Genomic DNA, 57,671 nt, shown 5'->3' on the forward strand with positions numbered 1-57,671 from the left:
CAGGCGCACCGTCCACGCGCACGGTCAGGGTGCTGGAGCCGCAGTCGGCGACCAGCATCTATCGCTACTTGCGCGCGATCCAGTCCAGCGCGCGGCGCGGTTGGGCGCCTCGCCGTAGTCGGCGCGGCTGGCCTCGCGTGGCTGGCGCTTGCCGTCGGCCATCTCCAGCTCGGCGGTGCAGGTCGAGCAGGGGGGCAGCAGGCCGCGGCCGGGAACACGGACAGGTGCGCAGGCGTGAGGCGGGATGACCGCTGATGACAGAGGCCGGCAATTCAATAACTTACTGTAAATTAATTATTTCGACCGGACCGGGTAAGCTGGCCCCTCCCCCGCGCCACCGCTCGCCATGCCGTCCACTGCCGCTGTCGCATTGCCGCCGCATGCGCCGAATTTCCCCGGGTTGAGCCGCAACGGGCGCGACATGCTCGACCACCTGCGCCTGGCCGGCGTGCTCACCCGCGCCGACCTCAGCCGCGGCACTGGGCTGACCGTGCAGACTGCGGTGCGCCTGATCGAAGGCCTGCAGGCGCGCGGCATGGTCCACATGGGCAGCGGCGTGGCACGTGCCGGCCGCGGAAAGCCGGGGGTGGCGGTGTCGTTGAATCCGGCGCACGGCCACACCTTGGGCGTCTCCATCGCCACCGACGCGCTGAGCCTGGCGCTGGTGGACTTCGCCGGCCAGGTGCTGGCGGTCAGCGAGCTGCCGCTGGACGCGCGCAGTGCCGACGCGGTGTTGCTGCAGCTGCAGGCCGGCGACGCAGCGCTGCTGGCAGGCCTGGACCACGCGGTGGGGCCGCGGCTGGGGATCGGGTTGGCGATGAGCGGGTTCTTTACCGGCGAGGACGGGCGTATCAATCCGCCCGAACCGCTGCGCGCGCTTGGCGAGTTCGCCCTGGCGCCGTGGCTGGCGCAGGCCTGCGCGCAGCCGGTGTGGATGGACAACGACGGCAGCGTGGCCGCCGCCGGCGAAGCGATGCTGGGCGTGGGCCGTCGACATCGCGACTTTGCCTACCTCTATCTCAGCTACGGGTTCGGCGGCGGCCTGGTCATCGACGGCCAGGTCATGCGCGGTGCGCGCGGCAATGCCGGTGAATTCGCCGGCATGCTGCCGGCGCAGAAGCTCGAACGCGCCACGCTGGAACTGCTGCGCGAACTGCTGGCCGACGACGGCGTGGCGTTTGCCGACGTGCGCAGCCTGCTGGCCGCCTACGACCCGACCTGGCCGGCGATCGCGCGCTGGATCGCGCGCAGCGCGCCGGGGGTGTCGTTGATCGTCTCGGCAATCACCGCGGTGTGCGACCCGGAAGCGATCGTGTTCGGCGGCCGCCTGCCGGCCGATCTGGCCCGACGCCTGATCGCCGCCGTGCAGATCGACAACCTGCCGCGTCGCGGTCAGGGCAGGCCGATGCCGCTACTGCTGCCGGCCGAGGCACCGGCCGACGCCTGCGCGATCGGTGCGGCGACGCTGCCGTTGAAGGCGCGCTACTTCCGTTGACTGAAGGTGCCCCGCCCCTGTCGCGGGTGCTGACAGTCCGCGTTGCCGTTGGATGGGCGCTGGTTCGTGCGTCGCAGAACCGGCGTCAATCTGCGGTGGCAGCGCGCCCACGGCAGCAATAGCCGAACAACTCAACCGCCAGCTCACGTGCCTGTTGCTGCTGTTGTTGGGTGAGCGACTCCAGCAATTCGTCTTCTGCCTGCAACGGTGCCGATGGATCCAGCGCGTGGTCCGGCGGTTGGCGCGATGCCAGCCGCCACGCCGCCGCATACACCGGGTCGGGCGCATGCAACAACGGCGATTCCACCACCTGCGCCAAGGTGTCGATGGCATCGCGATGGCCCGCCAATGCCAGCGCTTCCAACTCGGCCACAATCGCGGCCATCTCCTGTTCGTCGCTCGCCGACAGTTGCGCAGGCATGCCGGCAGGTGCGCCGGCCACCGCACGTTGCAGCAACTCGGCCGCACGCTGCGCAAGTAGATAGCGTTGCGCATCGGTATCGCCGTGTGCCGCGGCCGTGCGTAGCAGCGCCTCGATCTGCAGCTGCGTGCCGGCGACGCAGCGACGGCCCTCCAACGGCGGCACCTGTGCACCGCCGTGCGCGATCTGCGCGGCTCGCTCCTCACCCTGTTGACGACAGGCCAGCTGTTGCATGGCGCTGTCGAACAGGCCCTGAGCGACGCGCGCCGGCAGCTGCGTCGATGCAACGCCGGCATGCACCGCAGGGCGCGCAGCGACGCTGCTCTGCGGGTGCAACGCAGCAGGCGTGCGCAGGCTCCACATTCCGGCGGCCGACATCGCTACGGCCACGCACACCGCGCCCGCCACCGGCCAGCGCGACCGCTTCCGATGCCATGGCCGCGCGCCAACGTTCAGCGCAGGCGCCGGCATCAACGCAGTGCCGCTTCCAGTGCGGCGCGATCGAACTGCAACGGGTTGTCCTGGCGCAGACGTTCCAGCGCAGCGGTGGCCGCCTGGTCGCGCAATTGCACTTCGATCTGTCCGCGCGCTGTCTCCAGCGTGGCGGGTATGCGCGCATCCACACGGATCAGGTGATATCCCTCCGGCCCGCGGACGGGGCCCGAAACCTGCCCCACGCCCAGCCCCTGCACGGGCGCAGCAAAGACATCGGCCACGTTGCGCAGGAAGATCGATGACAGCTGGCCGCCCTCGGCCGCAGTGCTAGCATCGTCGGATTCGCGCATTGCCAGTTCTTCGAAGGGCGTGCCGGCATCCAGCTGCTGCTTGAGCCGCTGTGCGCGTGCGAGCGCCTGCGCATCGGTCAACGGTGTGCCGCGCCGGGCATCGCCTTGGGGCTGCAGCGCCACGAATAGATGGCTGAGGCGAACCTCGTCGTAATCGTGCGGATGCGCATCGAACTGGGCCTGCACCTGCGTGGCGTCGATAGACGCGGCATCGCGTGCGCGCCGCTGCATTGCCTCGGCAAGAATGGCATCGGTGGCCTGACGGATGTGCGCGGCCACCACCGGGTCGTCTTGCAGATGCGCCTGACGGGCCTGGTCCACCAGCAGCAGCCGGTCGGCAAATTCGCGTACGAAACTCGGGTCGGCCGCAATGGCCGGATTGGCGTTCTGCGGCAGGTCGGCCAGGGCCAGCGCGCGATATTCCGGCGCACTGAAGGTCTGGTGTCCAATCTGCAGCACCTTTCCGGAAGCCGGGCCAGTGTGCAGGTGTGCATCGGGTGTGGCGGCCTGCGCCAGCGGTGTGGAGCAGGCAAGGCCCAACCAAAGCAGCCTAAAACAATGCGGTGTGGAAAACATGGGCAATCTCCGTCATGGCATGAACCGGCGGCGGCAGGTGCCGCCGCCGGGACCGCCGGCCCGCACGGGCCGGCAACAGCTGCTGAGAGCGGCTAACGAAACGTAGCGAGCAGTCGTCAGGTGGGCGTGGGCGACGCGGAGGGACCGGCGTGTACGAGTGGTACATGAGGACTCCGAGCACCGGCCGCGCCCGCCTGGCGGCTGCGCAGTAGTTTTGTCAGTTGCTCTTAGTCGTGCTTGCCGCGCGCACGCAGGTAGGCGATGGCCGCTTTCGGGTCGTCGCTGGTGATCAGGCCAAAGGCCTCGTCGCGTACGATGAAATCCAGATTGCCGCGATTGTCGGCCGTGTCGCGGCCACCGCCGTAGGAGAAATACAGATCCGACAGCGCGTAGCAGCAGGCGCCGCTGTTTTGATAGAACTTGCCAGCAGACGGGCCATCCGGAATGGCCTGGAAGACGCCCACGCGATACCCACGCTCGCGAATGAAATCGGCATCGCTCTGCAGCAGGCCGCCGAGTTGCTTGACGTTGATCTCCATCGTCTGGTGACCGTTGTTCATCCATGCCGAAATCGTCTGGCGCACATTGATCTTGCCCAGCATGTTGGTGGTGAACACCGGTATGCCGACCATGCCGCTGCCATCTGCACGGTAGGCATCGCGACTGGTGTACAGCGTTGCATTGACCTTGGCGGCCACATAGCTGCCCGATGCCGCGCCGAACTGGCTTTCGGCGGCCTTGCGCACTGCGCGTACCGTGGCCGCATCCTTGATGTCGAACACCATCGGCGTACGCAGGTTGTGCTGCTTGTAATAGGCAAACAGCTCATCCACACGCGGTACGTGATAGCCGGTGGTGGTACGACGATCGGGCGTCAGCAGGAACAACTGGCTGACCTGCGACCACGGGGTGACCAGAATCGACGGGTTGACGCCCTGGTTGGTGATCGGGTCGTACTTCACTCCGGGATGTTGCTGCCACACGGTGGTGGTGCGGCCCAGGTTGTAGTCGTGCAGCAATACCGGCACGCCATCGCTGGTGAGCTTGACGTCCAGCTCCACGCCATCCATGCACTGGTCGTTGGCGATCTGCAGCGAGCCGCGCGAGTTTTCCGGCATATCGGCGATGCCGGCGTATTTGCCCCATAAGCCACGGTGCGCCAGCACAACGGTATTGGAGGAGTTGAACAGGATGCGTTGCATCTTGATATCGGAGCTGTCGTTGCAGGCGGCCATCGCCAGCTGCGGCAGTGCAGCCAGCAGGGCCAAGGCGCCGAACAGGCGGCAGGCGCGGGCCAGCGGATGTGGAGCGAGGAGGATAGGCATGGTCTCGGTGTCCCGGTTCGTAGGTACAGGAAGGGCAAGAGGTGGACGAGAGCCGACGGGTCGACGCAATCGGCGGACTCGCTTGCAGCGCACTCGCCAACCGGTCGATACCGGGGGAGAGGCCAAGCCGGGCGTGATCAGCGTTCGGCTTGCGGCCAATTTAGTCACCCTAGATGACTTAATTTCTTCGCTGGTGTTGCGGTTGTTCGCGATCGCGCAGGCATTGCGTGCAAAACGAAGCGGGCGATGCGATCGCATCGATGCCACGCAAGGACGCAGCGCTGTCGTGCGCGCGCATCGCGTCGGACGCCTGCGCATCGAGGTCTGATGGGGCGTTGCGCCCGGGCCGTCACGACACTGGATCGCTGTCGGCACCCGCGCGGTGCGCGCGCTCGACCGATACCCCCTCGGCCTTCGCGTCAGAAGACGATCGTAGGGGCGTGGCAACACAGACGCTGCCCGCTGCCAGCCTTGGCCAAAACGCAAAACGCCGGCACAAGGCCGGCGTTCTGCGACTGCGCAGTGACTGTACGTCAGTGACCCGACGCACCGCTGGCACCCAGGCCGGTTTCGGCACGGATCTGCTGCGCCTTGAACGCTGCACGTTCGTTGGCGGCCTGCGGGCTGTGATCCAGGATCGAGAACAGCCAGATGCCGACAAAGCCAATGGTCATCGAGAACAGCGCCGGCGAGGTGTACGGGAACGGCGCCGAACCGGCTGCGTTGCCCAGCGTGTCCACCCACACCGACGGCGACAGGATGGTGAGCACCAGCGACGAGACCAGGCCCAGGAAACCGCCGACCACCGCACCGCGGGTGGTGCAGTTCTTCCACAACAACGACAGGATCAGCACCGGGAAGTTGGCCGAGGCCGCGATGGCGAACGCCAGCGACACCATGAAGGCCACGTTCTGCTTCTCGAACACGATGCCCAGCAGCACCGCGATCACGCCCAGCACCAGGGTGGTGGCACGCGAGACCTTCAGCTCCGAACCCGGCGCCGGATTGCCCTTCTTGATCACCGTGGCGTACAGGTCATGCGACACCGCCGAGGCGCCGGACAGGGTCAGGCCTGCGACCACCGCCAGGATGGTGGCGAAGGCTACCGCCGAGATGAAGCCCATGAACACGTTGCCGCCCACTGCATTGCCGACCAGCACTGCCGCCATGTTGGCCGCGCCCTTGCCGCCGTGGATGGTGCCGGTGGCGACATCGGCGAACTGCGGGTTGGTCAGCACCAGCGCGATCGCACCGAAGCCGATGATGAAGATCAGGATGTAGAAGTAGCCGATCCAGGTGGTGGCCCACAGCACCGACTTGCGCGCCTGCTTGGCATCGGGAACGGTGAAGAAGCGCATCAGGATGTGCGGCAGGCCGGCGGTGCCGAACATCAGCGCCATGCCGAACGAGATCGCCGAGATCGGGTCCTTCACGAAGCCGCCCGGGCCCATGATCGACAGGCCGGCCTTGGCCGCGTCCTCCGGCGATGCGCCGCCATTGGCCGCGATCGCGGTCTTCACCCGCACGCCCTCGGCAAACAGCGCCTCGAAGCTGAAGTTGAAGTGCCACATGATCGCCACCGCCATGAAGGTCACGCCGGTCAGCAGCAGCACTGCCTTGATGATCTGCACCCACGTCGTGGCGGTCATGCCGCCGAACAGCACGTAGACCATCATCAGCACGCCGACCAGGGTCACCGCCACCCAGTAGTCCAGGCCGAACAGCAGCTTGATCAAGGCGCCGGCGCCGACCATCTGTGCGATCAGATAGAACAGCACCACCACCAGCGTGCCCGACGCGGCAAAGCTGCGGATGGCGGTCGGCGCAAAGCGATAGCCGGCCACGTCGGCGAAGGTGTACTTGCCGAGGTTGCGCAGCCGTTCGGCCATCAGGAAGGTCAGGATCGGCCAGCCGACCAGAAAGCCGATCGCATAGATCAGGCCGTCGTAGCCATTGGCCATCACCGCTGCGGTGATGCCCAGGAATGAAGCCGCCGACATGAAGTCGCCGGCGATCGCCAGGCCGTTCTGGAAGCCGGTGATGCCACCGCCGGCGGTGTAGAAGTCCGAGGCCGACTTGGTCTTGGCCGCCGCCCACTTGGTGATCCACAAGGTGCCCAGCACGAAGAAGCCGAACATGCCGATCGCCACCCAGTTGGTGGGCTGCTTGTCGACCTGGCCCATGTCGCCGCCGGCGGCCAGCGCGATGCCGGCCGGCATCAGCCCGGCCAGGATCAGGAGAAGGCGCGAATACTTGCTCATTTGCGTGCGTCCTCGAGGATCTGCGCGGTCAGCTGGTCATAGGTGTTGTTGGCGCGGCGCACGTAAATGGCGGTGATGACGATGGTGAACACCATCACCCCGATCGCGATCGGGATGCCGATCGAGGTCACGCCGGCACCGATCGGCTTGGCGAGGAATTCCTTGTCGAAGGCGATCAGGCCGATGTAGCCGTAATAGGCCAGCAACATCAGCACGGTGAGGGTCCAGCCCAGCGCGTTGCGCTGGCGCTTGAGTGCGTGGTACTTCGGATTGGCATCGATCTTGGCGATCAGTGCGTCATTCGAGACGGTCATTGTCTGTCTCCTGGTAGAGCGCGGGTAAAACGACGGTGGCCTTGCCCGTCCCACCGCAGTGGAACGAGCCGCCGGTGGCAGAAACTAGAAGCTGTACTTGGTGGTGAATTGCAGGCGCGAAATGTCGCCGCTGTCGCCGTTCTCGGCTTCGCGACGGCCATACATCAGCTCCGCGCCCACATCGACCTTGGGCAGCGGCGAATAGAACACGTTGGCGCGGATGCTCTGCTGCGATTTGCTCGCAAGCGCGCCGGTATTGGCGATGTCGTGGTCGTAGTTCACGCGCGAGTACATGACCGTGCTGCGCAGCTTGGCGTTGTAGTCGTGGCGCCAGGCCACCCAGCCGGCGATCGTGCTGACGGTCTGGATATTGCCGTCCATGTCGATCTCCACATCCGAGCCGTTGCCCAGGCCCAGATAGCGCCCCAGGCCCTCGCCGTAGCTGAGCTGGTAGCGCAGATCGTTGTTGGAATTGATGATCCAGCGGCCGCCGCCGGCAATCGCGCCGCCGAAGTCGGTGTCGTTGGTCAGCGCACTGCGCGTACGGTACTGGCGCGCGATCGCCGACAGGCCGAACGTGCCCCAGGTGCCCTTCCAGTTGTAGCGCGCGGTCAGGTCCGGCATCGCACCGTGGTCGGAGGCCAGGATGGTGTTGCCGCCCTGGTAGGGCGTGGTCAGCGTCTCGGGGTTTTCCGCCGACACGCTGAAGGCGCCACGGGTGTAGCGGATCTGGGTCTGACGGCTGAACAGCGCGCCGTCGGTCGGCCCGACGATGTCGGCGGCCTCGGGCAGGATCGTGGAGTCGATGAAGTTGGACCAGGTCTGGCCGGCCAGCCAGTTGTTCCAGCTCACGTAGGCGTGGCGCAGGGTGCCGCCGTACAGATTGTTGACCTGGTTGGCCAGCGCGTTGCCGAAGAAATCCAGTTCGATGAAGCCGGTTATCTTGTCGCCGTTTTCGGTGACGGTGTCCACGCCCAGGTTGAAGCGCGAGAACTTGGCATGGAAGTCGGTATCGGTGCTCGAGGCCTGGCCACCGACCGGCGTCTGGGTCGGGATATACAGGTAACGGCCCACCGCGCCCTCGGGCAACGCGCCGTCGGAGGTGCGGGTGGTCATGAAGTCGGCCTTGATGAAACCACCGTAACGGAACGTTGTCCCCGCCGCTGCGTTCGGTGTGATGCTGGTCAGCTGGATCGGCCGCTTGCCGGCCGGCACTGCAGGCGCGGCCGGTGCCTGTGCCTGCGCGGCGCGCACCTCGGTCACCTGCGTCTGCGTCTGCGTGATCTGGCCCTGCTGTTGTTGCTGCGCCGACACCAGCAGCTGGACCTGACGCTCGAGCTCGGCAATGCGTGCTTCCAGCGCCTTTTCCTTGGCGGTCTGCGCGAACGCCACGCCCGGCAGGATGCTCGCCACGAACAAGGCAGCCGCCAGCGGATGGCGCACCAACGGTGCAGTACGGTGTGTCATGGACCCCTCTCCCCGATAAGGCCTCGCGCTTGATGGCGATGCTGTGCGGAGCGTGAGGCAGTCCGCGCTTTGGAGCCTATTCGCCTTTGGTCGTAGCTGCAACGCAGCATTCCGCAAGGTGACCGATCGTCGCACCAGGGCCGGCAACCGATTGCCGATCGCGCGCTGCGGCGGTTAAGACCAAGGTCTAAGGCGCGGTTGAACGCCGGGACAGAATGGATGCGGCACACTGATTGCCTACCGAGGGCAGCCGCAACGTCCTCTTCCGACAAGTTCATCGCAAGTGAGGGTGCCATGGCTGATGTTTATCCCGTCGATCCCGCGTTCGCCGCCAATGCGCGCATTACGCGCGAGCAGTACGCAACGCTGTACCGCGAATCGATCGAACACCCCGAGCAATTCTGGGGCAAGGCCGCGCAGCGGCTGGAATGGTTCAAGCAACCCACCGAGGTGAAGGACGTCAGCTACGCGCTGGACGATTTCCATATCCGCTGGTTCGGCGACGGCGAGCTCAATGCCAGCGTCAACTGCCTGGACCGCCAGCTGGCCACGCGCGGCGACAAGACCGCGCTGTTGTTCGAACCCGACAGCCCGGATGCGCAGTCCTACCCGGTCACCTATCGCGAGCTGTACGAGCGCGTCTGCAAGCTCGGCAATGCGCTGCGCAATCTCGGCGTCAAGAAGGGCGACCGCGTCACCATCTATCTGCCGATGATCGTCGATGCCGCCGTGGCCATGCTCGCCTGCGCGCGCATCGGTGCGGTGCACTCGGTGGTGTTCGGCGGGTTTGCCGCCAACTCGATCGCCGACCGCGTGGTCGATTGCCAGAGCAAGCTGATCATCACCGCCGACGAAGGCCTGCGCGGCGGCAAGAAGATTCCGCTCAAGGCCAATGTCGATGCGGCGCTGAAACTGCCCGGCACCAACACCGTGGAAACGGTACTGGTGGTGCGCCACACCGGCGGTGCGGTGGAGATGCAGGCACCGCGCGATCGCTGGTTCCACGATGTGGTCGACGGCCAGCCGGCCGAGTGCGAACCCGAGCGCATGAACGCGGAAGATCCGTTGTTCATCCTCTACACCTCCGGTTCCACCGGCAAGCCCAAGGGCGTGCTGCACACCACCGCCGGCTACCTGCTGTTTGCCAGCTACACGCATGAAGTGGTGTTCGACCTGCGCGAGGACGACATCTACTGGTGCACCGCCGACGTGGGCTGGGTCACCGGCCACAGCTACATCGTCTACGGTCCGCTCGCCAACGGCGCCACCGCAGTGATGTTCGAGGGCGTGCCGAACTACCCGAACGTGTCGCGCTTCTGGGAAGTGATCGACAAGCACAAGGTCAGCATCTTCTACACCGCGCCCACCGCGATCCGCGCGCTGATGCGCGATGGCGAGGAGCCGGTCAAGAAGACCTCGCGCAAGAGCCTGCGCCTGCTCGGCAGTGTCGGCGAGCCGATCAATCCGGAAGCCTGGCGCTGGTACTACGAGGTGGTCGGCGACAGCCGCTGCCCGATCGTGGACACCTGGTGGCAGACCGAAACCGGCGGCATCCTGATCTCGCCGCTGGCCGGCGCGGTCGATCTCAAGCCGGGCTCGGCCACCCTGCCGTTCTTCGGCGTGCAGCCGGCACTGGTGGATGCCGAAGGCAAGATCCTGGAAGGCGCCACCGAAGGCAACCTGGTGCTGCTGGATTCGTGGCCGGGGCAGATGCGCTCGGTCTATGGCGACCATCAGCGCTTCATCGACACCTACTTCCGCACCTATCCGGGCAGCTACTTCACCGGCGACGGCTGCCGCCGCGATGCCGATGGCTATTACTGGATCACCGGCCGCGTGGACGATGTGATCAACGTGTCCGGCCACCGCATCGGCACCGCCGAGGTGGAAAGCGCGCTGGTCTCGCACCCGAAGGTCGCCGAAGCGGCCGTGGTCGGCTTCCCGCACGACGTCAAGGGCCAGGGCATCTATGCCTATGTCACCCTGATCGCCGGCGAAACCCCGAGCGAGGAACTGCACAAGGAACTGGTGAGCTGGGTGCGCAAGGAGATCGGCCCGATCGCCTCACCCGATCACCTGCAATGGGCACCGGGCCTGCCCAAGACCCGCTCGGGCAAGATCATGCGCCGCATCCTGCGCAAGATCGCCGAAAACGCACCCGATCAACTCGGCGACACCTCGACCCTGGCCGATCCGTCGGTGGTGGATTCGTTGGTGAGCGAGCGGTTGGCGCGCTGACGCGCGTCGGAATGGGGAATCGGGAGTGGGGAATGGTTAGAGCCGTTCCCTGAGGAGCGGGGAGTAAATGTTCGGATTGGGGACTCGTAAAAGCGGTCCCCGGTCCACTCCTCTCCACTGCAGATCTTGATTTTCAACCCCGTCACACTGACCTCGCCATTACCTCGCCGTCGCCGTCTTGCTGTTGCTTGCCTTGCTGCCTTCGCTGTTGCCTTTGCAATTCCCCACTCCCAATTCCCGATTCCCAGCCCCTCCATGACCACCCTGCTGATCGCCGATGACCATCCCCTGTTCCGTGAGGCCTTGCGCGGGGCTGTGCAGCGCGTGATGCCGGGGGTGCAGTTGTTCGAGGCCGACACGGTGGATGCGCTGTACACCCTGGCCGATGCGCAACCGGATGCCGATCTGTTGTTGATGGATCTCAACATGCCGGGCGCGCAGGGATTCAGCGCGCTGGTGCATATGCGCTCGCTGCATCCGCAGCTGCCGGTGGTGGTGGTGTCGGCACGCGAAGAGCCGACGGTGATGCGGCGTGCGATCGACCATGGCGCGTTCGGGTTCATTCCCAAGTCCGCCGATTCGGACACTATCGGCCGTGCCCTGGCTACGGTGCTCGATGGCGAGCGCTGGATCCCGGCCGAAGCGCAGAACCTGCCGCCGACCGACAGCGAAGAACGCGAAGTGGGCCAGCGCCTGCGCGATCTCACTCCGCAACAGTTCCGCGTGCTGCAGATGCTCGGCGCCGGGCGTCTCAACAAGCAGATCGCCTACGACCTGGGCGTGTCCGAGGCCACCATCAAGGCGCATGTCACCGCGATCCTGCGCAAGCTCGGCGTCACCAACCGCACCCAGGCGGTGCTGATGGCCGGCAAGCTCGCCATCGATGCCGACGGCATCGTGCTGCCGCCGCCTGAAGAGGACTGAGCGCGTTCGTCGGCCGGCCTGCGAAAACGAAGGCCGATCGCCGCAGCGAAGCGGCGCGTGAGGTCACCACCACAGACGGCAATCAGCGCAACGGCTGGCCCGTGCAGACCTTCGACGCGCTTTGCGGCGAGGGCACATGCCACACCGCGTTTTCGTTTTCGTCCTCGCCTTCATAGATCGCATAGCGCCCGTCGTCCTGGCGATGCATGGTGGGGCTGAAGGTGACGAAATCGGTGCGGCCGTCGGGGCCGATGAAATGCATGTCGCCTCCGCACACGATATTGGAATTGGTTTCCGTCCCCAGGGCAGCGCAGGTGATTTGCGAGGTTTCCGCGCGCACCACGCGACTCACGCGTGGCCGGACCAGCCCGCGATCGGCGGCGTCGCAGAAGTAATCGGCAAGCACCGTGCGCATCTCACGCTGCGACGGCATCCAGGGCGGACAGCTGCTGTAAGCATCGGCGGTGCAGCTTGAGACCACGGCGGCAGGCTGGCTGCGATCGGGCGCAGCAGCGAGGCTGTCTTGCAGTGGCAGCATCAGGCAGGCGGCGACAGCCAGCAGGGAAACGTAGGAAGGCATCGGAGCGTGGGATTGGAGTGCGCAGGGCGTGCGACTGTACGCCATGCGCAGTTGATGCCATGCATGCCCGCGCTGCGGCATCGGCAGGTGCGTGGCATGCTGTGCGCCTGCGGCGCGTCGGTGCGTGCCAGTGCCAGGGGATCCATGCAGCCACTCTCTTTTCCGCGCGGCCCGCTCGGGTTGGTCCTTGCGCTGGCCGTATTCGGCTGCGGCAGTGCGCAGGCCAACGACAGCAGCTTCGGCGACGACAACGGCACCATCCGGCTGTTGCATCAGCCCGATATCAGCATGGACAAGGAAGCGCTGCTGCTCAGCGAGGAGCGCGTGCAGGTGGACTACGTGTTCACCAACCACAGCGCGCGCGCATTGAGCGTGCCGATCGCCTTCCCGATGCCGCCGATGTATTTCGGCATGGCCGATCACAGCGAACTGACCGATTTCAACCTGTGGGTGGACGGCAAACCGGTGACCACCACGCGCAAGCTGGTGGTGTTGCTGGACGATGGCAGCGACATCTCCAAGGCATTCGCCGCCACCGGCTGGAGCACCGACGATATCGCCGCGTTCGCCGAATCGGGCAACGTGCCGACCGGGCGCACGCCGTTGCCGGCGCGCTGGATCGACCGGGACCAGCAACCGCGCTTCACGCTCAGCGAGTACTTCGTCTGGCAACAGCTCTTCCCGGCACGGGGCAGTGTGCAGATCCGGCATGCCTACGCGCCCAGCCTGTCCACCGGCGTGCCGCAGGGCAGCGCGTTCCTGCTGGAGTCGTATGCAAAGCGCACCTGCATCGAACCGGCGACCAAGGCCAGCATGCAGCGGCGCGAGGGTGCGCACGGCCTGGGCTGGGCCAACCTGCGTTATGTGCTGACCACCGGCAAGAACTGGAACGGCCCGATCAAGGACTTCCAGCTGACCATCCGCAAGCAGGCCGCCAGCGACATCCTCAGCCTGTGCTTCGACGGCGCGCTGAAGAAGATCGACCCGCTGACCTTCCAGTTCAGGCAGGCCGACTTCGTGCCGATGCGCGATCTGGAGCTGCTGTTCGTGCGCGGCGTGGAGTGACCGGCGGGGCCAGCACCGGCTAGCCGAACGCGCGTCTGCCTGCTGCCAGCGCGTTGCAGACGCGCTGCAGATCAGCGCTGATGGATCGCGCACCGCTTGTGTTCGCCTGGCGGCAGGGCGCCGCGTCATCGGTCGGCAATGGTCGGTGCCAGCGGCAAGGATCAGATGACGGCGGCAACGCTCGCAGCCACCGATCGCAGGAACACGCGCAGTCGCCGCACGCACTCTTTCATCGATGGTTCGGATAGTGCTGCGTGCCCCGCAGACACGGCGCACTGTTGATCGACACACCACCGTTGCGCAATCGCTGCCTGCCGACCGCGGCGCCACTGGCAAGCCCAAGCGCAGCGGCGTGACCGCTTCCACACCCCCGCACCGCGCGACATCGCAGTTGTCGATATCACCATTGACCATCAGCTCATGCCTGGGCAAGGCTCGGGCTTGATGACGCTACTGGAGCTGGCATGGCGCGACGTTTCCCCTGGCTCTGGATCGGGCTACTGATTGCCTGTGCATTGATCGCGGTGCTGGCATGGCAGAACAAGCAGCTGCGCGCGCAGCAGCAGTTGCTGCAGGCCCGCATCAGCGCGCCGTATGACGGCATGTACGTGCCGCGCATCGAAGTCACCGATACCGCCGGCCAGCGTCATCTGCTCGGCGTGCCGCAGGGACAGGCGCAGGTGCTGTTCTTCTTCACCACCACCTGCCCGTATTGCCAGCGCTCGGCCCCTACCGTGCTGCGTGCGGCGCGGCAGCTGCAGGCCAATCTGCCCGGCCGTCCGCAGTTGCTCGGCGTGTGCCAGTGCGACGCGACGCAGGCTGCGCGCTATGCGCATGTGCATGGCTTCGATTTTCCGGTGGTCACGTTGACCGATCGTCGCGCGTTGATGCTGTTTCGCGCGCGCAACGTGCCACTGCTGATGGCCATCGACGGGCAGGGGCGCGTGCGCCATTCCCGACTTGGCGTCTTCGATACCACGGAGCAGGTGCAGGACCTGGTCGCCGCCTTGCGCCGCACGGATGCGCCAGCGGCTTTGGCAACGGTGAAGGAGTAATGCATGAAGAAGCGTTGGGGTACCTTGCGGACGGCGTTGATGGCGGCCACGTTCCTGGCCAGTACCGGTTTCGGTGCGTTCCAGGTGATGGCGGTCGATAACGCACAGCCGAAGACCGAATCGTGTAGTGCGTGGGCCTGCAAAGCCGAATGTCCGGAGTTTGGCGGCGACCTGGGGCAGGGCAACGTCTGCTACTGCTGCGGCTGACAGCGGTTATCACACCTACTGCGCAGTTCAGCCTCATCAGTCGCTGTAGGTCTGACGGCGGGGTCCCCCCGGGCCCCGCCGTTTGCCGGCATCGCCGCGTGCGGCAGCACCGCGCTCAGCGCAGCGCGCGATAGCGGAAATCGCGCAACACCACTGCGCCCTGCTGTGCGGCGTAGATGCCGAGCTGCAGGCTCAGGAAGCCGCCGAACACGTTGTGGTGGAAGCCGGACATTTCCATGCGCGTCGGGTGGCGGATCCACTGCCGGCCCTGGTCGAACGAATAGTCGAAGGTCACCACATGCGCCTCGTTGCTCAGACGCAGGCGGATGCGTCGGTGCGTGTTGGGCGCGCGTGCCCACACCAGTTCTTCTGAATACTCGTAGGTCTTGATGGTGTCGGGCGTAACGCCGATGCCGACGAAGGCCTTGTGGTTGTAGAACAGCAACAGGCCGCCCTCGGCATTGCCGATGAGTTCCAGCGCGACCTCGGCGACGTAGCCGCGATCGGGCACGCCGCAGGTCAGTGGCGAGCTGTCGGCCGGCGAGCTGCCGGAACAGGCCAGCGTGAGCGACCGATCTGCCCGTTGCACGCGCGCCTGCTCGCCGGGCCCGGGCGCATGCAGGCTCCATTGGGTGCCGAACCTGTCGCTGGAAAAATCGTCGGACAAGGCGAAACCGCTGAGCGCCGCGTTGCCGGTGGCGTTTGCGCGTGCAGGCGTGCGCAATGGCCTGGACAGATCGCCACCGGTGGCGCGGAACCAGCCATCGGTGGTCCACTCGATCGGCTCCAGCAGGGTCTGCCGGCCCAGCGTGCGGAAGCCGTTTTCGTAGCCGTGATAGACCATCCACCAGTCGCCACGCGGCCCTTCCACCAGCGTGGCATGCCCGCGCGACCACCACGGCTCCTGTTCGGACTGGGTGCGTACCAGCGGGTTGTGTGGGCAGTGCTCCCACGGCCCGTGCACCGAGCGCGCACGCGCGGCGATGACCATATGCCCGGTGACCGGACCGGCGGTGCCGCCGACTGCGGTGACCAGGTACAACCAACCGTCGTGCCAGGTCAGCTTGGGGCCTTCGGGGGCAAAGTTCTCCACGATCCAGTCGTCGGGATAGCGCCAGGGCGCGTAGGCCGGTTCCACCTGCCCGTCGGTGGCCAGGCCGTCGTCGCGCAGGCGCACCTTGCGGATGCCGTTGACGAACAGGTAGCGCTTGCCGTCCTCGCCCAGCACATGGCCGGGGTCGATGCAGCCGGCGATCTGCAGATCGATCGGGTCGCTCCAGGGTCCGCGGATGTCGTCGGCCCAGATCACGAAGATCGACCAGCCGGTGTCGTCCGGATTGGCCGGGATATAGATGAAATAGCGGCCATCGTGCTTGCACAGGTCCAGTGCCCAGATCGTGCCCAGCTGCTTGCGCAGCGCCGGGCCGAGCGGCGTCCAGTTGACCAGGTCGGTGGAATGCCACAGCACGATGCCCGGATAGGAAAGGAACGACGAAAACGTCATGTAGTAGTCGTCGCCATCCTTGAGGATGGTGGGGTCGGGGTGATCGCCGGCCACGATGGGATTGAGGTAGCTGCCGTTGCCCAGGTCTGCCTTGCGCTGGCCTTCGATACCGCGCGCCCACTGCGGGGTGCCGGTGCAGGCCGCACGCGCGTCGCCCGCCAGTGCGGCCGGCGACAGCGGGGCGACGACGGCGCCGGCGGCAAGCACCTTGAACAGGTCCCGGCGGGTGGTGGTTGGCATGGGTGCGCGTTCGTGCGGGACGGGCTGGTATCTAGCCCCAGGTATCGGACCGGGGCAACCGCGCAGGCGGCGTTATAGGAAGCGCTCATGCCAGCTGCGGATTTCGACATAGATCAGCTGCCACGGCGTGCGGGGCTTGCAAGCGGGCAAGGTGCTGGAATCCACACATTTCGCACGTGCTGAACGCCGCCGGCTGCAATGCTGCACTGCAGCGTGATCTGTTCACTTATGATTGCGATATTCATATGCGAACAGTCCGGCACCGGCCGGCTGGTGGACGTTGTGATGCCCAGTGACTGCTTCAACGATTGCGTCAGCACCTGTTCGGCGACCGCCCGATGCGCGGAGCGTGCTGCGTGACCATTACGCGGCAGCGTCTGGGCAACACCGACGTGCAGCTCTCGGCACTGGGCTTTGGCGCCGCGCCGATCGGCAATCTGTATGCCGAGGTCGACGAGGGCCAGGCACTGGCCGCCGTGGCGGCTGCGTTCCAGGCCGGCATCCGCCATTTCGATACCGCGCCGTACTACGGCTATGGGCTGAGCGAGAGCCGCCTGGGCCGTGGCCTGGCCGGCGTGCCGCGCGGCGCGTATACGCTGTCGACCAAGGTCGGCCGCTGCATCTACGACGATGCGCAGGCCGCCGCCGGGCGCGACGGCTTTGCGGTGGCGGGCCGCCGCGCCGAGTTCGACTACAGCGCCAATGGCGTGCGGCGCGCGTTCGCCTCCAGCCTGGAGCGCCTGGGCACCGACTACATCGACGTGCTGCTGCTGCACGACATCGGTGCGCTGACCCACGGCGACAACCACGCCAACGTGCTGCGCCAGGCCTTGGAGGAGGCCTTGCCGGCGATGGCGGAGCTGAAGGCGGCCGGTGCCTGCGGGGCGATCGGGCTGGGCGTCAACGAGCAGGACGTGGCACTGGAGGTGCTGCCACGCTTTCCGCTCGACTGCGTGATGCTGGCCGGCCGCTACACGCTGCTGGAACAGCACGGCGCCCGCGCCCTGCTCGAGCAGGCGCAGCAGCGCAACGTGGCGATCCTGTCGGCCGGCCCGTACAGCTCCGGCCTGCTCAGCGACGCACGCGGCCCCGGCGCCACCTACAACTACGCCCCGGTCGACGCCGCCACACTGCAGCATGCGCAGCGCCTGTACGCGGCCTGCGCGGCATTCGAGGTGGATATCGGCGCGGCGGCGTTGCAGTTTCCGCTGGCACATCCGGCGGTGACCACGGTGGTGGCCGGCATGCGGACGGTGGCCGAGGTGCAATCGGCCGCCGCGCGCCTGCAGGTGCCAATCGCACCGGCACTGTGGCAGCGCCTGCGCGATGGCGGCCTGCTCGACGCGGACCTGCCCACGCCATGAGCCGCATCGACGCACACCTGCATTTCTGGCAGCTGGCCCGTGGCGATTACCACTGGCTGACGCCCGAGCTGGCGCCGCTGTATCGCGACTTCGGCCCCGCCGATATCGGCCAGGCGCTGGACGCTGCCGATATGGAGGGCGTGGTGGTGGTGCAGGCGGCCGCGACCGAGGCCGAAACCCGCTACCTGTTCGAGCTGGCGCGCGCCGATGCGCGTATTGCCGGCGTGGTCGGTTGGGTCGATTTCGCCGCGCCCGACGCGGCCGCGCGCATCGACGCGCTGGTGCAGGCCGGCGGCGGCGTGCTCAAGGGTCTGCGCCCCATGGTGCAGGACATCGCCGATGTGCAATGGCTGGCCCAGCCCGAACTGGATGCCGCCTTCGACGCCCTGCTCGCGCACGACCTGGCCTTCGACGCCCTGATCCGCAGCGTGCATGTGCCGGCGCTGCAGGCACGCCTGAAGCGCCATCCGCAGCTGCGCGTGGTCATCGATCACGGCGGCAAGCCGCAGATCGCCGCAGGCGAATTCGTCGCCTGGGCCGCCGGCATGGCCGCGCTGGCGCAGCATCCCAATGTGCACTGCAAACTCTCCGGCCTGCTCACCGAAGCAGCGCGCGGCGCCGGCGTGGAGGCGCTGGCACCGTATGTCGCGCATCTGTTCGCACGCTTCGGCCCGCAGCGTGTGCTGTGGGGCAGCGACTGGCCGGTGCTGACCCAGCGTGCCGATTACGCGCAGTGGTTCGACATCGCACAACAGCTGGTCGCCACATACGCCGACGGCCATGCCGGAGCGGTGTTCGGCGATAACGCACGCACGTTCTATCGTCTGCCACGGCCGGCGGCCCCCACCCACGGAACCTCTTCGGTATGACTGTCTCGATCCCTGCAACTCCCAACGACCGCCTGCATGGCAAGCGCTGCCTGATCACCGCCGCCGGCGCCGGCATCGGCCGCGAAAGCGCGCTGGCTTGCGCACGCGCAGGTGCGCAGGTGATCGCCACCGATATCGACGCCGCTGCCCTGCAGGCGCTGGCGGCCGAATCGGAGGCCATCACCACCCAGCTGCTGGATGTCACCGACGCGGCGGCGGTTGCCGCGCTGGTCGCGGCGCACGGCCCGTTCGATGTGCTGTTCAACTGCGCCGGCTTCGTGCACCAGGGCAGCATTCTCGATTGCGACGAGCCGGCCTGGCGGCGCTCGTTCTCGATCAACGTCGATGCGATGTACTACACCTGCAAGGCGGTGCTGCCGGGCATGCTCGAACGCGGCCGCGGCAGCATCATCAACATGTCCTCGGTGGCCTCCAGCATCAAGGGCGTGCCCAACCGCTTCGTCTATGGCGTGACCAAGGCCGCCGTGATCGGCCTGAGCAAGGCCATTGCCGCCGATTACGTGGCCCAGGGCGTGCGTTGCAACGCGATCTGCCCCGGCACCATCAAGACGCCGTCGCTGGGCCAGCGCGTCAAGGCGCTGGGCGGCGACGAACAGGCGGTGTGGAAGAGCTTCACCGACCGCCAGCCGATGGGCCGCCTGGGCGACCCGCGCGAGATCGCACAGCTGGTGGTGTACCTGGCCTCGGACGAATCGTCGTTCACCACCGGCCAGACCCACATCATCGATGGCGGCTGGTCAAACTGAGCGCGGCAACGCACCGTCGTGCCGCGCACCGTAACGTGGGCGGCCAGTGCCGGATGCGACTTGTAGTGGCTTGATTTGAGCACGCCGTCCTTATCCACCCGATGCATGCGCGCTAGCGTTGCTGGCCGCTCCATTCCTCACCTGCAAAGGAAGACTGCATGAAACTCGTACGCGTTGGCGCCCCCGGCCAGGAACGTCCTGGCCTGATCGATGGCGAAGGCCGCATCCGCGATTTGAGCGGCGTGATCGACGATGTGGCCGGCGAGCACATCACCAATGCCGGCCTGGACAAACTGCGTGCGCTGGACGTGTCCACGCTGCCGCTGCTCGAAGGCGAGCTGCGCTATGGCGCCGCAGTGGGGCAGATCGGCAAGTTCATCTGCGTGGGGTTGAACTACGCCGACCACGCGGCCGAATCGGGCATGGACGTGCCCAAGATGCCGATCCTTTTCATGAAGGCCACCACTGCGGTGACCGGCCCCAACGACACCGTGATCATCCCGCGCGGCTCGGTCAAGAGCGACTGGGAAGTGGAACTGGGCGTGGTGATCGGCGATGTGGCGCGCGATGTGTCGGTGGACGACGCGCTGAACCACGTCGCCGGCTACGCGGTCATCAACGATCTGTCCGAGCGCGAGTTCCAGCTCGAGCATGGCGGCCAGTGGGTCAAGGGCAAGAGCGCCGACACCTTCGGCCCGATCGGCCCGTGGCTGGTCACCCGCGATGAAATCGCCGACCCGCAGAACCTGTCGATGTGGCTGGAGGTCAATGGCCACCGCTACCAGAACGGCAGCACCCGCACGATGGTGTTCGGCGTGGCCGAACTGGTCAGCCACATCAGCCGCTATATGACGCTGATGCCGGGCGATGTGATCAGCACCGGCACCCCGCCCGGCGTGGGCCTGGGCCAGAAGCCGCCGGTGTACCTGAAGCCGGGCGACGTGATGGAACTGGAGATCGAAGGCCTGGGCCGCCAGCGCCAGCCGGTGGTGGCGCATCCGCGTGATGCTGCCTAAAGCCCCTCTCCCACCGGGGCACTAAGGCACGGCTTGCGCGCCACTGGCGCGCGTGCGTTGGTGCGCCCGCGCCGCAAGCGCGGGCCTGGGTGCGTAGCGGGAGTTGGGGTGAGGGTACGTAGCGACATATCCAGGCAGTTCGTCGCGATGTGCGTTTGCCGTCAGGCGTGACATGTCGGCATGTGTGTTGATGTGTCATGCGCAAATTTTTCAAGCGGCGTGCGAGAGCGTTGAACTTCCAGGTGCTGTCGCGCGTTGGTATCCACACGCAGTTGGTCGTGCAGTGATGCGTTGATCTGTGTTGTTCGTTGATCTGTGTCGCAAGCGCATGCGTACCTGCAACGCTTCAATACAGTCGGCGCTTCGCGTCCGTATCCTCACCCCAACCCCTCTCCCGGGGGGAGAGGGGCTCTGGCGCCCGTCTCCGTTTCCGTTCTCCGTTTCCGTTTCCGTTTCCGTTTCCGTTTCCGTTTTATTTCGCGCGTTTTATTCCCGTTTCCATCGCCCAGGACTTCAATGAGCACCATCATCGCCCTCGACACCCACGACGTCCGCTTCCCCACCTCGCGCGAGCTGGATGGGTCGGATGCGATGAATCCGGATCCGGACTACTCGGCCGCCTACGTCGTGCTGCGCACCGATGCGTCGGATGGCCTGGCCGGCTACGGCCTGGTGTTCACCATCGGCCGCGGCAACGATGTGCAGACCGCCGCGGTGGCCGCACTGGCCGAGCACGTGGTCGGCCTGTCGGTCGAGGAAGTCATTGCCGATCTGGGTGCGTTCGCACGCCGGCTCACCAACGACTCGCAGCTGCGCTGGCTGGGCCCGGAAAAGGGCGTGATGCACATGGCGATCGGCGCGGTGATCAACGCCGCCTGGGACCTGGCCGCACGCGCGGCGAAAAAGCCGCTGTGGCGCTACATCGCCGAGCTCAGCCCGGAGCAGTTGGTCGATACCATCGACTTCCGCTACCTCACCGACGCGCTCACCCGCGACGAAGCGCTGGCAATCCTGCGCAATGCGCAACCGCAGCGTGCGCAGCGCATCGCCACGCTGATCGAACAGGGCTATCCCGCCTACACCACTTCGCCCGGCTGGCTCGGCTACTCCGACGAAAAGCTGGTGCGCCTGGCAAAAGAAGCCGTCGCCGATGGCTTCCGCACCATCAAGCTCAAGGTCGGCGCCAACGTGCAGGACGACATCCGCCGCTGCCGCCTGGCGCGTGAGGCGATCGGCCCGGACATCGCGATGGCGGTGGATGCCAACCAGCGCTGGGACGTGGGCCCGGCGATCGACTGGATGCGCCAGCTGGCCGAATTCGACATCGCCTGGATCGAGGAACCGACCAGCCCGGACGACGTGCTCGGCCACGCCGCGATCCGCCAGGGCATCACCCCGGTGCCGGTCTCCACCGGCGAGCACACCCAGAACCGCGTGGTGTTCAAGCAGCTGCTGCAGGCCGGCGCGGTGGACCTGATCCAGATCGACGCCGCGCGCGTGGGCGGCGTCAACGAAAACCTCGCCATCCTGCTGCTGGCCGCCAAGTTCAACATCCGCGTGTTCCCGCATGCCGGCGGCGTCGGCCTGTGCGAACTGGTGCAACACCTGGCCATGGCCGACTTCGTCGCCATCACCGGCAAGATGGAAGACCGCGCGATCGAATTCGTCGACCACCTGCACCAGCACTTCCTGGACCCGGTGCGCATCCAGCACGGCCGCTACCTGGCCCCGCAAGCCGCCGGCTTCTCCGCCGAGATGCACCCGGACTCCATCGCGGAATTCAGCTACCCCGACGGCCGTTTCTGGGTCGAAGACCTGGCCACGGCAAAGGCCTAATCCAACGCACCGCCTCACCTAATCCCAGGATGTCGTAGGAGCGGCTCAAGCCGCGACAGGCGTTCCCGATGGCCCGATCGCGACCGCTTCTGCTTGGCACATCTGCGATGCAGCCGTTACGCCTGCGCAGCGCCACTCACGCTGCGCCCGCAAAAGACACCTGTTTCGACGCCCGGCGGCAGCGGCAGCAAAGACACTCAAGACCAGCGCCCCACAACGGAGCCAACACATCCGCAAGAAACGCAGGCCAACACCCTAACCCTGCCCCGCTCCAACCGCTGCACTCAAGGCAAAGATCTGCCCGGCCTCGCGCCACTTCTCTCCCGGCGCACTGCCAGGCAACGGCTTTTGAAACCGCCACATCAAGTCTTCCCAGGCCTGGATACGCGGATCGGCCGCATCCCGCGCCGCCTTGGCCGCCGGATCGTAGTCGTCGCCGACCTCCATCAGCATCACAAGGCGGTCGCCGCTGCGAAAGATCTCCAGCTCCTGGATACCGGCCTGCTGCAGCGAGGTCACCACTTCCGGCCAGACCTCGCTGGGCCGATGCCAACGCTCGTACTCGGCGATCAACTGCGGATCGTCGTGCAGATCCAGCACATAACACAGACGCCGCGTGCTCATGCGCCCACTCCTGCAACCACCGGCGCAGCGCGGCGCGCACGCAACGCGAACAGCAGGATCACCGCAAAACATCCACCCGGTACCACCATCGCCCAGTGGATACCGGCCATGTCCGACACCGCGCCCATCACCGCCGTCAGCAGCGCGCCACCGATGATGGACATCACCAGCAACGACGAGCCCAGCTTGCGCGCATCGTCATGCATGCCATCCAGGCCCAGCGCAAAGATGGTCGGGAACATCACCGACATGAACACGCTGGCAGCCACCAGCGCGTACAAGCCGGTCCAACCCGGCAACGCGATAGCAACGGCGCACAACACCAGATTGATCGTCGCAAAACTCGCCAGCAACCTGGCCGGCGCCAGATAGCGCAACAGCGCGGTGCCGACAAAGCGGCCGGCCATGAACAGCACCAGCGAGATGGTCAGGTAGGTGGCGGCGGTTTTTTCCGGCGTGCCCGGCACCGCATCCTGCAGATAGCGGATCAGATAGCTCCAGATGCCGACCTGCGCACCCACGTAGAAGAACTGCGCCACCACCGAAAACATGAAGCGCCGATTGCGCAGCAGTTCGCCGAAGCGTGCACGCTTGGGCGCCACGCCGCTATCGCTCTCCGGCGCGCCGGTGGGAAAGCGCACCAGCGCGATCAGGATCGCCCACAGCACCACCACGGCGCCGATGATCAGATAGGGCGTCTGCACGGCTGAGGATTCGGCGGCAAAGAACGCCTCGCGCGCGGCCGGTGCCATTGCCGCCAGTTCGGCCGGCGTGTGTTCCACCCCGGAGAAGATGAAGTGCTGGCCGACCAGTACGCCAGTGATCGAGCCCAAGGGGTTGAATGCCTGGGCCAGATTCAACCGCCGCGCCGCGCCTTCTGCCGGGCCGAGCACGGTCACCAGTGGATTGGCGGTGGTTTCCAGGAAGGCCAGGCCGCTGGCGATCACGAACAAGGCCAGCAGGAACAGCCAGTAGGTATGCACCTGCGCAGCCGGATAGAACAGGAACGCGCCGCAGGCATACAACAGCAGGCCCAGCACCACGGCCGCCTTGTAGCTGTAGCGGCGCATGAACATCGCCGCCGGCATCGCGAACACGAAATAGCCCAGGTAGAACGCGCTCTGGACCAGCCCGGCCTGCAGGTCGGTCAGCTCGAAGGCCTTCTTGAACTGCTTGATCAGGATGTCGTTGAGGTTGTTGGCCATGCCCCACAAAAAGAACAGGCTCACGATCAACAACAGGGGAACCATGGCGGTACGCGCCAGGTTGCCGCGCGGTGACGCGGCAATGTCACTGTGATGCATGCGACCGATCCCCTCCCAAGGCTGTGGCGCTTGCGTTGCTGTGCGGCGAGCGTACTGCGCACGCCAGCGCCATGCAAATATAAAATCTTTGTTTATATTTGCACGCAAGCGCCACATCTCACCGCTGCCCGCGATGCCTGTACCCTGGCGCGCCGCAGTCTTGCCTGGAGCCGCAAACGGATGAGCACCGAACCCGCCAAGTACCGTGCCCCTGCCCTGGACAAGGGCCTGGACATCCTCGAGCTGCTCGCCCGCCAGGCGCAGCCGATGAGCATGGGCGCGATCTCGCAAGGCATCGGCCGCTCGCGCGGGGAGATCTTCCGCATGCTGCAGGTGCTGGAGGAGCGCGGTTATCTCACCCGCGACGGCGAGAGCGACTACGTGCTGACCAATCGGTTGTTCATGCTCGGCATGCAGCAGCCGCAGGTGCAGAGCATCAGCGAAGCGGCACTACCGGTGATGCGGCGGCTGGCCGATGCGATCTGTCAGCCCTGCCACCTGGTGGCGCCGTCCGGCGACCAGATCGTGGTGATCGCGCAGATGGACGTGCCCAGCGACCTGGGCCTGGTGGTGCGCCCGGGCCACCGCCGCCCATTGACCCATTCCAGCTCCGGGCTGGTGCTGTTCGCGTTCCAGCAGCCGGAGGTGCAGGCGCGCTGGCTGGACATGCTCGACGCCAGCGAGGTGCCGTTCGAGCGTGCGCAGTTCCTCGCCGCCGCCGCGCAGGCCCGCAACGATGGCTACGCCATGCAACCCAGCGAAGCGGTGGTGGGCGTGGTCGACCTGACCGCACCGATCCTGCAACGCGGCAGTGCGACCTATACGCTCACCGTTCCCTTCATCGCGCGCCGCCCGGAGCTGGTCGGCCCGCACGCGGCCTTGCAGGCCCTGTGTGCGGCGACGGCGGAGATTTCCGCCGCGTTGATGTAGCCGCGACCCGCGCCGGGAGTCTGCGTCGGCGCTGGTGTTTCTGTTGCTCGCTTCCGAAGGCTGACTTCTGCCGTCCTCCCGCAGCGCGGCCGGCCCTGTGCATGGAGCGCAGCGCGCTCGTTCCGCAGCGCTGCGATGGCAGCCTGGCCATCGCACTCCACCCGAACCGCTTAAGCAGCACCTGCGGCATCGCAAGCCGTGCACATCGAGACGCCGGGGAGATCGCAGCATCGTTGCCGATCGCTGCACTCCTGCACGACGCAGGCGCTGGCTCACGCACGCGCAGCCAGACATGAGGCTTCTATCTCGCACTGCTTGCAGCACACCCCACGTCAGCGGCTTTCCCGGCCTTTTTCGCTGCCTGCTTCACCGGCATGCAGACCGTTGGTCGCTATAGCCAAGGCTATCGGGTGCCGCATCGCGCCGTTGCGTGGACATGCCTGTCTGGCTTTGATGCCTGAAAACAAGGCAAAAACCGCGTCACCCCTGCTCGCAATAGCCACGGCTATAAAGATCAGACCGACCTTCGCGTGCGCTGCAGACGCACCGAACGCGGCCATGCGTTGGTACACTGCGCGCCCCTTGGGGAGTAGCCTGCTTTCGCATCGTCGGAAGCGCCTGCATCAACATACTCGGCCGTTGCGCCGTGGTGCAGGCAACCAGTTCCGGTTTGGCGAGACCAGCGGCATGCGTGCACGACGAAGGTTGGCGCGGGCGCATGTCGTTGTGACCGTGCCCAGCCCGAGACTGTCGATGTCCCCTTTTTCCATTGTTTTGATCGGTTTCGCGATGTCGACCGATGCGTTTGCCGCGGCGATCGGCAAGGGCGCGGCGATGCGCAAGCCGCAGTGGCGCGATGCGCTACGCGCCGGCTTGATCTTCGGCTGCATCGAGGCGATCACCCCGGTGATCGGCTGGCTGCTGGGACGCGCCGCGTCCAGCTATGTGTCCGACTACGACCACTGGATCGCGTTCGTGCTGCTCGGTGCGCTGGGCACGCACATGATCGTGGCCGGGCTGCGAAGCGATGCGGACGACGCTGAAGAAGCAACGTCCGAGACGCCGAAACGGCATGGCTTGCTCGCCCTGGCCACCACCGGTTTTGCCACCAGCATCGATGCGATGGCGGTCGGCGTGAGCCTGGCGTTCCTGGACGTGCATATCGGCGTGGTGGCGGTGGTGGTGGGGCTGTGCACCTTCAGCATGGTCACCGCAGGCGTCATGCTGGGCCGCGTGCTCGGCAACCTGATCGGCAAGCGCGCCGAGATCCTCGGCGGCTTGATCCTGGTGATCGTCGGCAGCGTCATCCTCTACGAGCACCTGAGCGGCGCAGCGTAAGCACTATCCCTGGTAGGAGCGTGCCTGCGCGCGACCGGGCGTTATCGATAATGCTTCGTCGCGCGCAGGCACGCTCCTACGCTGCAGTCGCACCGCTCAGCGCGTTTTCGCATCGTGATGCGCGCTCAGAAACGCGCGTAACGAGGCCGGCTTCACCGGTTTGGTCAGCAGGCGGTAGCCACGCGCACGCGCGAGCTGCTTGAGTTCGTCGCGGCCGTCGGCGGTGAGCAGGGCGCCGGCAATCGGCGCGGTGGCGACGGCCTGCAGCGCATCCAGCGTGTCCAGGCCATCGAGCCGGTCGTGCAGGTGGTAATCCACCAGCATCAGGTCCGGCTGTTCGCGCGCGCGTTCCAGCGCCTGGTCCACGGTGCTGGCGGTGATCACCTCCACCTGCCAGCGACCGAGCAGGGCACGCATGCCGTCGAGGATCTCGCGGTCGTTGTCCACGCACAGCACGCGCAGGCCTGCCAGCGAATCGCCACTGGGCAGCGCACGTGCAACGGCCACCGGCAGCGCCGGCGGCAGCGGGACCGCCGCCACGCGCGGCAGCAGGATCGAGAACATGCTGCCGCGGCCGACCTGGCTGCGTGCGCTCAGGTCGTGGTCGAGCAGGCGCGAGATGCGCTGGCAGATCGACAGGCCCAGCCCCAGGCCCTGCTCGCCCCAGTCGAACGGCTGCTGATAGCGGCGGAATTCTTCGAAGATCTGCCGCATGTGGTGCTCGGGAATGCCCGGGCCGGTGTCCCACACCTGCAGCTCCACGTGCTCGCCGCGGCCGCGCATGCCCAGCACGATGCGGCCCTGGCGCGTGTAGCGCAGCGCGTTGGCGAGGAAGTTCTGCATCACCCGGCGCAGCAGGCGGCGGTCGCTGCGCACCCACAACGGGCGACTGTGCACCTGCAGCTGCAGGCCGCGGCTGGAGGCCACCGGCGCGTATTGCGCGGCCAGTTCGTGCATCAGCGCACTGGCATCGAAATCCTCGACCGTGGGCCGCAGGCCGCCGGCATCCAGCCGCGAGACGTCGAGCAGGCCATCGAGCAACTCCTCGGCCGCACGCAGCGAGGCATCCACGCGCTCGGCCAGATGGCGTTGTTCCTCGTTGTTCTGATGGCTCTCGCGCAGGGCCGAGGCGAACAGCCGCGCGGCATTGAGCGGCTGCAACACGTCGTGGCTGATCGCCGCCAGAAAGCGCGTCTTGGATTGCTGCGCCAGCTCGGCCTCGCGCGAGCGGTCGGCCACGCGCTGCTCCAGGTTCTCGTTGGCGTCCAGCAGCGCGCGTTCGGCACGCTTGTAGTCGGTGATGTCGTTGTAGCTGGTGACATAACCGCCGCCGGGCAGCGCCTGGCCGCGCATCTCGATCACCTTGCCGTCGCTGCGGGTGCGCTCGAACACATGCGGCGAGCCGGCGCGCATGTGGCGGATGCGGCGATCGATCTGATCTTCGATATCACCCTCGCCCAGCTCGCCGCGCTCGGCGTTGTAGCGGATCAGATCGGCCACCGGGCGGCCGACATACAGCATGCCGTCCGGGTAGCCGAACAGCTGCTGATAGCGGCGATTCCACGCAGTCAGGCGCATCTCCGGGTCGACCACGCTGACCGCGGCGCTGATGTTCTCCAGCGTGGTGGACAGGATCTCGCGATTGAAGCGCAGCTCCTGGCCGGCCTCGTCCAGCACCGCCACCACCTCGCCCAGGTCCATGCCCGAGCCGCGCAACAGGCTGGTCAGCACCAGGCGTGCGGAGGCCGCGCCGATCGAGGCGGCCAGCAGGCGCTCGGTGAACTGCACCCAGGCGCGGTCGGCCACCACGGTGGGTTGCAGCTCGCGCTCCAGCAGCACCGCCTGGTCGACGAAGGCGCGGTGCGCATGCCGCTCGCCCACCACGCGCTCGGCCAGGGCCTGCAGGTCGGCCACGCGCACATGCCCGGGCCAGTCGCCGGCCACCGCCGGCCGCTGTGCGTACGGGTCCAGGAAGGGCGCGGCGCGCAGGCGTTCGTCCACCCCGGGGCGCCAGCGTGCGGAGACCAGCATCATCGCGCCGACATTGATCAGCAGCGACCAGAACGTGCCATGCGCCAGCGGGTCCCAGCCGCGCATGCCGAACAGCTGCTGCGGCTGCAACCAGGCGATGCCGAACGGCCCGTCCACCAGCCAGTCCGGCTGCAGCCAGCCCGCGCGCGTGGCGGCCGGCAGCAGCAGCGTGTAGATCCAGGTCATGAAGCCCAGCACCATGCCGGTCTCCACGCCCTTGCGGCTGGCCCCTCGCCAGTACAACCCGCCGATCACGCCGGGGGCGAACTGCGCCACCGCCGCAAAGGCCATCAGGCCGTAGGCCGCCAAGGTGGTGTCGTTGGCCACGCTGCGGTGGTAGCCGTAGGCGATCAGCGCCAGCAACAGGATGGCGACGCGGCGGATCCACAACACCCGCGAGGCCACCGCCGCGCGCGCATCGGCGCTGCCGCGGCGGCGCAGCAGCACCGGCATCACCAGGTCGTTGCTGACCATGGTGGCCAACGCGATGCTGGCCACGATCACCATGCCGGTGGCGGCCGAGAACCCACCCACATAGGCCACCAATGCCAGCACGGTGTTGCCCTGGCTCAGCGGCAGCGCCAGCACCACCGCGTCGTCGACCACCGTGCTGCCCTTGCCGAACAAGGCCACGCCGGCCGATGCGATCGGCACCACCATCGCCGAAATGATCACCAGGTACGCGCCGAACAACCAGCGCGCGCGACGGATGTCGCCGACGTCGCTGCATTCCACCACCGCCACATGGAACTGGCGCGGCAGGCAGATCACCGCCAGAAAGCTCAGCAAGGTCTGCGAAATGAAGCCCACCGACGGGGTGTGCTCGAACAAGGTGCGCGCCGAGTCGGCGATGGGCACCTGGTGGTCGCTCAGCCACACCCAGGCGAACAGGCCCACCGCGACGATGGCGATCAACTTGATCACCGACTCCAGCGCGATCGCCAGCATCATGCCGCGGTGGTGTTCGGTGGCATCGACCTGGCGGGTACCGAACAAGGTGGCGAACAAGGCCATCAACAGCGCCACGTACAACGCCGGATCGGCAAGGATGCCGCGCCCGGCACTGCTATGCCCGGTCAGCACCTCCAGGCTCATCGCCACCGCCTTGTACTGCAGCGCCAGGTACGGAACGATGCCGACCAGCGCAATCACCGCCACCAAGGCCGCCAGCCGCCGCGAGCGGCCATAGCGCGAGGAAATGAAATCGGCGATGGAGACGGTGTTTTCGGCGCGTGCGATCAGCGCCAGCCGCTCGATGATGCGCCAGCCGAACAGCAGCAACAGCAGCGGGCCCAGGTAGATCGGCAGATAGCCGATGCCGTTGCGCACCGCCGAGCCGACCGCGCCGTAGAAGGTCCACGACGAGCAGTACACCGCCAGCGCCAGGCTGTAGACCGCCGGCCGCAGCCACGGCCGCTCCGGGTACAACGGACGACGGTCGCCCCACCAGGCCACGCCGAACAGCAGCACGGCATAGCCGACGGAAACCAGCAGCAGGATCCAGCTTGATACCAAGGGGCGTTCCTAGGCCAATGCGAACGGGGAGTTTACGCAGTGGGGAATCGGGAGTGGGGAACAGCCCGCCTGGCCGCACGTGCGTAGGAGCGCGCTTGCGCGCGACAGGGCACTGGCGGGAAAGCCTCATCGCCCGTAGGAGCGCGCCTGCGCGCGATAGGGCACTGGCGGGAAAACCTTATCGCGCGCAAGCGCGCTCCTACACCAGCTTGGCAGTTATCGCAGTTGCCCCCGATCAGGCGCCGCGGACGCGCCACTCAGCCCGGTAGCCGCACCTGCACCTGGTACGTGCGTCCGGCGACAATGCCGTGCACGCGCTGGTCCGGGCAGGCGGTGCCATCCACCTCAACGTCGACGTGCGTGCGCCCCGGTTCACGCGTCAGCGTCACCTCGAACTGCGCGCCGCGGAACTGGCGCGTCACCCGGGCCTGCGACCAGTGCGAGGGCAGCTGCGGGCGGATCGCCAATGCATCGCCTTCGCCGACCAGGCCGAACAGCCCTTCCAGCACGCAGCGATACACCCAGGCCACCGTGCCGGTGTTGAACAGCTGGCTGGAACGCCCGGCCGTGCGCGGGTACTGGTGCCAGGCGCCGCGATAGTAGTTGGGCAGCGACACCGGCAGGTGGCCGCGCTGCAGCACATCCTCGCGGGTGGGGCCGGGCAGCAGCGCGCGCAGGATCTCCCAGGCGCGGTCGGCTTCGCCGATCTGGTACAGGCTGTACAGATAGAACGCCGCCGCGTGGTTGTAGACCGCGCCGTTTTCCGCGGCGCCCGGCCACTTCTGCGTCAACCGCCCCACGTCATCGCGCATGTGCGTGTAGGCCGGGGCCAGCATCACCGGCCCGTACGGCGTATGCAGCTGCTCGCGCACCGCCTCCAGCAAGGCCGCGCGCTGCGCGCTGTCGGCGGTGCCGGCCAGCAGCGCAAAGCTCTGCGGATTGAGATAGATGCGTCCTTCCACATCCTCTGCGATGCCGAAGCGCACGCCATCGTCGGTGATGCCGCGCGCATACCAGTTGCCGTCCCACAGCTCGCGGTTGGCATCGGCGTTGATCGCCTGCACGGCCTGCGCAAACGTCTCCGCCTGCGCGCTTCGCCCATGCGCTGCGCAGATGCCCGACCACAGCCGCAATGCATACGCGGTGGCCACGGTGAGCCAGCCGGACACGCCCTTGCCGCGCCAGCCGACCATGTTCATCGGGTCGCACCAATCGCCCTGCGCGATGAAACTCAAGCCACGTGCATCGCGCGCGTCCAGCAGCCACTGCATCGCTGCATCCAGTCGCTGGGCCACGCTGAGCGCCTGTCCATCGTGCGTACGGACCACCGCATCGAGCACGCTGGCATCGCCGGTTTCGGCCAGATAGGCGCTCAGGAAGATCGGCAACCACACGCAGTGATCGGTATGTGGCACCTGGTTGATGTATTTGAGCTCGGCGCCTTCCACCAGCAGGATGCCATCCGGCATCGCACCGCTGGGCTCCTGCTGCGAGAGCGCGTGCAACAACGCCGCACGTGCGGTGGCCGGCTGCAGGTAGGCCATGCCCATGTGGTCCTGCAGATAGTTGCGCGTCTGCGGATCGGTGGTCAGGCGATTGACGTCGCCGTGATAGAACACCTGCCGCGGCAGCCAATGGTTGACCAGGTTGTCCAGCGCCGGATCGGGCGTGGCGATCTGCGCGCAACCCTGCCCGCCCTGCAGATACTGCGCGTAGTCGCGCGCGGCGGCGGCAAAGCCGGCTTCGGACAGATAACGCGCACGCAGCGCGGCGATTTCCGCATCGTCCTTGGCCGGCCCGAACGCGAAGCGGTAGACACTTGCCGCATCGGCGTCCAGCGTCAGCCGATACTGCAACGCGGCGGCCGGGTTCTCGTAGTGCGCATCGCTGTTGCCCAGCTGCTCGGCCTGGATGGCCGAGGGCGCATGCAGGCCGCCCTCGCCTTCGAAGGCCATCTGCTGCGCATCCCAGGCCACCGGCGGCTGCTCGTGCAACAGGAAGGTACAGTCCTTGAAATCGCGCTGACGGAAATAGTCGTCCACCTTCTGGTACGGCGCCACGCTACGGCAGACGATGCCGCCCAGCGCCGGCTCGTAAGCGCCGCCCTGATGCATCCACGACATGTAGCCGATCGGGAAATACGGATACAGGCTGAGCCGGCGCGTACGCCCGGACTGGTTATGCACGCGGCATTCCCACAGCTCCACTGCATCGTCGGTGGGCAACGCCACGCACAGCTCCACCACGATGCCGTCGTGGCGCACCCGCCAGCGCACATCGTGCTTGCCCGCGGAAAACGCGAACTGTTCCGGCGTTGCGCGCACCGGTTCGTGCGGCACCGAATACAACGCGCCGCTGTCTTCGTCCTTGAGATAGAAGAAGCGCCCGGGATGATGCGCGTAGTACGGCTGCTCGGGCATCATGAAGTTGCGCGCTTCCAGCAGCGGCGCATGCGCGTACTTGGCCGGCTCCGGCTGCATGAACTGCCCGGTGGCGTAACCACGGCAGGTCAGCTGCAGCATCATGCGGCGGTTCCACAGGAACCCGCCCGCGTTCGGCATTGCGGTGGGGCTGTAGAGCGCATAACGCGTGCCGTCGGCGCTGGGCGCCAGCAACGCGGAAAGATCGTCGTCGGGCGTGGACGTGGAATCGGCGTGGGAGAGTGCAGACACGGTCAGCGGTGCTCCTGTTCGTCGCGCTTGCGCGCGGCCAGTTCGTGTTGGATGCGGCGCAACAGGCCATCATCGAGTGGATAGAAACGCATGGTCCAGGCTGCCAGCAGCGCCACCGCGCCCGGGATCACCGTCAGCAGCAGCACGATGCCGGTCAACGAGGCGGCCGACTGCGCGCTGTTGGCCACATAGCCCATGCCCGCCAGCACCCAGGCGATGCCGGCCGAAGCAAGCGCGCCACCGAGCTTTTGCGAAAAGGTCGCGGCGGCGAAGGTCATCGCGGTGGCGCGCCGGCCGGTGCGCCATTCGGTGTAATCGGCGCTGTCGGCATACATCGAAAATGCCAGCGGCGACTTCGGCCCCAACGCCAGCCCGATCAGCATGTTCAGCGCGAAGATCGCCCACACCGCATCGGCAGGAATGAAAAACATCAGGCAGCTCAACACGCCCACCACCGCCATCAGCGCGGTCATCAACTGGCGCTTGTCCCAATGCCGTGTCAGCAACGGCGTGATCGCCGCGCCCACTGCCAGCGACACCGAATAGCAACCCAGAAACAGCCCGGTCAGGTCGGGCCGCTGCACGTAGTACTTGAGGTAATACACGCCCGCACCACCGCGCATGACAATGGTGATCATGATGATCAGCGACAGCACGAACAGCACGCACCACGGCTTGTTCTGCAGCAGGTCGGCGATATCCCGGCGGATCGGCGTGCGCTGTTGCGGCGGTGGCTGCACGCGCTCGCGCGTGGTCAGCGCCACGGTCACGAACAACGCCACCGCCACCGCGCCGTACAGCATCATCGTGCGCTGCCAGCCCAGTGCATCGTTGCCGGCACCGAACCAGGCCACCAGATCCAGCGTGCAGTAATTCACCAACGTGGTGCCGGCGAATGCGGCGATGAAGCGCAGGCTGATCAGGCTGGTGCGCTGGCTGCTGTCGGCGGTGATCACGCCGGACAATGCCGAGTACGGAATGCTCACCACCGTGTAGGCCAGCATCATCACCAGGAAGCTGATCGTGGCCCACCACATGCGTCCGTTCTGATCCAGCGCAGGCGTGGTGTAGGCGAGCACGCCGGTCACCGCCATCGGCACGGCGCCCCACAACAGATACGGGCGGAATTTGCCCCAGCGGCTGCGTGTGCGATCGGCCAGTGCACCCATCGCCGGATCGGCGATCGCATCGGCGATCTTGGTCAACAGGATCATCGTGCCCACCGCCGCTGCCGGCAGATGCATGGTGTCGGTGTAGAAGATCAACAGGAAGGCGGAGATGTTGGCCCAGTACAGATTCAGGCCCAGATCGCCGGCGCCGTAGCCCAGTTTTTCGCGCCAGCGCAGGCGCGCCGATGCAGGAGACGTTGCAGGCGATGACGGCATCGGCAGACCTTGGAGTGCGTTGAACCCGGCCGAGCGCGCCGTTACGCTGGGCGGCCCGCTCACCTGGCGAGGAGCGCCGACGCTACACCACGCATCGACTGCCGCCAACGTGAAATCCGGCAAAATGCCGAATCGATCCGGAGATATAACCTGACGTGATGGACACAGCCGCCCCCGCTACACCCGCGTCCGCTTCGCCCCTGGCCATCGTGGTGATGGGCGTTTCCGGCAGCGGCAAGACCACCATCGCGCAGGCCCTGGCAGCGCATTACGGCTACCGTTTTCTGGACGCCGACGACTACCACAGCGTGGCCGCACGCGCGCAGATGGCCGCTGGCCAGCCACTCACCGATGCGATGCGTCTGCCGTGGGTGGAGTTGCTGGCGGCCACCTTGCGCGACTGCGTACAGGCCGGCGAGTCGGTGGTGCTCGCGTTCTCGGGCTTGCGCGGCACGCACCGTCAATTGCTGCGCCGCAGCGGCATTCCGATCCGCTTCGTGTTCCTGCACGCCGCCCCGCACGTGATCGCCGCGCGCCTGAGCGCACGCGCCGGCCACTTCATGCCGGCCAGCCTGCTGGATAGCCAGTTGCAGACCCTGGAATTGCCGTTGGACGAAGCCGACGTGGTGTCGGTGGATGTGGACGCCACGGTGGCGGAGGTGGTGCAGGATGCGATCGCGCAGCTGGCGCTGATCGCTCCCGCTGCAGTGCACACCGCCGCGCCCTCGCCGCAAAGCGCATAACACGCCGGATAGCGCAGCTACATGGCTGTTTCCTTCTCCCAGCGGGAAAAGATGCCCCGAAGGGGCGGATGAGGGGACGTGCGAAGCCTCGTGCATTTTGACGACACAGAAGCTTCGCACCGTACCCTCACCCCAACCCCCGCTCCGAGCCCCGGCCCGCGTTTGCGACGCGGGCGCTCCAAGGCACGCGCGCCAGTGGCGCGCAAACCGTGCCTTCTCGCCCCGCCGGGAGAGGGGCTGTGTTCGACACCGTGGCCAACCTCACAAGGTGGCGCAACATTTCCTGGTTACTTTTTGCAGACCATTGATTTGCATGCAAATACGCATGCATCGCGGCCAATCATTTTTTCTATCGCAGCGGCCGCCGATCGTGATGAATCATCAGCATTTGTGCGAATAGCGAACACGTTGAACGCAATTTTTTCGAGCTGGTGGCACCAGATGCGAGCGGACCCGACCGTTGAATGAATGCGGAAAAGTGCGTGTATTGCACGGTCGCCACAATCGGCCATCTTCACTCGGCAGATCCGGGGGGATCCAGCGCTTCCTTCCATCTATGGACATGCCGTGATGACAAATTCAATTCGCCGCTTGCGATTTCGCAGTTTGACGCTCATTCCCTGCCTGCTTGCCAGCGCAGTGGCTTTCGCCCAGGCCGGCTCCACAACCGCACAACAGTCGGTGTCGTCGCTGGATACCCAGGCTTTTGCACGCTCCGGCCAGATCTGGCGCAGCTTCGGCAATCAACTGCCGTTCGCCAGCCCCACCAGCTGGACCACCGCCGGCGGCGGCTACTTGAACCAGCGCTTCGCGCCGGGCGAGTGGAAGATCAACCGCACCACCGTCAAAGGCCTCAAGCCGGCCTGGACCCTGACCACCACCGGCGACATCTCGGCCACGCCGAGCGTGGAAGGTGGAACGTTGTACGTACCCGACTGGGGCGGCACGCTGTATAGCGTCGACACCCAGACCGGCAAACCGAACTGGCAGGCCAAGTTGTCCGACTACACCGGCAATGCCAACTCGGTGACGCGCAACACGCCGGCCATCAGTGCCAACAGCATCATCGTCGGCGACCAGGCCGCCGGCACCGTGCTGGCGATCGACAAGAAGACCGGCAAGCTGCTGTGGAAGACCACCGCCGAAGCCAACCCGCAGGCGCGCATCACCTCCTCGCCGGTGATCTACGGCAACCGCGTGTATGTGCCCGTGTCCTCCGGCGACTGGGGCAACCTGGACCCGACCCACACCTTCAGTTTCCGCGGCAGCGTGGTGGCGCTGGATCTGAACACCGGCAAGAAGGTGTGGCAGTTCTACAACGTACCCGAGGGCTATACCGGCGCATCGGTGTGGGGCCAGGTGGCGATCGATCCGATCAACCGCCGCCTGTATTTCGGCACCGGCAACAACTACAACATTCCCGCCAGCGTGGGTAACTGCGTGTCCAACGCACGCTCCTACCGCGGCAGCGAACTCACCGTGCAGGACGAACTGGCGTGCATGGCACCGGACAACTACGTCGACTCGGTAATCTCGCTGAATCTGGACACCGGCAAGCTGGTCTGGGCCGACCGTGCACAAGGCTACGACGCCTGGAACCTGTCGTGCATCGTGGCGCCCACCAATGGCCTGTGCCCGAACACCCAGGCAACCAACCTGACCGGCCCTGATTACGACTTCGGCGGCGCCGGCGTGCAGCTGTTCACCGTGTGGCGCGATGGCAAGGCCCAGCAGCTGGTCGGCGCAGGGCAGAAGAGCGGCATCTACTGGGCCTTCGACGCCAAGACCGGTGCCAAGGTGTGGTCGACCCAGGTCGGCCCCGGCGGCACCACTGGCGGCGTCGAGTGGGGCACTGCGTTCGATCCGTACAAGTCGCAGGTCTATGTGGCCATCAACAACAGCACCAACGCCACCTATACGCTGGGGCCTGCGAATACCCAGAGCCACAACGGCGGCTCGTGGGCAGCGCTGGACGCCGCCACCGGCAGGATCAAGTGGCAGGTCAAGGTGCCCGGCATCAACCGCGTGAATCCAAATGTGCCGGCCGGTGGCCAGGGCTCGCTGACGGTGTCGCCGAACCTGCTCTACGCCGGTTCGATGGCCGGCAATATGGTCGCCCTGGATACCGACACCGGCGCCACGCTGTGGAACCACGACGCCACCGGCTCGGTGATCAGCTCGCCGGCGATCGTGGACGGTGCGCTGTACTGGGGCGCAGGCTACGGCCGCTTCAACTTCGGCACTGCCGCAACGGCCAACCAGCTGACCAAGTTCGTGCCGGAGGCCAGCCCGGCCAAGTAAGCGTCAACCCCTGTGATCTGCGTCGAGCGACGCACAAGCACGGCAGAACGACGGCGCCACCTTCGGGTGGCGTCGTTGTGTATCACGCCGCTACAGACGCGTGACCTGGCACAGGCGGATCTGCCCCGCTTCCAGCCCATGCGCCTCCGCCGCACGGCGGCGCAACGCGGTGACCAGCCCGGCGGCATCCAGCACGCCATCGGCAGGCACGTCCACGCTGTGGGCCAGTTGCCCCCACAGCACCGGCCGACCGTCGCAATAGCCCTCGTAGTCGGCGAAATAATGCAGTTGGCGCAGCTCAGGTACCGACGTGGACATCGCCCTGGATCTCCGTGCAGCCCAGATGTTCCAACGCGATTTCCAGCCCGAGCAGATAGCTCTGCGCGCAGTAACCGCGCACCGTCGCAATGCGTTGCCCGAAACCCTCCGGCAGGCAACGCTCCGGACGGTCCACGCTATCGTCGTGAGCCTCCACGAACGGGTACGGCAACGCGCTGAGTACACGGTGCAGGCGCGCACTGTCCACGCAGCTGCCCGGATCGATCAACGCGATCTCCATCCGCGCCTGCCCGGCCACGCGCAAGGCATCCAGCAGCTCCTGCTCCGACCCGCAGGCACGCAACGCAACCGTCTTGCCCGCGTCGCCGGCGCATTGCACGAGCTGCCGAATGACGGCCCGCGGCAACGGCTGCGGACCACGCACCAGCGGCATCGCCGCCTCCGGCCCACGCACGATCATGATCGACATGGCGGCTTCCTCAGGCAGCGGCGCGCAAGGGCGCGCACAGCGACGGCAGACAACGCGCCGCAATACCCAGCGACATCGCATAGGCGCGCGGCGCATCGTGCGGCGTAATCACCACCGCCAGCGGCGCATGCTGCGGATGCAGCCACGGCTCCAGCTCCTGCGCCGCGTCGGTGTGCAGCTCGATATACGGCGCAGGCAGCGCATCCAGTGCAGCGCGCAAGGCTTTCGCATGCACCTGCGCACGCTCGGAGGCCGACAAATCGCCCGAATCCAGCAACACCAGCTCCACCTCGGCATCGCCACCGGCGGCCTGCAAGCCGGCAATCAAACCATCGACATCCGCACACGCCAGCCTGCGCAACGCGCGTCCCGCACACTCGGGCAGCTGCAGCGGCGCCATCTGCGCCGGATCGGCCTGCGGACCTTGCAAAATCAGGATACACATCGTGTTCGACTCAACGCACCACAGTGCGGGAGTGCCAAGGTAGGCCTGCCGGGCATAAAGGGGCTATTTGCCGATTAGTGGTCCGGCATAAAGAATGCGTAGTAATTTCCACGCGCAGTACCAAACACAACTGGAACCTGTTCTCACACTGTGGCAACCTAGACGTGGGGCGTATAGGTTCGAATTGGGGGAACAGGGGCGATAAGAAAAAATTATTCCAGTCACCGGATCTGTAAGTACAGGACCGGCAGCGCATTGAACAACGCAGCTTGAATTAATTCACTCACCTTACTTCGGTATTTTTATGATCCGTGGACTAGTTTTTCTAACTTTGATGTTGGCAAGCTCCCAATGCTTCGCGGCCTACTCACTCGGGGGACAGAAGATAAAGAACATAGCCACTGGATGGGGAGGAGAAGCCATATATGTAGTCACTGAAGGCCCGCTACCTGCGGGAACAGGCTGCGGCGGTGGAAATCGTTTCATGATTACACCCAACGCATTGATGTACAAAGAGATTCTTTCCATGGCACTAACATCTCTGCAAAGCAAGAATACGGTAGAAATTTACGTGGACGGTTGCAACGGAACTTCAATGCAAATTAAGGCATTCACTGTAGCTGAATGAGTGAAGACTTAAACACCAGGTGCGGACTCCCATAAATAGTGCCTGCTTAAATTTAGAGGTCTGCCGAGATATGGATCACGGAAATCGGCGGGCGTTAGCCCGCCCAAGCTGTCGTGCGGGATCTGTTGGTTGTAGTCGGCCAGCTAATGCCAGGTCTGATCGCGGACTTCGCTCATGGTGCGGGAAAAATGTGCATTGCTAGTGCGCCGCGTCGGCAGCTGTCGTTGGAACGTTCGATGAAGCAGTTCTGCATCGAACACCTCGGCCCGATGAAATTCAATGCAATGCTTTTGCGCTCAGCCCACTCGACCAAGTCAGCACGGAAAATTAAGTTCTTTCGTCCAGACGAAGCCTGTTCAGATTACCGGGCCAGGCCGCGATGCGTTCCGATGTTCGGATGACGCGTGCAGCCGGCAGATTCAAGTCCATTTCGATCGCCAAGCTTCCCGACTGAAATCGTCGATGACATTGAACGTGCGGAAACGTCGACCGTCCCATAGCGCATCGGACATGAAATCGATCGACCATCCAGCCTTGGGTCGATCACCGCATGTCAGCGGCTGTGATTGATGCATCAGTATCCGGCGCCTGCTGCGACGACAATGATTGAGCTTCATCAGGCAGTGCACATGCCAAACACTCCGGTTGTTCCACACATGTCCGCGACAACGGATGGTCTGAAACAGCTCTCCAAGACCCCGCCCAGGAAGGCGCTCGGCCAACTCGGACAACAGCGCAATGACTTCCTGGTCGCGATCGGGAAGACGCCGATAGGGCGCTGTTGAGCGAGGTACGCCAACGACCGAACAGGCCCTGCGCTCACTCCAGCCATTCTGCTCGACGAGCCAGGCAAGCAGCGGGCGCTTGTGCGCCGGATCTACAGATTTTTTGCGATCAGATCCTTCAAAGTATGGTTCTCCATCGCCAACTCGGCATACATCCGCTTGGGTTTGGCATACTCGGCTTCAACATCACGCAGCCGCTGCACGTCGGAGGCTTCCATGCCGCCGTACTTGGACTTCCAGACGTAGTACGTCGCATTGGAAATGCCTAGCTCACGACATACATTCTTGACCTGTTTTCCAGCCTCAGCCTGCTTCAACGTTGTAACAATCTGGCTCTCGGTGAATTTGCTCTTGCGCATCCGTTGCCTCCTGCGTGGCTAGTGTGCCTGAGAACCTCTACTTGAGACCGGATAAATTTTACGGGAAACTGACAAGTTGTTCAGGCGTTTGTTAGAGCTCGCTTAGAATATAGTGAGCAGTCCCGCAGTCCGGCCATGCTGAGCAATTTCCCGTTCCTGTGCATAGATCCCAAGTCCTTGTGTGTGTGCACTTACAAGCTCGTATTTCTAACATCAGCGATCGCGCAAATGCATCGAACTAAAGATTATATCGAGCATATTTAACTCAAGCTTGTTGCACAGATTCTGACCTTCGAAGACGCAGAGTAGCTCGTGCACGGGCATCAATCTGTTGTTTTCGCATTGCACTAATAATCGGCACTTAGGGAAATTTGACCTGGCCAACCTATCCGTTGAAGAACGGCACCGGGTTCAACTAAGAAGTTAACCTACTCCCCCTTTTCCGACTAATTAGATCTAAATCATTACTCAAGCCTGATAAACATCTGACGATCGCGATTAACGAATTGCGATTAAAGAAATGCCAAAAATCAATCGCGCAATACATTAAGAAATCTTCTCAGGACTTCAATTAGCCAAGCTGGACGTACCCCAACTTAATTAGTTGTTTTAAAATCATATATTTTCATCTTGTGAGAAAATCCATCTTCCGCAGAACCAGCCTCATACTTGGCTTTAATATAGACGGGAAGATCCTCAGGCTCTAATCCCATGTTCGCATGCGCAAAATCTATAAGACGCATATAGGCTCTACCTCCATTAACACCCTCGCCACTTGCTATACTCACTTGTGGGCCGTTTGTACCACACTCAACCAAAGTAATATCATGAATGGTTACATTTATACAGGCGCGCACTTGAATAATTGCGCCATCCATTTTCTTGTGCGAATAAATAGCAGTAGATATCCGCTGATAACTTTCATCCAAATTATTATCTGACGAATTGGTAGAGGCGAAAATATTTATAGGGAAACCTATTAACATCAAGCTAAGGACTACAAGACTTTGCAGACGGACAGAGCTGTCGAACCGATCGATCCGCCTGATTATTGATAGCATTCCAGTTCATCCCTTTGTCAGATGAGAATAAATTAAAAGGCTCGGTGCGCCCCAATGCTTCAAACATTCTTGCCTGTGTGGAACTAGCAGTAATTTCACTGCTATTCAAGGCGCTGCGACTACTAGTGACTATCATGGATGTAGCAATTTCATCATCTCTGTAATCTATTCCATGCGATGCCTCATGTACGGTTATAGATCCGAGCTTATCTAAACTATTTAGAGCCTTAAAATTCAGACCAATCTGTATCTGATCACCAATTCTCGTAGCTTCCCCAAGATTTTTAGGATTTGCTAAATTTCCGGTAATTGTAACCCCATTTGGTGTATTGGGCTTCCCTAGAAACCTACTCACTTGAGCAACTCTCGAATTTGGCGACGATTTCTCAGCTGCTTTATTTATTATTTTTACCGCATTTTCAAGACTTGTACAATCTTGCTTTCCCGCGTGACATTCATAGCGCCCATCAGGGTCGATGTTCAAATAGGGATTATTTGCAGCATATTTATATCGATTGAAATTCGCAGCTGTCTTAGGACTTGGATTGATAGGATCAGCTGATATGAATCTTCCAATATTAGGGTCGTAATATCTTTGCTGCATATAGGTCAGGCCTGTCGCCATATCTGCCAAATGCCCAGTGTAGCCCACGCCGCTATCACCTAAGGAACTGTTCAGAGTGGCCCCATAGGGCTCATACTCATTACGTGTAACGACCGCTTTATTCTCATCAGTGAATAATACGGGACTACCCAATCCATCCGTATGAACATAACGAACAACTTGTGCTGAAACTTCAGAAATATTTAATAAAAAGCATCCACCCCACAGGGCAGCAAATAGAATCGTTTTTCTATAAGGGGCTAAAGACATTTTCCTCACCCAGAGATAACTATCTTACCAACAAGTAATCTGCAAATATATTCACAAATTCTAAATTTTTAAGCGGGCAATTCTTGTATCGAATTGAATCATCGCAACAAGCACTCCCACGCGCCAAATTTTATGAATTTTAGTGATAATCAAGTTTCTCACAATTCACTGACTCGATTCCACAGTTTTTAGTGGCCGTGCAAATACGTCTAAGCAACTCGCACCATTGCAGTCTTGAGCTACCCGCCAGACATGTGTGATACCAGGTTCCTTAACTGTTTTATTTATTAAGGGCCGCAGAAACGATGCTGTATATCCCGCATCTAAGGTAGAGGGATAGATCCCCACACGTTTTGGATAGTTCGGGTTACTAGCACCAAGTTCATACGTAAAATCTGTGCGGGAAAGTTCGATACCATCTTTTGAACGGATAGTATTCAGCAGCAAGCCCTCGTTCGAATTGTATGTGTTGCCGTATGTGTAGCTATCGAGCGAACCGTCTGGATTTAAAATTCGAGTCCTAGTGTAGCCATCAGTCATCGGCAAAAACCCGTGGCGTGAGATATATCCATACTTCCAAATTGACTCTGTAAGGCCCGGCCCCGAAACCGATTTATACACAAGTCTGGTAGCAGCGTACCAAACCGGGAGCTGAGGCTCCTGTATCATTCCGAAGAAAGGTGACGAAATCCACCCGGATACATAGCAATTCTTAGGAACTCCAGATTTGCCAAAGATCCCTTGGGAAAACCGATAAGTCGTCTGCGCTCCGGAGGGAGAATTTACGACATACTGCACATAATTATAGTTATTATTGTCTATACTATCTTGAGTTTGCTCTTTCATCCAGTTATTCTGATTTATGCAACTTCCGTAGTAAGGATCCATTGTCGGTGAGGAACTAAATATGGCCCCTCCCGCATAATTCCATTTACTATTGTCTGGATTACGAACCTCCACCAGCACTTTCCGTGTCTTAGAGCCGTTGCCTTCGTAAGAATAAACCCAGCTCCTACCGCCTGAGTTAACCGAATTCAGAAACCCATCTGTATCGTAGGTCAAACTAATCGAGCGTCCGTCACTAGCAACTATCGATAGTAGCTTTACTTTTTCTGTTGGAGCATTGGAGTACTGGTACGTAATCCAGTTTCCAAATTTGTCTTCGACGCGTGTGGGGTATAACGATACGTTTTGTACACTCATTGTGGCCGTAAGGACGGTCCCTGCTGGGTATCCCGTCGGGGCATAAGTCGTAAACACTTCGCGGCTATTATCAGTAGCCAGCCAATCGAAACGATATCTAAAACCTTTAGCGGTGGTAATCTGATAGCCCTCATTACCTTCATAACCAGCATTATTAGGGAGACCACTTATTGAATTCGCTAGGCTAGGCAGGCAGGTAGCAATTGCCTGGTCGATCGTTCGCCAATATACTTTGTCCATACTTGCTGCCACCGGCAGCTCGCCGGTGTTATACAAAAGCACACCCCCTCCATCAGGCAAATAAAGGGTAGGAGGAACCCAATATGTGAAAGTAATAAATTTGTTCTCAGGTGACTTGTTTCCGGCAGAAGGATATATATAATTCTGCTGTGAAACACTACAGTTTTTATAAGGTCTGGACTGGTCTATATTCGCCCACCCGATATTTTTTGCGTGGGTTAAACTGACCCTGGGGAGATCTAGGATCCAATCTCCTAGAGGAGCCGCGATGCTTCCATACCCAACCACACCAGTATCTTTGGAGCGTCTCAGCTCGACAGGTATTTCGTTGTTTCCAGGTATAGAGACATCTATTGCATTCAGCGTAAGGCGGCCGGTCTGGTTATCGATTTGTTCTCCTTCCCCTACGGCAACGCCGTTGACATTTGATGTCGGCGGCACCACCAATTTTTCATATATTAGGTTTGAGGTCTGCGAGCGACCGACCCCACTCACTTGCAATAGCACTAGCGCTAGCGCCACGCAAACATAATCGTAAACTTTCTGAGGGTGAGAAGGATATCTGATTTTCATTGGACCTAAATTTCTTTATTTTAGCTTGGCGGACTGTTGAATGAGGGAACCACATGAAAATTATTAAAATTACTTTAGATAAACTTTGAAAGTATCGCAACTAACTGTCTAATAATCGACTTTTATTTTATTTGTCAAGACCACAATTAAGTTCGCCATCAATGTCCTACCTTGGGCTTAGCATCGTCGAAGTACATTGTGGGCAAATTTTCTGCATTCCTGCGCCAGCGTTCCAAATCACACAAAGCAGGCTGTTGATACCTGATAGATCCCTAACTGGGTCACCTCCACATCACGTACCCAATCATTTGCTGAGGCCTGAGGAACAGTCACAAATAAGCATGACGCCGCTGCCAGAAACATAATAAAAACATAGATTTATGTTACTTCCCTTTGTTTACCCAGGCAGTCTTCAAATTGGTTGCGCTATCCACGCGTTCATCGACATATACATTAACCAGAAAAATTTCTCTAACTAACCGTATTTGCCTCGACCCTTTTTAAAGGCATTTAGTTAAGGAGGAGCTGATAGAGCAGCGGAACGATATCAACCGCAGAGCGCTTGATATGCGAAACTCCTGATACTGCGCTACAAACGCCATTCTGCATACAGCCAAGCACGCGGTATGAATATGTGCCTGAGGGACGTGATAGCGATGTCCAGGTAGTTTGATCACCCTCGTAAACTGACGTCCAGGTTAGCCCGTCGATACTCTCCTCAACCAAGTAGCGTACGCTCGCCGGACTAGAGCTCCAAGTCAAAGCATCCTTCGTCGAAGGTGCTTGACCAAACGTCCATTCAACTTCAGCCACATTGCTTCCGCCAAGCGTTATGTACTCAGTGGTTCTCGAGCGGCGCTGGTTTTTCTGAAAGCGCAGTACGCCCGCTTTGTCGTACATGGAGGCAACAGCACCTGATGACTGGGTTGCCAACGTGCGTCTGCCGTTGCCGTCGTATCGATATATCTCCTTATTCGTTGCGGCACGCAGTCGATTACCGAAGTCAAACGCGTATGTCTGCCCATTCTTGTTGATTAGGTTTCCCTGCATATCGTATGCAAGACCTACGACGGTACCTCCATTACAGCTGCCACCGGTTTTGATGTTCGTCAGATGCCAATATGGATCGTAGCAATACGAATGATCGCGGCCAGCTATCGCCACCTTCGTCAGATTATCCAGCGCGTCGTAGGCATAGACTGCATTGCCGAACATCGGAGAGGATGCCGACTTCAATCTGTCCAGTCCGTCGTATTCCATACTCCGATTTCCACGCCCATTACGCCCTGAAGCATTGTCAGTAATTGACTTGACATTGCCGTTCTGGTCATATGTGTAGCTATCACTTAGAACTGCAATCCCGCTATGCGTATCCTGGCTTGTACCGGGAAGTTGACGACGGTTCTGGGCCATCGTGTGCAAAATGCCGTTACCATACGTGAACTGCCGAATCGCGCCATTGGGGTAGTAGCTGACTGCGCTAGCATACGCACCCGCGCGAGTAGGCTGACCTAGTGCGTTGGGTGAATAATCGATAGTTTGACCTGTCGGATAGCGATGTGCAGCTAGATTTGCATTAGCGTCATAGATCGAACTCATTGCCCAGGTTTCGCCGTCCGCCTGTCCCTGACTTTCTCCGACTAGGAGACGTCGCCTGTTGTACGAATAGCTATTGTAGGTGGCGACACCGTTGTTCAATGTCGTGATTTGCTTGGTCAGGCCGTCTGGCCAGTAGATTAGGCGTTGATTACCATTGCCATCGGGAAAACTAAGTGATGCGATGCGATTTCGCGCATCGTAGCTTCGATCGACCCTGCGAGCGGCTATCGTTGCAGATGCGCCGTTCGTGTCGCAGCCGATGTCCATAGGCAGACCCGCAGCTGTCCACCGGACGTTGCCCGCACCATCGTAGCCCGTTAATGTAGCGCCTGTTTCCGGCTCGACAGAACGGCAAAGTTCCTGATTGCTGTTGTATGCATATGTACGGGTTAGTACCTGGCTCCAATCGCTGCTATGCCGTGTGATTGCAGTGGGTTTTCCGAAGATATCGCGCGATATCTCGGTAACGGCGCCTTCCGGATGCTGGATCCAGACCGGCTTGTCGTACGCCGGCTGATCGAAGACTTGATAGCCAGTCACAGTACTTTGCCCATTCGGGCTTGTTACTCGTGTCTGGTTACCGGGTAGATATTCGGTGCGTGTTACTAGTGCATCGCTGCCCAATTCGGTGTCTTGGCCGATCCAGATAGTTCGTCCTAACGCGTCGTATCCTGTCCATGTTCCTGTGGTCAACGCTTCGCTATTGCCAGGATAGGAGGTGAATGTCACACGCCCCTCGTGGTCGTATGTAAATTTCTGGAACCGTTGTGTACCAGCTTCATTGGCTGCATCAAATTCGCGCGTGAGTACAGGGCGCCAGAACGCATCAAAATATGTCAGCTTCCGATAGTTTCCAGTCACTATTGTTTGACGCCAGTGCCCTCCTGCAATTCCGAACTCTGCTCCAGGAACGAATTCGAACGCCTGCGACGTTAAGTTCCAAGCAGTGCTATCGCCTTCTGGATAGGAGATCCTCGCTAGCCTCCCCATCGCGTCGTAGCCATATGAGGTGGTGTAGCCATTTTCATCGGCGACTGCTGTTATCCAACCATTGTCGTCAACCGCCGCTGACTCGCTGGTGCCATCCGCGTAGCGAATCCATTGTGGGATGCCACGCTTCCATGTAGACAACGTTGTCGTATTGCCATTACCGTCGCTTGCCGTTGCAACGGTTCCATCTGGGTTGTAAGTCAACGTCTGCTGCAGTTTTCCGAAGACGCGAGTGGCTACCGGCTGAGCATTCGCTCCGTAGGTGACTTCCGATGTCGTGATGCCATCGACGACTACCTTCGACGTTTGCCCAAGCACCCATTTCGAGGTGTCGTCGTAGTACGACAGCGTCTCTGTCTTGGTATAAGTCTGAGCCTGCGCCGCTCCTGATAGGTACAGCAGTGACGCCAGAGATGCTGAAAGCTTCAATAGTTGTTGATGTTTCTTACTCATCTTGTCCTCGTGAGTTTTACTATTTTCTTCGTCAACCATAACCGCTGTGTGAGGCTTTTTTCTGGGATCTGATCTTGCGATAGGCATAGCAAGGTCGGTCATTCGTCTCAATCGGCCAAGCTATTGAATTGTCATCAACCTCTATCTTCACAAGCTGGCTAGATCACAGCACGAAGGCTCGCTACACGCGCAGATCCTGCCGCTAGATTAATCTTCGAGGTATAAGAATTTACCCTTACAAGATTGATCATTATCATCAACTATGATCGTTATCTTCTTTCCGGCGGTCATTGCCGCAATCAGGATGGCATAGATCGCCTTGTTGTTTTCGGTGTTTGAATTCGACCAGTACACTGGCTTCCCGGCAGGACATACGGCATTTCCTTCGGTCAGGATAAATGGAATTTGCGTTGGCATATAAGTCGCCTCGACCCGAACTACGCGTCCGGTGATGTACTGCAATGCAGCCACAGGACCCGATATCGCAAACACTCCCAAAACCACGGCTAGTCCTGCAAAAATCTTCATCATTTCCTCGTGATTATTTGATTGACCATATCTGCTTGCAGAACGTGCTGTAAGTCGCCATACATGCATTTGATAAGCAGTGGAAGCGGCCTTAAGACGATCGTAGTAGGTAGCTTTCAATATCTGTCTGCTTCAACTAGTTGAAGAAATCGCGTGCTAGCGACACTGTCGAAGTCGACTTGTATGAACCGTAAGAACCTACCGACCCGTGCTCTAGACAGTCCAATGGTTTGCGAGCTCCCGGAGACCATTTCGCAGACGCTGTTACTTTGCCAAACGCATCGCCAATATCTTGGTGCGCCCACCAAATCCACAGTCGCCTTTTTCTACAATCAGCTGCACATCAAGATCACGCGTATACGCTGTCAGAGCCATGGCAAGCAGCTCTTGGTATGCCGCATGGTTGCGATCGATAACGAAGTCGTTTGAACCAGCTGTGCAACCTGCGATCGATGCAGTGGAATGATGTAGGGCGATGCCCTCGCCATACCAGCCATTCTCTACGTAAGTGATTTTTCCGGGGCCGGTGCCCTCGGCGGCCATGGTCGCACCAGACAATGACGCCATCAGCGCCAGCAAGTACTGCAAGCACGACCTTTTACCGAGATGCACCTTAGCTTCCCTTGCTATCAGCTATAAAACGATATCAACGGCCACAAATAGCGCCACGCATGTGCGCAGGCTAGTTAGTAGTTACGTTCCCCTGGCACCTCTGCACGACAAGCAGAGCTAGCCACCCCGGCAGAATGAACAGCCGAGTCAGCTTTGTCAATATGTGATGAAGAGCAAGCGGCGAGTTACTTCTCCCGCCGCCAGTTCACCGAGCCCTTGGTCTCCACCGTGCTGGATTCGGCTTCGATGTCGAAGCCGCGGCTGAGCAGGTATTTGAGCGTCAAGACCGAGCCGCTGCCGACCATCGAGACGCCGTAGCCGACGTAGAGTTTCGGCGAGAGATACTTGCCAAAGCCCACCACCGAGCCGACGGTGCTGGATTCGCTCACCCCCGCTTCGTCCAGGCCGAGCTTGGCGCCAATCTGCGAGGCGATCAGGCTGCTGCCGGCCGACAGGGCGGCCGAAGCGGCGCTGACCTGCTGGGTTTCGTCGCTGCTGGCGGTGGACAGGCCACGGCCGAGCACCAGGTAAGACAGCGCTTCGGATTGCGACATCGCCGGTTCCGACCACACATCGGCGCGCGGTGATTCGGCACGGCCGCTGACGTCGATGCCGGCGGTGACATCGCCGACCTTGCGCTCGGCGCGCAGGCTCACGCGTGGGTCGGAGACGATGTTGTTGTTCCAGGTCAGCTGGCCACGGCTGATGGTCAGGTCCTGGCCGTAGGCCTTGTAGCGGCCGCGCACGTCCAGCCCGCCGTTGGCAGTCATTTCGCGGCCCGGGCGGGCGCGGATCTGCATCTGCCCGCTCAGCCCGCCCTTCAGGCCGAAGCCGCTCATGTTGACCTTGTCGCCAAGCACGATGGCCAGGTCCATATCCAGCGGCGAAGCGGGCGCTTCTTCCGGATCCACCGGGTCCAGCACCACCACGTCCTCGGATACCGAGGTGCCGCGATCCAGGCGTTCCAGGTCGATGTCGGCTTCGGGCACGGTGACCTTGCCACGCAGTTGCATGGTGTTGTCGGTGATGCCGAACTGCATGTCCGGGTTGGCGATGATGCGCAACTCGCTGGTGTTGTAGGCCAGCACGTTTTCGCCGCGGATATTCAGCAGCAACGGCGTGCTGGTGCCGAACCACGACAGCCCGCCATCGATGTTGAGCGTGCCCTGCCCCGACTTGGCAGAAGCAGTGATCTTGGCCGAGCCATCCGGCAATGCGTCGAAGCGGCCCTTGCCCTCGCTCAGGGTCAAACCCATCGACGGATATTCGGCAGTGAAATCGCTCAGGGTGGCATCGCCACCCAGCAACGGCTTGTCGCGAGTACCGCGCAGGCTCACATGACCTTCGACCAGACCCTTGGGCCGCACCACATCGGCCACCACCAGCTCCAGCCAGTACAGCCGCGACATATTGAGATACAGCTCGCCGTTGAGCGGCGCGTACGCATCCCAGCCGGTGTTGAACTTGGCATCGACAAAGCCGGCGCCCTGGAAGCCGATACCCAGCTTGGCCTGGATCTGCTGCGGGGTGAAATCGGCCTGCACGCTGAACTGGTCGTAGCGCAGCAACTCGCCGCGATTGGGGTTGCCGGCCACCGCCGCGTAGCGGGTTTCGCCCAGGCGGATGCCGCCTTCGGGCGAGGCGATGCGGAACGAGCCTTCCCAGGCATTGCCGCGCGGCTTGAAGCTGCCGTCCAGCGACAAATCGCCACGCAGATAGATCTGCCGCCCCTCCTGCTTGGGCAGCCACGGTTGCACCAGCGACAGCGGCAGTGCATCGCCGTGCACCACCATGCCCTCGCGCGGCCAGTTGGCGCTGGCGCACAGCGCGCCGCCGGTGGCCGCGCCCAGGCAGGTGTCTGACAGCGTAAACGCGGCGCCATCGGTGCTGAACTGCGCCGGCTGGCGCAACGCCCAGGCATCGCCCTTGGCCGGTGCGATCCGCAGCGTGGCGACCTGGCCCTGCCAACGCTCGCCATTGCGACGGACATCGCCCTGCAGCGCGACGTTGGCCATGCTGTTGGCGATATCGGCATCCAGGCGCAGCGCTTCCACCGCACCGCGTGCCTGCACGCGCACGCTGTCCAGCACCACGCCGGCTTCGATCGCGGTGCCCTGCAAGGCCAGCTGCCCGTCGCTGCCGCGCCACGGCAGACGCCCGCGCAAGCTGATGCTTTGCGCGCTGTAGTCGTTCCAGCGCAAGCCGTTGCCGACCAGGTCGGCAGTGATGTCGGGCGCGTCGCGACGGCCGCTGACCTGCAGCTGCCCGCGCATCGTGCCGGTGGCGCCGGGCAAGACATCGTCCAGCTGCAGCGGCTGCAGTTGCGCGGCGATATCCAGCTGGTCGCCGACCTTGCCCTTGGCAGTGATGCGGCTATTGCCCAGCGACAGCTGCAATTGGCCCTCGCCCTGTTCACCACGCAGGGCGAACTTGCCGTTGGCCGACAGCGCGCGTTGACGCAGCTGGCCGGTCAGGCTCGGGATATCGGCCGTGGCCTCGAAGCCCGGCGACACGCCACCGGCCGGTGCCGGCAACTGGCGGCCCTTGGAGGCGACCTTGCCGGAGAGATTGCCGTTCCAGCCCGGCGCGAAGTAGCCCGGATCGAACTTGGCCAGTTGGGCAGTGACATCCCACTGCAACTCCGGGGTCCAGCCCACCTCGCCGGTGAGATCCAGCGAGCCGCCCGGGGTCTTGGCCTGCACCTGCTTGAGCTGCGCACGTTGATCGTTGCCGCGGCTGTCGAACACCAGCGCGGCCTGCTGCCCGTCGCGCTCCAGCGTGGCGCGGCCGATCGCCGCCCACGCCTTCAGGTTACCGGCCACGCCCAGTCGCGCATCGACCAATTCCACCGGCACCACCGGCGCATCGGGGGTGGCCGGGTCCGGCGTCGGGGTGAAGCGCAGGCCGCTGGCGTTGACCGCAAAACGGAAACTCGGATTCTGCGTGTCGCGGAAATCGGCAGTCCCACGCAACTGCGCGCGGCCTTCGAAGGCATCGATCACCAACGGTTCGACGGTGATGACCTGGTCCAGCAGGCTGATGTGCGAGGGCTGCAAGGTGGCGCTCAGCTCGCCCTGCTTGACGCTGCCTTGCAGGTCGGCGTTCCCGCCCTTGCCGGAGGCCTGCAGGTTCAGCGCGATCGGTGTGGCCGGGGCGGCGTACTGCCCATTAGTGGCCGGCGTCAGCAGCGAGGTATCCAGCGCGTCGGTGACGGCCTTGAAGGCCCAGGTCGGATCGTCGCGCCCGGTGAACACCAGGCTGGCCTGCAGCAGTGCCGGCGCGCGGCCGGCGATGGCCACTTCCATCTTGTCCAGATCGCCGCGTGCGACCAGCCCCAGGCTGGCCGGGGTGCGCCCACGTGCGGCCGGCAGCACCGCGGTGGCGGTCAGGTCGGCGCGGTAATCGTCGTTGGGCACGTAGTCGCCGTGCAGGCGGAAGTCGCCCATGTCGGTATCGACCACCAGATTGCGCGTGCGCAATTCGCCGGTGGCCACTTCCAGTCCGCCCTGCACCTTGTGCAGGACGATCATCGGCTGCTGCAGCTGGGTGATGCGCAGATTCTCCACGGCGATCTTGTCGGCCTGGATCGCCAGCGGCACGTTGATCTGCGGCAGCGATTCGGGCCAGCTCGGCAGCGTGAACGGCTCCTCGCTCTTGCCCAGATTCAGGCTGGCATTGCTGACCTGCACCGCATCCAGTTGCAGCTTGCGCCCGAGCAACGGGCGCAGGTCCGGTTCCAGGTACACACGCTCGGCGGTGAAGTGGATGTCCTGATAACGGAAATCGACATCGCGCAGGGTCAGTGGGCCGGCCACCGGGCCCTCGACCTTGCCATAGGTAAAGGTGGCACCGACCGGCAGGCGCGCGGTCACCTGCGCCAGCAACACGTCGCGCCCGGCCACGGTCTGCAGCAGCCAGTACACCGCGATCAGCGCCAGCAACACCAGGCCCAGCACGGTCAGCCCCGAGCCCACCCAGAAGCGGCGGCGGCGGTAGAAACGCGCGCGGCGCGGTGCGGGGGGTGGCGTAGGGGTCGGCGTACTCACAGGTTGGCCCCGATATCGATATAGAGCTGGAACTGCGAGTCGGGGTCGTTCAGGCCATGCGCGATGTCCACGCGCACCGGGCCTACCGGCGAGCGCCAGCGCAGGCCGAAGCCGATACCGGTGTGCCAGTCGGGCGTGTCGTCGAAGGCGCTGCCGCTATCGACGAACACCGCGCCGCCCCAGGGGCCGCCCTTGAGGTAATGCTCGTATTCGGCACTGGCGGTGACCACGTTCTTGGCACCGAGCGCGAATTCGTCCGGCTTGGGCGTGCGCGGGCCCACTTCGCGGAAGGCATAGCCGCGGATGCTGTTGGCGCCGCCGGCAAAGAAGCGCAGGCTCGGCGGCATCGCCACCAGATCACTGGTCCAGGTGGTGCCGCCTTCGCCGCGCAGGATCACCCGGCCGTTGTCGCCGGCTCCCAGGAACCAGCGCAGCTGGCCGTAGAGCTGGCCGAAATTGGTATCCGAGCCGGCGCCTTCTGCACCGCCGCGGATGAATGCCTGTCCCGACACGCCACTGCGCGGGAACAGGCGGTCGTCGACATTGACGTAATTGACCTGCAACTGCGGATAGATCAGCGTGGAGGTCTCGTAGACCGCATCGGTGAAATCGCTGCCGCTGCTGAACCGCCAGCGCTCGCGCAAGGCGTTGATCGAGGCGATCGCACTCCAGCGCTCGTTGATCTGGCCGCTGCGGCTACCGGTGAGTTTGACGTTGCGCAGGTCGATGTATTCGGTCTGCTCGTCGTAGAGCCGCGCCGAGGCGGTGTACCAGCCATCCAGCCAGCGGAACGCCGGCACGCGGTAGCTGGTGGTCAGGCTCTTGCGGTTCTGCGCGTAATCCAGCTGCGTGTCCATCTTGTGGCCGCGCGAATTGACGTAGCGGCGCTCCACGCCGCCACGCACACCGGCGCCGCTCTCGCTGCCGTAGCTCAAGCCGGAGGTGTAGACGGTGCGCTTGGCGCGGGTGAGCTTCACATCCACCGGTACCCGGCCCTGGTCGTCGGCTTCTTCCGGCTTTGGCTGGATGTCGATGGTGCTGAAGTAATCCAGCTTGGTCAGCGACTCGCGCAGGCGATCCAGCTTGCCTTCGTGGTAGTAGCTGCCCTCGTCCCAATACACCAGCGGCTCGAACAGGCCGGGACGGAAGTAGTCGTAGTCGAAGCGCACCTTGCCCATGTCGTAGCGGCGGCCGCTGTCCCAGTTCAGATCGATATCGGCGGCGTGCTCGGCGCGCGTCACCGCGACGCGGCGCTGGGTGAAGTCGGCATCGAAGTAACCGCGCTCGGCCAGCCGGCGGGTGATGCGCACCTTGCTCGCTTCGTACTGCGGATGGCTGAAGACCTGGCCTTCGCGCGGTTCGAACTGCTTGAGATCCTGGCCCAGGTAACGGTCCTGCTCGGCCCAGCCGGTGATGGAGATATGCGACTGCCGCACGCGTACCGGTTCGCCGCGCTCCACGGTGATCACCACGGTCACCTTGTCGCCGGTGCGCGGCGCAGCCAGCTCGATGGTCGGCGAGTAATAGCCGAACGGTTCCAGTGCCTCGCGTGTCTGCCGTTCGGCCTGCGCCAGCAGATACTCCAGCCGCGACTCGCCCTGCTCCTTGCCGACGGCCTCATACAGAGACAGGGAGACCTCGATGTTCTCGATCATCTCGGCGTCGGCGTCGTCGTCCAAGCCCTTAATTTCGATCTTGTCGATGGTCGCCCGGGCAACCGCTTGCAGCGGAACGAACAGGGTGCACAGCAGGGAGAGAGCAAACGCGGCTTTAAGCATCGGCAAAGGATACCCAGCCTGGGCGTGAAGGGACAAAAAAACTGAAGAAACACGCCTATACGGCATCGGATAGAACTCGGTACAGTCGGTACGTTGTTAACGTTTCGTTGACACCCATTGCGTGCGGCCCCCCGATTACCGCGCGCCCGTTCATACCTTTGGAGAGAGAGGTGCGTTTCATGAAACGTCATTTGCTGGTCACCGCCGTGTGCACCGCCCTGACCATGCCATCGCTTGCGATGGCACAGGATTCAGGTGAAGTGACTCAACTGGACAAGGTCACGGTGACAGGGTCGTTGATTCCCCGGTCCCAGGTCGAAACCGCGACCCCGGTGTTTTCGATCACCGCTCAGGACATCCAGCGCCGCGGCTTCAAGGACGTCTACGACGTGCTGCGCTCGCAACCGATGGCCACCGGCTCGGTCCAGGACGGTCAGTTCAGTGGCGGCTTCACTGCCGGCGCCAAATCGCTGAGCCTGCTCGGCCTGGACCCCGGCTTCACCCTGGTGCTGATCGACGGCCGGCCGATGGCCGATTACCCACTGCTCTACAACGGCCAGAGCAATTTCGTCGACCTGGCCAGCGTGCCGGTGGGCATGGTCGAACGCATCGACGTGGCGCCGGGCAACCAGTCCTCGATCTACGGCTCCAGCGCCATTGCCGGCGTGGTCAACATCATCCTGAAGAAGCGCATGGACGGCGTGCAGATGAATTACCGCATGGGCACCTACGACGGGGGTGGCGGCAACAACCAGCGCTTCCAGCTCACCGGTGGCAACGAAATCGGTGGCGCCAACATCGTGTGGGGCCTGCAGCTCAACAATCAGGATCCGATCTACGGCTACCAGCGCCGCGATTTCGATTCCACCAGCGACAATCCTGACCCGACCCTGCGTTACGGCTCACGCATTGCCTTGCATAACCTGCCCACCACCTATCTCGATCCGGGCGCCGAAAATTGCGCTGCATTGGGACCGCTGTTCAATGGCTCGGTGCAGTACGACAACCGCGCCAACCGCGGCAACTTCTGCAGCAGCCGCACCGAGCCGGGCTACGCCAGCATCCTCAACAAGGAACGCAGCGCCAGCGGCTATGCCAACCTGAGCTATGCCTTCAACGACAACGTCGAGCTGTACTCGACCCTGCTGCTCAATCGCACCAAGGTCGAGGTCAATAGTGGCTCCCGCTTCTGGCAGACATCCTCCGATACCGGTGGTTTTTTCTACAATCAGGACAGCCAGCAGCTCGAAAGCTATCAACGCATCTTTGCGCCGGAGGAAACCGGCAATCAAAACTTCAACAACGACCGCCAGACTGCCGACTCCTACAACATCGCGCTTGGCCTGAAAGGCGGCCTGGGTGCCAGCAACTGGACCTACGATGCCTACTACGCACGCTCGGAATATCGCATCGAAAGCCGTCAGCAGTGGCCGCTGGCCGACCGCATCGAAGATTTCTTCCGCGAACAGTTCCTTGGCGCTCCGCAGGGCGAGTACTACGGCTACCCGATCTATTCACCCAACGATGCCAACTTCTATCGCGCCTTGACGCCGGCGCAGTACCGCAGCTTCAACGACGAAATCCGCACCAAGTCCCGGACCTGGACCCAGAACGTCAACCTGCAGCTGACCAACACCGAGTTGTTCAACCTGCCGGCCGGTGCGGTCGGCGTCGCCGGTGTGGTGCAGGCCGGTAATCAGTACTGGACCAACCCGACCGACCAACGCGTGATCGCTGGCGACTTCTACCAGCTGACCGGCACCCAGGGCAGCGGCAAGCGCGAGAACTGGGCGGCGGCCTTCGAAATGCGGGTGCCGATCCTGAGCACCTTGACCGCCAATCTGTCGGGCCGCTACGACGACTACAAGAACCAGGGCGGCGGCGGCGATTCCAAGTTCACTTACAAGGCCGCGCTGGAATTCCGTCCGATCGATTCGCTGCTGTTCCGCGGCAACTACGCCACCGCGTTCAAGGCACCGGACATGGCGTTTTCCTTCGCTGGCGACAGCGGCTTCTTCCAGGGCGTCAACGATTACTACCGTTGCGCACTCGAAGAACCCAACGTGCCGATCGCCGACTGCACCTATGGCGGCACCAGCATCCAGGGCCGTCGGTCCGGCAATGCGGATCTGAAGTCGATCACCGCAAAGTCCTGGGGTGCCGGCGTGGTGTGGTCGCCGAGCGCAAGCTTCAGCGTCAACGCCGATTACTACAACATCAAGATCGATGACAAGGTCAGCGACCTGAGCACCGATGCCCTGCTGCAGAACGAATCGGCCTGCCGGCTCGGCGCCCTGGATATCAACTCGCCGACCTGCGTCGACGCGCTGTCGCGCATCGATCGCACGGCCGCCGATGCGCCGGTACCCAATCGCCTGAGCAACATCCGCATCAACCCGGTCAATATTTCCAACGAGGAAATCTCCGGCGTGCTGACCAAGGCGACCTACAACCTGGCTACCGACTCCTGGGGCCTGTTCGTGTTCGACGCGCAATACAACCTCACGCTCAAGCATGAAAGTCAGCAGTTCCCGCAAGACCCGGTGCGCGACCTGCTGAGCGAGCCGTTCTTCTCCTCCGAGTTCCGCAGCATTACCAATGCCTCGATCACCTGGCAGAAGGATGCGTGGACCACCACCTTGTTCGGCCAGCGTTACGGACGTACGCCCAACTTCACCGCACAGCAAAGCACCGATGGCTATGCGGTGGAAGGCGCACGCAAGGTCGGTGCGTGGACCACGCTCAATGCCACGCTGGACTATGCGGTCAACGACGACATCTCGCTGACCGCCACGGTCAACAACCTGGCCGACACCCGGCCGCCGCGCGATCGCACCTACAGCAGCTATCCGTACTACAACATCTTCAACTACACCGGTTACGGACGTTCCTACATGCTGGAGCTCAACTGGCGTTTCGGCGCGCACTGAGTCAGCAAAGGCGGTATCTGCCGACGGCAGCCATGGGGCTGCCGTTGGTCTTTTTAGGGCAAGTGGTTTCGACGCGAGCGCTCGGGATCGCCGCTGCCGCGAGTGGGCGAACTTGGAGTGGCCAGACACGACGAGGCTGGCGACACGCAGGCGTTTTCGATTGCGGGCATAGCGCATACATCGCGGCGGCGTCTCCGCGTCGTTTCGCTGGCCGTTGTCAGCGTGCGTCGGTCTGGATCAGGCCGGCATGCAACAAGGCCTGCCGCAGCGGCTCCAGCTGCGTGGCGTAGCGCCGCCATTCTTCGACGTTGCGCCCATGCACGCCTTCGCGCACCTGCACGCTGCTCAGCGTGGCCGACGCGGCCGCATTGCGGGTGATATCGACCTGCCCGGGCTCGATCTGCAGCCCACAGCGCGTCATCAACTGCTGCAATACCGCGGATGGATCGCGCACCATCTGCGCATAGTCCACATCGATCACCCGGCCCGGCAATGCCGCGCGCCATCGCGCCATCAGTGCGTGATACGCCTGATAGTGGCGCGCCAGCGTACGCAGGTCGTAGCTGTAGGCGTAGGAGTCGCCGAACAGCGCGCGGTAATTGGAGAAGCACACCGCCATCGGCTCGCGTACCAAATGCACGATCAATGCCCCCGGCAAGGCGCGCGC

Annotated in this window: 43 protein-coding genes, 1 other RNA gene, 1 pseudogene and 1 riboswitch (1 of these 46 only partly in view); of the genes and pseudogenes, 17 read left to right on the forward strand and 28 right to left on the reverse strand. The window is 63.1% G+C overall.

Features of this window, described 5'->3' with window-relative positions; genetic code table 11:
* The first annotated feature begins 346 nt into the window (after positions 1-346).
* Entirely contained in the window at positions 347-1,495 is a 1,149-nt protein-coding gene (locus AC06DU_RS20160; protein ID WP_478203083.1) for an ROK family protein, read from the forward strand.
* Positions 1,496-1,580: 85 nt separating this feature from the next.
* Here AC06DU_RS20160 and AC06DU_RS20165 read toward each other — a convergent pair whose 3' ends face one another.
* From AC06DU_RS20165 to AC06DU_RS20180, 4 genes are all read right to left on the reverse strand, one after another.
* Positions 1,581-2,294, reverse strand: a complete 714-nt coding sequence (locus AC06DU_RS20165) for a hypothetical protein (protein WP_407077131.1) — start codon at positions 2,292-2,294, stop codon at positions 1,581-1,583.
* Between the two features lie 92 nt (positions 2,295-2,386).
* Entirely contained in the window at positions 2,387-3,277 is an 891-nt protein-coding gene (locus tag AC06DU_RS20170) for a peptidylprolyl isomerase (protein ID WP_478203084.1), read from the reverse strand.
* Between the two features lie 90 nt (positions 3,278-3,367).
* Positions 3,368-3,443: non-coding RNA, sX9 sRNA (locus AC06DU_RS20175), on the reverse strand.
* A gap of 61 nt (positions 3,444-3,504) precedes the next feature.
* The gene (locus tag AC06DU_RS20180) at positions 3,505-4,512 is read right to left on the reverse strand and encodes a glycerophosphodiester phosphodiesterase family protein (RefSeq protein ID WP_024937571.1); all 1,008 of its coding nucleotides are present in this window, start codon (positions 4,510-4,512) and stop codon (positions 3,505-3,507) included.
* Positions 4,513-4,684: 172 nt separating this feature from the next.
* On the opposite strand from AC06DU_RS20180, the gene AC06DU_RS20185 reads away from it, so the two are divergent.
* Positions 4,685-4,930: a hypothetical protein gene (locus AC06DU_RS20185; protein WP_478203085.1), complete on the forward strand. Its 246-nt coding sequence runs from the start codon at positions 4,685-4,687 to the stop codon at positions 4,928-4,930.
* A gap of 205 nt (positions 4,931-5,135) precedes the next feature.
* On the opposite strand, the gene AC06DU_RS20190 is transcribed toward AC06DU_RS20185, so the two are convergent.
* From AC06DU_RS20190 to AC06DU_RS20200, 3 genes are all read right to left on the reverse strand, one after another.
* A complete protein-coding gene (locus AC06DU_RS20190; RefSeq protein WP_065033399.1) occupies positions 5,136-6,863 on the reverse strand; it encodes a cation acetate symporter in 1,728 nt (575 codons plus the stop codon).
* Positions 6,860-7,177 carry a DUF485 domain-containing protein gene (locus AC06DU_RS20195; RefSeq protein ID WP_024937573.1) on the reverse strand — a complete coding sequence of 106 codons (318 nt, stop codon included), beginning with the start codon at positions 7,175-7,177 and terminating at the stop codon, positions 6,860-6,862. Before AC06DU_RS20195 ends, AC06DU_RS20190 begins: the two co-directional genes overlap by 4 nt.
* Before the next feature lie 84 nt (positions 7,178-7,261).
* A complete protein-coding gene (locus AC06DU_RS20200; protein WP_435013244.1) occupies positions 7,262-8,644 on the reverse strand; it encodes a DcaP family trimeric outer membrane transporter in 1,383 nt (460 codons plus the stop codon).
* Positions 8,645-8,938: 294 nt separating this feature from the next.
* Between AC06DU_RS20200 and acs the strand changes: the two genes are divergently transcribed.
* Positions 8,939-10,882, forward strand: a complete 1,944-nt coding sequence (gene acs / locus AC06DU_RS20205) for an acetate--CoA ligase (RefSeq protein ID WP_478203086.1) — start codon at positions 8,939-8,941, stop codon at positions 10,880-10,882.
* A 255-nt stretch (positions 10,883-11,137) separates the two neighbouring features.
* Complete coding sequence (locus AC06DU_RS20210; RefSeq protein WP_016901792.1) at positions 11,138-11,806, forward strand: response regulator transcription factor; 669 nt, start codon at positions 11,138-11,140, stop codon at positions 11,804-11,806.
* Between the two features lie 82 nt (positions 11,807-11,888).
* Here AC06DU_RS20210 and AC06DU_RS20215 read toward each other — a convergent pair whose 3' ends face one another.
* Entirely contained in the window at positions 11,889-12,386 is a 498-nt protein-coding gene (locus AC06DU_RS20215) for a hypothetical protein (protein WP_065033418.1), read from the reverse strand.
* A 144-nt stretch (positions 12,387-12,530) separates the two neighbouring features.
* On the opposite strand from AC06DU_RS20215, the gene AC06DU_RS20220 reads away from it, so the two are divergent.
* The 3 genes from AC06DU_RS20220 (at position 12,531) to AC06DU_RS20230 (ending at position 14,713) form a co-directional block, all read left to right on the forward strand.
* Complete coding sequence (locus tag AC06DU_RS20220; protein ID WP_065033417.1) at positions 12,531-13,451, forward strand: DUF4424 family protein; 921 nt, start codon at positions 12,531-12,533, stop codon at positions 13,449-13,451.
* Positions 13,452-13,942: 491 nt separating this feature from the next.
* Positions 13,943-14,506 carry a peroxiredoxin family protein gene (locus AC06DU_RS20225; protein WP_179466138.1) on the forward strand — a complete coding sequence of 188 codons (564 nt, stop codon included), beginning with the start codon at positions 13,943-13,945 and terminating at the stop codon, positions 14,504-14,506.
* 3 nt (positions 14,507-14,509) lie between these two features.
* Positions 14,510-14,713 (forward strand): hypothetical protein, encoded by a 204-nt coding sequence (locus tag AC06DU_RS20230; RefSeq protein WP_016901788.1) that lies wholly within the window; start codon positions 14,510-14,512, stop codon positions 14,711-14,713.
* 115 nt (positions 14,714-14,828) lie between these two features.
* Here AC06DU_RS20230 and AC06DU_RS20235 read toward each other — a convergent pair whose 3' ends face one another.
* Positions 14,829-16,457 carry a family 43 glycosylhydrolase gene (locus AC06DU_RS20235; RefSeq protein ID WP_478203087.1) on the reverse strand — a complete coding sequence of 543 codons (1,629 nt, stop codon included), beginning with the start codon at positions 16,455-16,457 and terminating at the stop codon, positions 14,829-14,831.
* A 338-nt stretch (positions 16,458-16,795) separates the two neighbouring features.
* On the opposite strand from AC06DU_RS20235, the gene AC06DU_RS20240 reads away from it, so the two are divergent.
* The 5 genes from AC06DU_RS20240 (at position 16,796) to AC06DU_RS20260 (ending at position 22,309) form a co-directional block, all read left to right on the forward strand.
* On the forward strand, positions 16,796-17,821 hold the full coding sequence (locus tag AC06DU_RS20240; RefSeq protein WP_478204461.1) for an aldo/keto reductase: 1,026 nt from the start codon (positions 16,796-16,798) through the stop codon (positions 17,819-17,821).
* Positions 17,818-18,690 carry an amidohydrolase family protein gene (locus AC06DU_RS20245; protein WP_184381443.1) on the forward strand — a complete coding sequence of 291 codons (873 nt, stop codon included), beginning with the start codon at positions 17,818-17,820 and terminating at the stop codon, positions 18,688-18,690. The genes AC06DU_RS20240 and AC06DU_RS20245 overlap by 4 nt, the downstream gene beginning before the upstream one ends.
* Entirely contained in the window at positions 18,687-19,457 is a 771-nt protein-coding gene (locus tag AC06DU_RS20250) for an SDR family oxidoreductase (RefSeq protein WP_039521219.1), read from the forward strand. The genes AC06DU_RS20245 and AC06DU_RS20250 overlap by 4 nt, the downstream gene beginning before the upstream one ends.
* A gap of 158 nt (positions 19,458-19,615) precedes the next feature.
* Positions 19,616-20,473 (forward strand): fumarylacetoacetate hydrolase family protein, encoded by an 858-nt coding sequence (locus tag AC06DU_RS20255; protein WP_053054220.1) that lies wholly within the window; start codon positions 19,616-19,618, stop codon positions 20,471-20,473.
* Positions 20,474-20,989: 516 nt separating this feature from the next.
* On the forward strand, positions 20,990-22,309 hold the full coding sequence (locus AC06DU_RS20260; protein ID WP_349778602.1) for an L-fuconate dehydratase: 1,320 nt from the start codon (positions 20,990-20,992) through the stop codon (positions 22,307-22,309).
* Positions 22,310-22,564: 255 nt separating this feature from the next.
* On the opposite strand, the gene AC06DU_RS20265 is transcribed toward AC06DU_RS20260, so the two are convergent.
* Together AC06DU_RS20265 and fucP are read right to left on the reverse strand one after the other, a co-directional pair.
* A complete protein-coding gene (locus tag AC06DU_RS20265; protein ID WP_054591868.1) occupies positions 22,565-22,933 on the reverse strand; it encodes an L-fucose mutarotase in 369 nt (122 codons plus the stop codon).
* Positions 22,930-24,237: an L-fucose:H+ symporter permease gene (fucP, locus tag AC06DU_RS20270; RefSeq protein WP_054591867.1), complete on the reverse strand. Its 1,308-nt coding sequence runs from the start codon at positions 24,235-24,237 to the stop codon at positions 22,930-22,932. The genes AC06DU_RS20265 and fucP overlap by 4 nt, the downstream gene beginning before the upstream one ends.
* Before the next feature lie 180 nt (positions 24,238-24,417).
* On the opposite strand from fucP, the gene AC06DU_RS20275 reads away from it, so the two are divergent.
* Positions 24,418-25,167 carry an IclR family transcriptional regulator gene (locus AC06DU_RS20275; protein WP_478203088.1) on the forward strand — a complete coding sequence of 250 codons (750 nt, stop codon included), beginning with the start codon at positions 24,418-24,420 and terminating at the stop codon, positions 25,165-25,167.
* A 332-nt stretch (positions 25,168-25,499) separates the two neighbouring features.
* Here AC06DU_RS20275 and AC06DU_RS20280 read toward each other — a convergent pair whose 3' ends face one another.
* Positions 25,500-25,727, reverse strand: a complete 228-nt coding sequence (locus AC06DU_RS20280) for a hypothetical protein (protein ID WP_478203089.1) — start codon at positions 25,725-25,727, stop codon at positions 25,500-25,502.
* A gap of 18 nt (positions 25,728-25,745) precedes the next feature.
* A riboswitch (yybP-ykoY riboswitch) is annotated at positions 25,746-25,908 on the forward strand.
* A gap of 12 nt (positions 25,909-25,920) precedes the next feature.
* Between AC06DU_RS20280 and AC06DU_RS20285 the strand changes: the two genes are divergently transcribed.
* Positions 25,921-26,505 carry a manganese efflux pump MntP gene (locus AC06DU_RS20285; RefSeq protein WP_026064161.1) on the forward strand — a complete coding sequence of 195 codons (585 nt, stop codon included), beginning with the start codon at positions 25,921-25,923 and terminating at the stop codon, positions 26,503-26,505.
* A 96-nt stretch (positions 26,506-26,601) separates the two neighbouring features.
* On the opposite strand, the gene AC06DU_RS20290 is transcribed toward AC06DU_RS20285, so the two are convergent.
* From AC06DU_RS20290 to AC06DU_RS20300, 3 genes are all read right to left on the reverse strand, one after another.
* Positions 26,602-30,051, reverse strand: a complete 3,450-nt coding sequence (locus AC06DU_RS20290; RefSeq protein ID WP_478203090.1) for a NahK/ErcS family hybrid sensor histidine kinase/response regulator — start codon at positions 30,049-30,051, stop codon at positions 26,602-26,604.
* A gap of 257 nt (positions 30,052-30,308) precedes the next feature.
* Positions 30,309-32,723 (reverse strand): GH36-type glycosyl hydrolase domain-containing protein, encoded by a 2,415-nt coding sequence (locus AC06DU_RS20295; protein WP_478203091.1) that lies wholly within the window; start codon positions 32,721-32,723, stop codon positions 30,309-30,311.
* A 2-nt stretch (positions 32,724-32,725) separates the two neighbouring features.
* A complete protein-coding gene (locus AC06DU_RS20300) occupies positions 32,726-34,108 on the reverse strand; it encodes an MFS transporter (protein WP_478203092.1) in 1,383 nt (460 codons plus the stop codon).
* Between the two features lie 158 nt (positions 34,109-34,266).
* Between AC06DU_RS20300 and AC06DU_RS20305 the strand changes: the two genes are divergently transcribed.
* Entirely contained in the window at positions 34,267-34,851 is a 585-nt protein-coding gene (locus AC06DU_RS20305; RefSeq protein WP_478203093.1) for a gluconokinase, read from the forward strand.
* Positions 34,852-35,421: 570 nt separating this feature from the next.
* Positions 35,422-37,152, forward strand: coding sequence for an outer membrane protein assembly factor BamB family protein (locus AC06DU_RS20310; protein ID WP_167706152.1), 1,731 nt, complete (start codon positions 35,422-35,424; stop codon positions 37,150-37,152).
* Positions 37,153-37,242: 90 nt separating this feature from the next.
* Here AC06DU_RS20310 and AC06DU_RS20315 read toward each other — a convergent pair whose 3' ends face one another.
* The 12 genes and pseudogenes from AC06DU_RS20315 to AC06DU_RS20370 form a co-directional block, all read right to left on the reverse strand.
* A complete protein-coding gene (locus AC06DU_RS20315; RefSeq protein WP_016903869.1) occupies positions 37,243-37,470 on the reverse strand; it encodes a hypothetical protein in 228 nt (75 codons plus the stop codon).
* The gene (locus AC06DU_RS20320) at positions 37,451-37,900 is read right to left on the reverse strand and encodes a 3-dehydroquinate dehydratase (protein WP_046345097.1); all 450 of its coding nucleotides are present in this window, start codon (positions 37,898-37,900) and stop codon (positions 37,451-37,453) included. The genes AC06DU_RS20315 and AC06DU_RS20320 overlap by 20 nt, the downstream gene beginning before the upstream one ends.
* A gap of 10 nt (positions 37,901-37,910) precedes the next feature.
* Positions 37,911-38,345, reverse strand: a complete 435-nt coding sequence (locus AC06DU_RS20325) for a hypothetical protein (protein ID WP_478203094.1) — start codon at positions 38,343-38,345, stop codon at positions 37,911-37,913.
* A gap of 636 nt (positions 38,346-38,981) precedes the next feature.
* Positions 38,982-40,117, reverse strand: a pseudogene (locus AC06DU_RS20330) (IS3 family transposase).
* Positions 40,118-40,713: 596 nt separating this feature from the next.
* A complete protein-coding gene (locus AC06DU_RS20335) occupies positions 40,714-41,103 on the reverse strand; it encodes a hypothetical protein (RefSeq protein ID WP_478203095.1) in 390 nt (129 codons plus the stop codon).
* 4 nt (positions 41,104-41,107) lie between these two features.
* Positions 41,108-42,052 carry an RHS repeat domain-containing protein gene (locus AC06DU_RS20340; protein ID WP_167706149.1) on the reverse strand — a complete coding sequence of 315 codons (945 nt, stop codon included), beginning with the start codon at positions 42,050-42,052 and terminating at the stop codon, positions 41,108-41,110.
* Between the two features lie 165 nt (positions 42,053-42,217).
* Complete coding sequence (locus tag AC06DU_RS20345; RefSeq protein WP_478203096.1) at positions 42,218-44,068, reverse strand: hypothetical protein; 1,851 nt, start codon at positions 44,066-44,068, stop codon at positions 42,218-42,220.
* Between the two features lie 510 nt (positions 44,069-44,578).
* The gene (locus AC06DU_RS20350; protein WP_478203097.1) at positions 44,579-47,212 is read right to left on the reverse strand and encodes an RHS repeat domain-containing protein; all 2,634 of its coding nucleotides are present in this window, start codon (positions 47,210-47,212) and stop codon (positions 44,579-44,581) included.
* 105 nt (positions 47,213-47,317) lie between these two features.
* Entirely contained in the window at positions 47,318-47,758 is a 441-nt protein-coding gene (locus AC06DU_RS20355) for a hypothetical protein (protein WP_478203098.1), read from the reverse strand.
* Positions 47,759-47,902: 144 nt separating this feature from the next.
* Positions 47,903-48,226 (reverse strand): hypothetical protein, encoded by a 324-nt coding sequence (locus AC06DU_RS20360; RefSeq protein ID WP_478203099.1) that lies wholly within the window; start codon positions 48,224-48,226, stop codon positions 47,903-47,905.
* A 209-nt stretch (positions 48,227-48,435) separates the two neighbouring features.
* Entirely contained in the window at positions 48,436-52,296 is a 3,861-nt protein-coding gene (locus AC06DU_RS20365) for a translocation/assembly module TamB domain-containing protein (RefSeq protein WP_478203100.1), read from the reverse strand.
* On the reverse strand, positions 52,293-54,074 hold the full coding sequence (locus tag AC06DU_RS20370) for an autotransporter assembly complex protein TamA (RefSeq protein ID WP_016903873.1): 1,782 nt from the start codon (positions 54,072-54,074) through the stop codon (positions 52,293-52,295). The genes AC06DU_RS20365 and AC06DU_RS20370 overlap by 4 nt, the downstream gene beginning before the upstream one ends.
* Before the next feature lie 239 nt (positions 54,075-54,313).
* Between AC06DU_RS20370 and AC06DU_RS20375 the strand changes: the two genes are divergently transcribed.
* Positions 54,314-57,004 (forward strand): TonB-dependent receptor domain-containing protein, encoded by a 2,691-nt coding sequence (locus tag AC06DU_RS20375; RefSeq protein ID WP_478204463.1) that lies wholly within the window; start codon positions 54,314-54,316, stop codon positions 57,002-57,004.
* A gap of 217 nt (positions 57,005-57,221) precedes the next feature.
* Here the strand turns inward: AC06DU_RS20375 and AC06DU_RS20380 are convergent, their stop codons facing one another.
* Positions 57,222-57,671 carry the end of a tetratricopeptide repeat-containing sulfotransferase family protein gene (locus tag AC06DU_RS20380; RefSeq protein WP_478203101.1) on the reverse strand. It continues 1,140 nt past the right edge of the window, so only the last 450 of its 1,590 coding nucleotides appear in the window; its start codon lies beyond the right edge, outside the window; the stop codon is at positions 57,222-57,224.

It is taken from the genome of Xanthomonas sp. NCPPB 3200, from assembly GCF_056393585.1.

Excerpts from the sequence above, each read along its gene's own strand:
- AC06DU_RS20160 (WP_478203083.1), top strand. The coding sequence starts at position 347 with ATGCCGTCCACTGCCGCTGTCGCATTGCCGCCGCATGCGCCGAATTTC.
- AC06DU_RS20165 (WP_407077131.1), bottom strand. The coding sequence starts at position 2,294 with ATGTCGGCCGCCGGAATGTGGAGCCTGCGCACGCCTGCTGCGTTGCAC.
- AC06DU_RS20170 (WP_478203084.1), bottom strand. The coding sequence starts at position 3,277 with ATGTTTTCCACACCGCATTGTTTTAGGCTGCTTTGGTTGGGCCTTGCC.
- AC06DU_RS20180 (WP_024937571.1), bottom strand. The coding sequence starts at position 4,512 with ATGGCCGCCTGCAACGACAGCTCCGATATCAAGATGCAACGCATCCTG.
- AC06DU_RS20190 (WP_065033399.1), bottom strand. The coding sequence starts at position 6,863 with ATGAGCAAGTATTCGCGCCTTCTCCTGATCCTGGCCGGGCTGATGCCG.
- AC06DU_RS20195 (WP_024937573.1), bottom strand. The coding sequence starts at position 7,177 with ATGACCGTCTCGAATGACGCACTGATCGCCAAGATCGATGCCAATCCG.
- AC06DU_RS20200 (WP_435013244.1), bottom strand. The coding sequence starts at position 8,644 with ATGACACACCGTACTGCACCGTTGGTGCGCCATCCGCTGGCGGCTGCC.
- acs (WP_478203086.1), top strand. The coding sequence starts at position 8,939 with ATGGCTGATGTTTATCCCGTCGATCCCGCGTTCGCCGCCAATGCGCGC.
- AC06DU_RS20210 (WP_016901792.1), top strand. The coding sequence starts at position 11,138 with ATGACCACCCTGCTGATCGCCGATGACCATCCCCTGTTCCGTGAGGCC.
- AC06DU_RS20215 (WP_065033418.1), bottom strand. The coding sequence starts at position 12,386 with ATGCCTTCCTACGTTTCCCTGCTGGCTGTCGCCGCCTGCCTGATGCTG.
- AC06DU_RS20220 (WP_065033417.1), top strand. The coding sequence starts at position 12,531 with ATGCAGCCACTCTCTTTTCCGCGCGGCCCGCTCGGGTTGGTCCTTGCG.
- AC06DU_RS20230 (WP_016901788.1), top strand. The coding sequence starts at position 14,510 with ATGAAGAAGCGTTGGGGTACCTTGCGGACGGCGTTGATGGCGGCCACG.
- AC06DU_RS20235 (WP_478203087.1), bottom strand. The coding sequence starts at position 16,457 with ATGCCAACCACCACCCGCCGGGACCTGTTCAAGGTGCTTGCCGCCGGC.
- AC06DU_RS20240 (WP_478204461.1), top strand. The coding sequence starts at position 16,796 with ATGCGCGGAGCGTGCTGCGTGACCATTACGCGGCAGCGTCTGGGCAAC.
- AC06DU_RS20245 (WP_184381443.1), top strand. The coding sequence starts at position 17,818 with ATGAGCCGCATCGACGCACACCTGCATTTCTGGCAGCTGGCCCGTGGC.
- AC06DU_RS20250 (WP_039521219.1), top strand. The coding sequence starts at position 18,687 with ATGACTGTCTCGATCCCTGCAACTCCCAACGACCGCCTGCATGGCAAG.
- AC06DU_RS20255 (WP_053054220.1), top strand. The coding sequence starts at position 19,616 with ATGAAACTCGTACGCGTTGGCGCCCCCGGCCAGGAACGTCCTGGCCTG.
- AC06DU_RS20260 (WP_349778602.1), top strand. The coding sequence starts at position 20,990 with ATGAGCACCATCATCGCCCTCGACACCCACGACGTCCGCTTCCCCACC.
- AC06DU_RS20265 (WP_054591868.1), bottom strand. The coding sequence starts at position 22,933 with ATGAGCACGCGGCGTCTGTGTTATGTGCTGGATCTGCACGACGATCCG.
- fucP (WP_054591867.1), bottom strand. The coding sequence starts at position 24,237 with ATGCATCACAGTGACATTGCCGCGTCACCGCGCGGCAACCTGGCGCGT.
- AC06DU_RS20275 (WP_478203088.1), top strand. The coding sequence starts at position 24,418 with ATGAGCACCGAACCCGCCAAGTACCGTGCCCCTGCCCTGGACAAGGGC.
- AC06DU_RS20280 (WP_478203089.1), bottom strand. The coding sequence starts at position 25,727 with ATGGCCGCGTTCGGTGCGTCTGCAGCGCACGCGAAGGTCGGTCTGATC.
- AC06DU_RS20285 (WP_026064161.1), top strand. The coding sequence starts at position 25,921 with ATGTCCCCTTTTTCCATTGTTTTGATCGGTTTCGCGATGTCGACCGAT.
- AC06DU_RS20300 (WP_478203092.1), bottom strand. The coding sequence starts at position 34,108 with ATGCCGTCATCGCCTGCAACGTCTCCTGCATCGGCGCGCCTGCGCTGG.
- AC06DU_RS20305 (WP_478203093.1), top strand. The coding sequence starts at position 34,267 with ATGGACACAGCCGCCCCCGCTACACCCGCGTCCGCTTCGCCCCTGGCC.
- AC06DU_RS20310 (WP_167706152.1), top strand. The coding sequence starts at position 35,422 with ATGACAAATTCAATTCGCCGCTTGCGATTTCGCAGTTTGACGCTCATT.
- AC06DU_RS20315 (WP_016903869.1), bottom strand. The coding sequence starts at position 37,470 with ATGTCCACGTCGGTACCTGAGCTGCGCCAACTGCATTATTTCGCCGAC.
- AC06DU_RS20320 (WP_046345097.1), bottom strand. The coding sequence starts at position 37,900 with ATGTCGATCATGATCGTGCGTGGGCCGGAGGCGGCGATGCCGCTGGTG.
- AC06DU_RS20325 (WP_478203094.1), bottom strand. The coding sequence starts at position 38,345 with ATGTGTATCCTGATTTTGCAAGGTCCGCAGGCCGATCCGGCGCAGATG.
- AC06DU_RS20335 (WP_478203095.1), bottom strand. The coding sequence starts at position 41,103 with ATGTTAATAGGTTTCCCTATAAATATTTTCGCCTCTACCAATTCGTCA.
- AC06DU_RS20340 (WP_167706149.1), bottom strand. The coding sequence starts at position 42,052 with ATGTCTTTAGCCCCTTATAGAAAAACGATTCTATTTGCTGCCCTGTGG.
- AC06DU_RS20345 (WP_478203096.1), bottom strand. The coding sequence starts at position 44,068 with ATGAAAATCAGATATCCTTCTCACCCTCAGAAAGTTTACGATTATGTT.
- AC06DU_RS20350 (WP_478203097.1), bottom strand. The coding sequence starts at position 47,212 with ATGACCGACCTTGCTATGCCTATCGCAAGATCAGATCCCAGAAAAAAG.
- AC06DU_RS20370 (WP_016903873.1), bottom strand. The coding sequence starts at position 54,074 with ATGCTTAAAGCCGCGTTTGCTCTCTCCCTGCTGTGCACCCTGTTCGTT.
- AC06DU_RS20375 (WP_478204463.1), top strand. The coding sequence starts at position 54,314 with ATGGCACAGGATTCAGGTGAAGTGACTCAACTGGACAAGGTCACGGTG.